The sequence below is a fragment of the Pseudomonas jessenii genome (genome assembly GCF_002236115.1).
Classification (GTDB): domain Bacteria; phylum Pseudomonadota; class Gammaproteobacteria; order Pseudomonadales; family Pseudomonadaceae; genus Aquipseudomonas; species Aquipseudomonas jessenii.
Genome location: NZ_NIWT01000004.1, coordinates 574557 through 631000 on the forward strand (window position 1 = coordinate 574557; position 56444 = coordinate 631000).

Below are 56444 nucleotides of genomic sequence, written 5' to 3' on the forward strand. Positions count from 1 at the left end.
GGCAACCGCACGCTGTCCAGCGACCCGAAATGGTCGTTTGTCACCCGCGTGCGCACCTGCGACATCCTCATGGATGCAATCCAGGCAGGGCACAAATGGGCGGTCGACCGCTCGATCACCAAGACCTATGTCAAGGAAGTGACCGAAGGCCTGGACGCGTTCATGCGCGATCAGAAAAACGCTGGTGCCATCATCAACTTCGAAGTGTTCGCCGATACCGAGCTCAACACCGCCAGCCAGATCGAACAGGGCAAGGTGTATTGGCGCATCCGCTTCACCGACGTGCCGCCGGCGGAAAACCCGAACTTCCTGATTGAAGTCACCAACCAGTGGCTGACCGAAGTCCTCGACGCTTAAGGAGCGCTTTGCATGATTCCTCAAACCCTGTTCAACACCAACCTGTTCGTCGACGGCGTCAACTTTGCCGGCGACGTGCCGAGCCTGACCCTGCCCAAGCTGACGGTGAAAACCGACGAGTACCGGGCCGGCGGCATGGCCGGTTCCATCGAGATGGCCCAGGGCCTGGAAAAGATGGAAGCGACCTTTGTCACCAAGGGCGTGCGCCGCGAGTCGCTCAAGCACTTCGGTCTGGCCGATGGCTCGGCGTTCAACGCGTCGTTTCGTGGTGCCTTCCGTGGCCACAAAGGTACGGTCACGGCGGTCGTGGCGACCCTGCGCGGGCTGCTGAAAGAGGTCGACCTCGGTGATTGGAAGGCCGGTGATCCGGCGGAGATCAAACACGCGATCGCGCCGGTGTACTACAAGCTCGAAATCGATGGCCGCGTGATGTACGAAATCGACATGATCGCCGGCATTCAGGTGATCGATGGCGTAGACCAGCTTGCCGATGTGCGCTCCGCACTCGGCCTCTAAGGGAATAGAACCGGATGACCATGCAAACTGCAAATAAGCTGCCGGCCTGGCTGTCGATCGACACTGACCGTGCGGTGGTTACCCTCTCGCGACCGAGCGAGGTCAATGGGGTGAAGGTCGATACGCTCGTACTGCGTGCGCCACTGGTGCGCGAAGTCCGCGCCGCTGACCGCGCCGCCGGTGACGATGACGAACTGCGCGAGCTGCAGCTGTTCGCCAGTCTGGCCGAGGCGGGTCTCAAGGATCTGGAAGGCCTGAAGGTGGTGGACTATCGCCGTCTGCAGGCGGCCTATTCGAACCTGGTGCCGCACGCCGACTATTCGAAATCGCTCCCGGCCTGGTTGTCGGTCACCGCCGAAAATGCGGTGGTCAGCCTGTCGCGCCCGAGCGAGGTCAATGGCGTGCAGATCGACAAACTGACCCTGCGCTCGCCGACGGTACGCGAAGTGCGCGCCGCGGATCGGACGGCCGGCGGTGACGATGAGCAGCGCGAACTGGTGCTGTTCGCCGAACTGGCCGGTGCGGCTATCGCCGATCTGGAGGGCCTGAAAGTGGTGGACTACAACCGTCTGCAGGCCGGTTATTTTCGCCTGGAGCAAGACGACGGGATTTGATCCGGGGGTGATGAAGATGGTGGCGAAACGTCTCGCGGCGGACACCGGATTCTCCGCCGCCGAGATTCAGTCGATGCCGTTTTCCGAGATGGTTTGGTGGCTCACGGATTGAGCCGCTTCCGGTAATGCTCTGCACAGGGGAGCCATGACATGGCGAACAAACTCTCCCTCGGGTTGGTGATCGGCGGGGCCGTCAGTCCTACGGTCGGCACTGCGTTCAATGAGGTCACCGGGCGCATCAAGCGCCTGGAAGCGGAAGGCAACAAGGCGCGGGTGCTGCAGCGCACCATTGGCGACACAATTCGCCTGCGCGATGAATGGAAAAAGGCCCACGACAGCGGCGCCGCAGGGGCGTCCAAACTGCTGGGTCGCCTGAATTCCAACCTCGACAGTCTGAAGAAACAGGGCATCGAGGTCGGTCGTCTGGAAAAGGCCTACCGCTCTTTGGGCCAATCCGCGAACAAGGCGGAACTCAAGGCCAAGGGTTACCAGCAGATCGATGCCGGCAAAGCCGGGATGAAAAGCACGGTCGGTCAGGCCGTGGCCGGGGTGGCAACGGTGGGCATTGCGACCAAAGTCAGTGCCGACTTCGGGGCCATTGTCCGTGACATCGCGATCAAGGCCGGGATTGCCAACGATCCGAAAGAAAAGCAGGTATCGCAGAAGATCATCGAGACTTCGCGCGACACCGGCATGGCGCGCAATGACGTCGCCGACGTGGTCAACCAGTTGGTCGGGGCCGGGATGGACCTGGCCAAGGCGCTGGAATATGCGCCGGTCGCGGCCAAGTTTGCCGTGGGCCAGGGCTCGAACGGCGCCGACACGGCGAAGATGATCAACGCGCTGGGGCAGAATGCCAAGATCACCGACGCCAAACAGATGCAGCAGGCACTCGAAGCCATTGCCTTTCAGGGGCAGGCTGGCAGCTTCGAGGCGGTCGACATGGCCCGTTGGTTTCCCGAACTGCTGTCGAACATGGGCAACCTGAACATCACCGGCATGGACGCGGTGACGCAGCTGGGCGCGATGCTGCAGGTGCAGATGAAAACTGCTGGCGGCGCCGATGAGGCGGCGAACAACCTCAAAAACTGGATGGGCAAGATCGGTTCAACCGACACCGTGGAGGCCTATAAAAAGGCCGGCATCGACTACAAGGGCTCGATGCAGACCGGGTTGCAGAACGGCATGTCGACGCTGGAGTCGAGCATGGCGTTGGCGCAGAAGTACATTCAGGCCACCGATCCGAAACGGGCGGCGCTGATGGCCGAAGCCACTTCGAAGATCAGCCAGGAGGCGGATCCGGAAAAGGCCAAGGCCATGATGGCGTCGCTGGAGGAGGCTTTGCGCACCGGCGACCTGTTCGCCGACATGCAGGTCAAGGCCGCACTTTCGGCCTACCTGCAGAACAAGGCGCTGTACAGCCAGCTGAAAAACGACTCGCGCGAAGCCTCGGGCATCCTCGACAAAAACCTCGCCGAGCGGCGCGAGTCGTCGTCACAGAAGTGGGCGGAAATGGCGCAGTCGATGGACGATGCCATGCGCAGTGTGGGCGATGCCCTGCGGCCGGTGACGGATACCGTGGTCGAAGGCCTGACCAAGCTCACTAAAGGCATCACCGCGCTGGCGGACAGTTCGCCCGGTGTGGTCACTGGTATTGCGGCGGTCGGGGGTGGATTGCTCGCGCTGCAGACAGCAGTTAGCTCGTTCAAGATCGGCAAGGGATTGCTCAATCTGGCGCGTGGGACATTGGGCAAAGGCAAGTCCGGCGAGGTGCAGAAGGTCTTTGTCACCAACTCGTTGGAGGGAGACCGTGTCGGCACAGTGGCAGAGCCCAAGGGCAAAGCGGGTAAGGCTCTGTCCCTGGTCGAGACGGGGTTGAAGGCTGTCGCGGCCTTCAAGGGGGCGCCCGAGGCCAGTGACACCGCTGACGGACAGGAGGGAAAGAAAACCGGTGGTCTCGATCTGGTGGCGACCGGCCTCAAGGTGGTGTCGCTCGCCAAGGAGGCCACCGGCGACGGTGAGGTGCAAGCCGGTCTGGAAGACGGCAGCGTCAGGAAGGTGTTTGTGGTGAACGCGGCGGCCATGGGCGGCGGTGGCGGGGGACCGTTTGAGAATCGTCGTCGGGCTCGCGGGACGCCTCGCACTGCCTCGCGGCGGCGTCGGGTTGCCACGCCGCCAAGGCCGAGCGGTCCGTCCCGTCCGGCGGTGCCCGCGCCTCGACCGGCCACACCGGTACCGCGACCGTCAATGTCCGTGCCTAGGACACCAGCGCCGGTGCCCGTGCCGCGACCTCCGGTGCCCGTGCCGCGTCCACCGGTACCGCTGCCGCCAACCGGGGGGGTCATGGCCAAAGTGGCGGCTGTGGCGGGAACGGTGGGGAAGGTCGGCAAGGTGGGCAAAGTGATCCCGGGCGGCTCGTTGTTGGAGGCGGGAAGCATGGCCGTCGACACTTACCTGAATGCCGAAACGAAAGATCAAAAAGCCGAAGGTTACGGTGCGGCAGCGGGTTCGCTGGCAGGCACCATGGCCGGCGCCGCTGCCGGGGCGGCCATCGGTTCGGTGGTGCCCATCATCGGTACCGCGATTGGTGGCTTGGTCGGTGCGTATCTGGGCAGCATGGGCGGCACCGCATTGGGTGGGGTCGTGGGCAAATCGTGGTTTGGTGGCGAGGAAGAAAAGCCCGCAGCACCGGCAACACCGTTGTTGGTGGCGCCTCGGCCGGGGCCGGTGGTGCCCAGCTTGGCCAGCATGGGGCGATCCTTCAATGGGGCGAACGAGCCCGGCGCGCTACTGATGGCGTCCAGTTCTGCACCGCCCACCCCGGCCTTGGGTGACGTCGCCCGCGCACTGGCGACGCCGGCAGCGGGGAAACCAGCAGCGGTGGTGATTCAGCCCAAAGAGCCAGTGAAACCAGCACCCACCAAAGTGGAGCAGCAGTTCCAGTACTCACTGAGCATGCCGGTCACGGTGCAAGGCGACGTCAAGGATCCGCAGCGTCTGGCTCAGGACTTGATGCCGCACATGCAGCGAATGATGGCCGACGCTGCGAAACAGAACGCGTCGAGCCAGTTGTTCGATGAACCCCACTTGTAAGGAGAACCCATGGCTTACATGGAGCAATTGCAGGCTGGCCTCAAGTACCTGGTCGAAGCCGGGGAGTCCGGACGCCGCAGTGCGGACGGCATGCTCGGCCCGGTCAATGGTGCGATCAGTGAAATTACCGGTGCCGCGTCCGAGCTGGAGAATATTCCGTTCGTGGGGTCGGCAATCGGCGCCAAGCTGCAGCGGGTAATGCGCGGGGTGAATGCGGCGCAAGCCAAGGTTGGGCAGGTGGTGGCCACCTACGGGCGGGCTACCCGGGCCGCCGCGGAAGTGCAGGAGCGCATGGGCACGCTGAAGGAGCAGGCGGGTAAGGCGGCGACGGCGATCAACAAGATCGCCGGCAAGGTCAGCCCGTCGCTGGCCAACATCGTGCCCACCAGTGCGTTTGCCACCGATGCCACGCCGGCGCCCGAAGCGGTGAAGCCGTTCCCACACCTGTTGATCATTCAACCGCAGGATCCCAAAGCGCAGCCGTACTATTTCAATCTGGACACGGCGGCCTTCGACGAGCTGTCACGTTCGACCGAGTTTCGCTGGGCCTCGCAAGAGCGCCTGTCGCGTCGGCCGGCGCAGCAGGCGGTGGGCATCGGTGAAGAGAAAATCACCTTGAAGGGTACGATTTACCCGGGCTTCAAGGGCGGGCTGAAGCAGCTCGACACCTTGCGCAGCATTGGCGCGCAATTGAAGCCGTTAACCCTGACCACGGGGTATGGCGATGTCATGGGTACCTGGTGCCTGAAGACCATCTCGGAAGAGCAGGGGGCGCTGATGCACGGCGGGATTCCGCGTAAACAAGGATTCACTCTGGAGTTTGTACGCTATGGCGACGACATGCAGAACGTCTGATGGGGATCTGCTGGACACCATCTGCCATAACTTTTATGGCCACTTGGTGGGCAGTGTTGAGGCGGTGCTGGATGCCAATCAGGGCCTGGCCGATGAGCCGCAACCCTATCGCGCCGGCGTGGTGATCACCCTGCCGGATCTGGCTACGCCGGTACAGGAACAGGTCACGCTATGGGATTGATGGTCTACACTCGTGCCGCTTGATAACTCAAGCTCCTTACTTTCATACCCGCCTTGTGCGGGTTTTTTTTGGAAAAATTCCATGACTCCTAGGTTTCGCATCGTCGCCAATGGCGCCGATATCACGGCCTTGATCAATGATCGGCTGATTCAGCTGCGCACCCTGGACAAGCCCGGGATGGAATCCGATGAGTTCGAATTGCGCATCGATGATCGCGATGGCCAGGTGACGTTGCCGTCCCGTGGTAGTGCCATCGAGGTCTACCTCGGTTACGCCGAAACGTCGCTGGCCCGCATGGGGCGCTACGTGGTCGACGAGGTCGAGGTCTCGGGACCACCGGACACGCTGGTGATCAAGGGCAAGGCCAGCGATATGCGCGGCACGGGCAAAACCATTCGCAGTGGCAGTTGGGAAAACGTGCCGCTGTCGACCATCGTGACCGACATTGCCGCGCGCAACGGCTGGCAGCCAGGGTGTCCGGTGGCCACCAAAGTGGTCCGGGCGGATCAGCTCAACGAGTCCGATTTCAATTTCCTCACTCGTCTAGCCAAGCAGTACGACTGCACCGCCAAGGTGGCCGAGGGCAAGTTGCTGGTGATGCCGCGTCAAGGCGGGCAGAGCGCAAGCGGCAAGGCCTTCGGCGCCATCACCCTGACGCGCAGCGATGTCAGCCGTTGGCAGTTTCGTCTGGGTGATCGCAATGCACACAAGACGGTGGCAACCAAACATCAGGACAAGAAAAACGGAAAGCTGGTGGTGGTCTCCCTGGACAACGACGACGTACCGGATGGCCTGCCGGCGGTGCACACCGACCGGCATATCTACCCCAACAAAACCGCTGCCGAGGCGGCCGCCAAGGCCCGCTTGGCCGCGTTCAATCGCTCCGGTGCGGGTGTGCGTCTGGAGATGCCCGGGCGCACGGACATCTTCGCCGAACGATCGATCAATGCCCAGGGCTTCAAGGAGGGGCTCGACGGTGAGTACCTGACGGATTCGGTCGAACAGGTTTACACCCAGTCCGGCTGGTCAACCACGGTGGAGTGCAACGGTGGCAAGCAGGGCAAAGCCAAGGCCAAAGGCAAGAAGAAAAAACAACCACAAGACCTGAAGGTGGTGCAGCTGAATCAATAGCAGCGTCCTCCGTCACAGCAATAGGAGCAAGCGAATGACGTTAACTGAGCAACAACTCCAACGCATCATGCCCAACGCCCGCCGCCAAGCGGGCGTTTTCGTATCCGCGCTCAACGTGGCCATGGCCCACCGACAAATCAACACGCCGAAACGTCAGGCCGCGTTCCTCGCGCAGGTCGGGCACGAATCGGGTCAATTGCAATACGTACGTGAGCTGGGTGGCGATCAGTACCTGAGCAAATACGACACCGGCAATCTGGCGGTGAGGCTGGGCAACACCCCGGAAACGGATGGGGATGGTCAGCGCTATCGCGGTCGTGGCCTGATTCAGATCACCGGCCACAGCAACTACCTACGCTGCAGCCTGGCGCTGTTCGGTGATGAACGCCTGCTGCGCAACCCTGAGCTACTCGAACTGCCGCAATGGGCTGCCGAGTCAGCGGCGTGGTTCTGGTGGATCCGTGAACTGAACACGCTGGCGGATCGGGACGAATTCGAGGCGATCACCCGCAAGATCAACGGCGGCCTCAATGGTCTGGCTGATCGACTGCAGCTGTGGGAGCGGGCGAGGGCGGTGTTATGCGCCTCGTCGACCTGATCCCTGCGCCGTACCGAGTGTTGGTAGTCGGCAGCCTACTGGTTGCAGTCGCGGGTAGTGCTGCCGCGTTGGCCTGGCAGGTCCAGGCTTGGCGCTACGGTAAGCAACTCGCCGAACAGGCCCAGCTGCATACCGACACTCTCAATCAACTGGCCTTAGCCTCGGCCGCGCAACAGCGGGCCGAACAGGACAAACGTCTGGCCCTGGAGCAGCGGCTTTCGGTCAGCGAACAAAACCATTACCGAGCATTGAGCGATGCCCAACGTGATCAAGGTCGCCTGCGCGACCGCCTTGCCACTGCTGATGTGCGCCTGTCAGTCCTACTCGACGCCACCGATTCAGCCAGCGGCTGCGCAATGTCAGCCACCACCGCCCCCGGCGGCGTGGTTCATGGCCCCACAAGAGCCCAACTTGACCCAGCGCATGCTCAACGAATTATCGGCATCACCGATGCCGGCGACCAAGGACTGATCGCCTTGGCGGCCTGTCAGGCCTACGCCAAAGAAGTCTCAACACCGAAGTGAAAAGAGCGACCGGGCTGGATGCGTCAACATCCAGCCCGGCCGCCGTCCCTGCAGATCGTCCCTGCAAGTCCAGCCAAGGCTCTTACTCCGTGCACGAAGCGCGGCGAGCCTAGCACCTGTTTATCCATACAGTAAAGGTCTTGCACTCTATGTCTACTCCCATCATTCCTTGGATGGGCGGCAAACGCCGCCTGGCCGACCGCCTCATTCCGCTCTTCCCACCCCACGAATGCTACGTCGAGGTCTTTGCCGGTGGTGCTGCGCTGTACTTCATGCGACCCCAGGCTGCGCCCGTTGAAGTTCTGAACGACATCAATGGAGATCTGGTCACGTTGTATCGCGTCGTGCAGAACCACCTCGAAGAATTCGTGCGCCAGTTCAAATGGGCGCTGAGCTCGCGCCAGGTGTTCGAGTGGCAGAAGATGACCCGTCCCGAAACCCTCACCGACATCCAGCGTGCTGCCCGATTCTTCTACCTGCAGCACCATGCCTTCGCCGGCAAGGTCACCGGGCAGACGTTCGGTACCGCCACCACTGGCCCAGCGATCAACCTGTTGCGGATCGAGGAGAACCTCTCGGCTGCCTGGCAGCGCCTGTCCGGCACTTACGTCGAACACTTACCATGGCTTGATTGCGCCGAGCGCTACGACCGTGCCCACACCTTCCATTACATGGATCCGCCTTACTGGCAGACCGCCGGCTATGGCGTGGACTTTCCATTCGAAAACTACGAGCGGATGGCTGATTTCATGCGGCGGTGCAAAGGCAAAGTGATGGTCAGCATCAACGATCACCCGGATATTCGTCGTGTGTTCGAGGGTTTTCATTTTGAAATGCTGGACATTCGCTATTGCAACACCAACCAGCGTCAGGGGAAAGCCGAGGTGAGTGGTGAACTAGTGGTCATGAACTGGCTACCTTCCGCATTAGGCGGGTTGTTTTAGTTATCACCAAAGAATTTTTTAGCAAAAAATTGAAGCAGCCGTACAATCTCAATGGCAAGAATTAGGCACAGTCGTGCAGAGCTAATGAACTTCATTGACTTTCTCGAGTTGATTAGAAGTGCGGCGTACTGAGTGCGCCGTGATGCCTTACTTGTATTGGTTAGGTGGATAACACCTTAGTTTCAATTTGTGGCGTTCGTCAAGAGGGCTGATTTTAATTGCCCTGTGGGCTGTGCCCTAGGGCAAAGGGTGTATGTACGGAGTGTGCCCTCGGGCTGAGGGTGTATGGGGGCTACGGATGCTGAGCAGTTTGATGGATATGTATCGAGGGTTTGTATATTGAAATAATATTGAAAGCATATTAATTCAGTGGCGAATTAACGAATTAGCGAATTAACGAATTAACGAATTAGCGAGTTAGCGAATTAACGAATTAACGAATTAACGAATTAACGAATTAACGAATTAATGAATTAATGAATTAATGAAATGACGAATTAATGAAATGACGAAATGACGAAATGACGAAATGACGAAATGACGAAATGACGAAATGACGAAATGACGAAGTGAGGTATTAGCAAAGAGGGGGAGGATCATCCGGATCGGGGGTTTTCCAGTCCGCGCTCGAAGAAAAGTGAAAACACTGGCGGCGACTTAAAACAGTTCATTGCCCTCGGACACGTCCTCTGCCAGCCGTATCAAATCTGGATCTTGATTTCGCACATTGCCAATGGTCCGGTCGACCTTGAACCACTCGAACGCCTCAGGCGGCTCACTCTAGAGCAAGACCATCTATTCGGAGCGCTCCTTGTGTGTGGCTGGGTCCGACCATTGCCTCGCGAATTCGGGAGGTAAAGTCGTTCGCTATGCGGCTCTACGTAACGCATCGCTCTGTGAACCACGTGTATAGATGGCGTGCTGCTGATATTTTTTGTGGTACACTTTTGTGTGTGTACATGAATTGGTACAAGAAAATGAAGGCAACTCCTAAATCGATACCCTACGCAGAATTCGGCGAACTGCTGGCTCGGCTCCGCATGGCGGCGGGTTTCCCTAAGCAGCAAGAGCTGGCCACAGCTCTCGGGAAAACCCAGCAATCAGTGAGTCGCTGGGAGAAAGGGGTTGCCCGCCCACGATCCAGTGACATTGCCTCGTTGGAGAGGCTGGTTGGAGCTAAGGAAAACGAACTCCTAATCGCTGCGGGATATAAGACAGCTAAGGTGGATCTTCGCATCGAAACGGCCACCTCCTATGACCGTCCGCTGCCGCTCTCTGCTCTGCATCCGGATACATTTGAAAGCTTCTGCGCGTCCCTTTTGGACCGCCTATACCGACCCTTTGGTGGAAAAGTTAATCGTTATGGGGGTACAGGGCATAAGCAACATGGCATCGACATCGTCGCTACTGGCTCATTCGGGATCTATTCATTTCAATGCAAGCGCGTTAATGAATTTGGCCCCCAAAAAGTCCACACCGCCGTGGCTGAGCAGACTTACGCCGCGGATCTCAAGGTTCTATTGCTGTCCAGCGTCGCGAGCCCTATGGCGCGCGATGCAATGGCTGTCCATGTTGACTGGGAGTTGTGGGACCGAGAGGATATCACCCGAAAGTTTCATGATCTCGCGATGTCCGACCGCCTGGATTTGGTCGACCGTTACTTCAGCGGTCAGCGACTAGATCTATTAGGAGTTGATGAGCCTGGACCGATCCAGACAGCAGAGGTCTTCTTCAAGCCGTTCCTAGTTTCCGACCGCTTCTTCAACCACTGTTGGGCACTTGTTGGCCGCGACGCAGAGGTTTCGCAGGTTGTGGGCTATGTGAAGGATGAGTCTGTGCTCCTAACCTGCCTTGTCGGGGCTCCAGGGTTTGGAAAGAGTCGTGTGCTTCGCGAAGTCACTAAGCAAATAACTGAGAGCACCACGCTGCTGGTCCGATTTGTGTCGCCTACTGAAGACGTCAAGGCTCACCATCTGGACAAACTACGCGACAGCCTCGGTGGAGTGACGCTACTTGTGGTCGATGATGCTCACGAGCGCGAAGATCTCGGCATCCTCCTTAGGTACGCGGCTGTGCCGGAAAATAGAACTCGGTTGCTTTTATCACTTCGTCCCTATGGAAAGGAAAGACTTCGCCTTCAAGCAGCTGATGTAAGCCTCTCGGGATCGTTGGTTAAATTTGTCGATTTGCATCAGCAGACGCGAAATGAAGCGCAAGCATTAGCTGAATCAGTTCTCGCCGAGTGCAATGGTCCTCTGGCAGCCGCTGCCGAAATCGCCCGTGCTACGTTCACAACGCCGTTGGTCACAGTTTTGGCGGCGCAGTTGGTCGCGCGTGATGATGTTCCAATGACGTTGCTGGGCAATTCAGAAGAGTTTCAAACCTATGTGTTGGCCAGTCTACAGGACGTTATCGCGGTCACCTTGGTTTCGGGGCAGGATGTTTCGAAACTCAGGGGGGTGCTGCGGGTTATTGCGCTACTTCAGCCCATAATTCCGGATGACCCGGGTCTCATTAAGATCTTGTCAACGGTCGAAGGGATTGAGGCACCAGACGCGAGTCGGCTGATGCGGTTGTTAGGGGATGCAGGCGTTTTATTCAAGCGCGGGGTCCGCTCGCGGCTTGCTCCAGATCTGTTGGCAGATGAAATCATTCGTTCGAATTATCTTGATGCGGATCACAAGGCGAACGAGCTCGTTACATCGGTCTTCGATCTCGCAGGCGCCGACCACCTGAAAAACTTGTTTGTTAATCTTGGTCGGCTGGACTGGCGCTTACGCGAAGGAAAGACTGACGACAGCGCGTTATTGACCAGTCTCAGCCCCAAGTTATGTTGGGGCACGAAATACAACAACCCACATGTAGAAGCGGTCGAGGCGGTTGCCTACTACCAGCCCAGGTTTGCGCTGGACTTCGCGAAACGCCTCATCAACGAAAAGCATGGTGAAAGCTCGGCTGTGTGCAACATGGTGCGTAATGCAGCATATACGTACGATCACCTCCAAGAAGCATGTTCCCTACTTTGGACCGCAGGCCGCAGCGATGTCCGTGCGCTGAATCAGCAGCCGAGTCACGGCATCCGCATCCTTACGGAATTGGCTACGTTTGAGTTGAACAAACCGATCGGGTACGTGCGCGAAGTTGTTCGCTTCGCATTTTCGCTCCTGGAAAGGCCTATTTCGCTCAGTTCGGCTCATACGCCTTTCACCATCCTTGAGGGAGCGCTGGGCACTGAGATTGAGTCGACGAGTTACAATCGCGTGACCTTAACTATCACCCGTCATCAGCTTTCCCTGAGCGCAGCAAAAATCGTTAGGGATGAGGTAACGGAAGCACTGCTCAAGTATTTGCGTGAAGGCCCACCTCGAAGAGCGTTTCTCGCCGCACAGACAATAGCTCAAGCCTTGCGCGGTCCAATGCACGGTGACTCTTCCGACCAAGAATGGACGCGAGAGCACCAGGGCCTCTTGCAGAAGCTTCAAGTCGTACTGCGAGAGGTGTATTTGCCGCCCGTCGTGTTGGTTCGACTCGCGCAGTCCATCTCTTGGCATGCGTTTTACGGTGGGTCTGAGACATCTGGCGATGCGCGCGCCATCATGGCTTTGTTAAACCGAGACTTGAAGACTCGACTCATGCGGGCGCTTATCGACGGCTGGGGCTCGGAAACTTGGAGGCGCAGCCAGTCGCTTAACCGTGAGGAGCATGAGAGCGATCGCGTAATCCTGACGACTGAATTAATGGCTGCGTTCCCTGATGCTGGGGGCTTGTTTGATGAGTTGAATGACTGTTTGCAGGACATTAAGAGCGTAGCCCTCAATGGCTACGGCTCTCCCTTCCTGCTCGTGAATCATCTGCTCAGTTCCGTACCAAGCCTTGCTGCCGAATTGCTTCGCAGAAACAACGAGGGCCAAGTCGGTCATCTCGCCCCAAATGTAGGCAAGGCTCTGAGTGTGGCTGTTGAAGCTGGGTACTCAGAGTTAGTGATGGGTTATGTAGGTCGCTCGGAGGGCTCCACTGAAGTATTGGCTCAACTCGCTGAGGCATACGCCAGGTTTGAATCGTCACGGTCATACACTCCACAAGAGGTTGCCCTGTTCAGGCGCATCTTTGAGTCTAATGATGCGGACGTACTGTTCGCCGCGTCTAATCTGGCGCGCCAGGTGGCTGCTAAAAATCCAGCTCTGGCAGTCGAGCTCATTTGCTCGGCAAATTTTGAAGTGAATACCGCGGCGACTCACGACATGTTCATGTTGATCGCCGGCGGGACACCCATTCCGAAAGTCGACATCGATAGCAGACGAGGCGAGCTTTTGAGTAAGCTTGTAGTGATGAAGGCGCTTGGCGACTACTGGGTTCAGTCCTTCCTCGCATCGTCAATCAAAGAGGACCCTTCAGCTGTCGTAGCGCTGGTCAAGGCGCGTCTTGTCGAGGCGGCGCGTCGAAAAGATTGGTCTTATAAGCCTCTAAGTAAAGAGCGCAACGAAAACTGCCTTAGTCTCATGAGTATCGAGGCCGGGCCACGTCTAATAAGAGAGCTACTTGACTGGGCGCTCAATGAATCGGCAGATACTCGGGGGACGCGGGGTTTTGGCGACGCAATTGCCGGCCTTTGCGGTGACTATGACGAGCTGCTGCTTGATCTACTTCTTGCGTGGATGTCATCGGGTTCGCAAACACATGCCACGCTCGTAGCCAGAATACTGCGGAAAAGTCAGCCGACCTTTATCTATGATCATCCAAAGTTTATCCGTGACATCCTCAATGCGGCAGAACTCATTGGCGAAGAAGCGCTAGATGCTATTCGCTCATCAATCGAGGCGTCAGTATATTCTGCTGTTCGAGGAGGAGTGGCTGGTGAGCCGTTCCCAGAGGATGTCCGGCAAGAACAGCACTGCGTGAAGATGCTTGAGGCGCTCAGTCGCGTAGAGCCCGCATTTGAACTGTATGACGGACTACTTCGGAGAGCGCGCGATGCAATAGCGCGCCAACGAAAGTCAAAGGAAGCTTTAGAGGATGAAGATGACTAAACCAGGCGTACGGATGCGGAAAAGATTTAGGGCCAAATAAGGGCTGCCATGGACCGCATTGTGCCTCAGCTCCGGCCCCGATTACCGATTACCGATTACCGATTACCACTTGCCCAAAGCGATAACGAAGGAGCAGCCATGAATTACCTGAAAAACGAAAAAGCCCAACACATCGCTGAGCTTGCTGAGGCTAGTTTCAATTTTGATCAGTCCAAAGCGGTTGGGGTTGCTTACGATAGTGATGATTTCATTGATCGGATTCTGGCTCCAGCATCCGAGCCGCGGCAAGCTTTGCTTGATGAGCTAGATACCCTCTCGCAAGCAGAGGCGGTGGAGCTGGTGGCTTTGATGTACGTTGGTCGAGGGGATTACATTGACGACCAAAACGATAAAGGCCAGGTGATGGACGCTTTTCAGACGCAGGTTGATGATTTCTCAAATCGAGAAGCAGAGGAGCTGACGCGTATCTGTGCTGAGAAGGATCTAGTTTTGCATCTTTACCTGAAAGAGGGCCTGAAGAGCCTCGCTTAAGCAAGGTAACCACGTAGAGCCTCTCCAGTTTTAGGGCAAAATTAGGGCAAACTAGAGGCCGCCACGTACCGCTATAGGCTGAAGGCGAAGTTTTTTTTCCTTATTTTAGTGGCCCACAGCGGCCCTGAATGTGGCCGGAAGGGGTTCGAATCCCTATCCATGTTGTTGGGTTTCCCGATGACAGCATTCGACCCAAAGGTGCCCCTCGAATATGGCTACTGCCGGCCCGAATCGGCCGGTCGCATGATCGAGGCCAGCCCAAAAGCGAACGACTTAATTAGCGATCAGGTTGGTATCTACAAATCGGTAGGTGAACTCCATTGGGTCAGCAGTCAATCCCTTCTGCTGCATGTGTTTGGAATAGGAATCCCACGCGGCGTTGATATGGCTGGGAAGCTCATCTGGAAGATCCATCTGCTCGGCGACTATTTCAAACCACGTTCCTTGGGTGGCATAGGTCTCGCGTAGTTTGGGCTCCAGTTGAGCCAAGGCGTTCAATTGCTCTGGCTCAATCCTGCCGATGGATTTTAAAACGTAGAAATCCAATAGCTTAAGAAATGGTTTGCCTTCGTAGCGACTCATGACTGCATCCTTGCGCATGGTGTGATTGATGTCTGTAGCTTCGTCTGACAGGCGTACGCCTTCAGCGTCATTGGCAAAAATGTGAGGCGTGAATAGCACCCATAACACGGCTAACAACCGGGAAATCCGCTTCATCGCTTTTTCACCTCTGCGTCAAGATCAGCACGTGTTTTGAGAAAAGCCAGGTAGCGGGCGTCTTCCGCAGCGAAAATCTGTTGGCCAGCTCCCATGTATGCGCGCATCAGCTCATCTGCTGCGCGGTCATCTTGACCATCATCGAGCAAAACCTGTCCAAGACGCAGGTGCAAAAAAGGATTTCCAATCCCGCCAGGGCAAGTCATTGCGTACTGCAAAGCTTCGCGAGCGGAGGTCGTAAATCCGGATAAGAAGCAAGCGTCAGCGATAGCCGCCAGGATCCAGGTTGCAGCCTCCCAATCATTTTTGGGGGAAGGGATTAATGCCCACGCCTTGTTATATTGGGCTACTGCTTCCTCAAAGCGGCCTGACTCAGCCAGCAGATCTCCGTCACTACTGAATTTCTTTATTTGCGAGTGAAGAACCGGACTCAGTTCTCTATTTTCGCTCGTCATTATCCACTCCATAGATTTGGTAAAAATCGAGGTCCGAACCTATCTGAATCGCACTTGATTTTGTAGCTTGATGGCCCTTGAAACTCCCTGTCGCAGAGTGGCCGCTTTCGACGCAGAGCGAGGGCCTTATTGACTCATTGGCGGATACGCAATGGACACTGCTACTTTTGCGGGCGTGGTGGATAACATTCCTCACTCTCTCGCCTATCCCTGTCTAGGCTGCACATTACAGCGGTTCGGTGGAGGTACAAGGGTGTTATACGTCACGCATGAGGCCGGTCGTTTGTCATGGTATTCAATGAAGGCTTGGGCACAACGCTACTACAGCAGTGTGTGTCTGGCCAGTGTCTGCTTTTGGCCGATATCTGACCGTCACTCCGGTGTCATCATCACCGCGAGTGTCATCTTGATGAACTCTTCATTCTTGTCGATGGCTTCCAGAGCGGCACGCACGTTGTCGGCAACATCGGCGGCTCCACGCTGCTCGACCCAGTTGGTGAGTTCCATGATGGCGGCTTCCAGGGCAAGCTGGTTTTCGTTGATCTTGAACAGCAGAGAGGGGAGTAGGTCTGAATTGGGCATCGCGATTCCTCCGTGAGAAGGAAAGCGTAGCAGCTTGAAAACTCATCCAACGAGTCACTTGGTGGCGGGCTAAGACAGTGTCCAGGGAAATAGGACAGCTGTGACAGTGCCTGGGATTGGAGCCGAAAACGGTTGCTTAAAATTTGCTACACGAGGGAGAGAGAAGACGGAATTTAATGGTGGGCGAATATCACTGGTACGAAAGTGGTACAGGTGTTTTTTTGATCGCCTTCTTAGCCTTTATTTGTTGGTGCATGTCCGTAAATTGTTCCAATCCATCATCGTTCGAACGTTAGGTAGACCAAGTAGGGAATGATCCGGATCGGCTCGCTCTACAGTAGGCAGTGTCAGCAGGCGAGGCGACAACCGATTGCCTGCATCAATGCTGGGGAGGCTTGGAGCGCTGCTTCTTGATGAGGTGATCAAGGAAGGCCCTCATCTGCTCTAATTCATGCTCATCTTTTTCGCCAGCCCGATCATCCCATACGATCGAGTTTCTGACCAAAACTAGCACCTGGATATCTGTGAGAGAGTCGAGCTCGGCAGTAGTCATCCGAGGGTTATTCGCCAGGACCAGAGCGCGTAGCTCTTTCATTGCTTTATCGCTCTTCATCGACAAACTCCTTTTGCCAGTCCAAGGATTATAGTCTGTCAGTAGCCACCCACCCCAGCGCCTTAGGATCAGCCAACGGCTCGGCTAATCGGGGGGGAATAGAGCGTCATGGTGGGGCAAAAATGGGGCAAATCGTACGCCAATCAATGCCATTTAATGCCAAATGGACGTAAACGCTGAGATGTCAATTAAGCCCTACAGCCCTTTATTTACGGGGCTGTAGGGCTTTTCCGCATTAATACTCCAACACAATCGGGGTGTGGGAGGACAGGTCGGAGACGGCTTTATTCATCGGATTGTCAGGAAGCTCGTTGAAAGAGGTGGGGCAAAAGCAGGGCAACGGCCGGGCTTTTCCGCGATGGGCGCAAGGTTACCATGGGCGGTCCGCCCGACGCAGGCGCCACGGCCGGGTGACATCCTTTACGATGCAAAAATCATGTTATGCATCGATTATGCGAATCGGCATTGTCTTCTTCGAAAAGTGCAAGCACTATGCGTGTTATGCAAAAGCGCAACGTATCTACTGTATTAAGGGCATTGCTCGATCAGCACGGGATCTCCCCCACGGAGCTTCACCGTCGCACCGGCGTGCCTCAATCCACGCTCTCGCGCATTCTCAGCGGGAAGATCGTCGATCCTTCGGATAAACATGTTTCGAAGATTGCCGAGTATTTCGCCTTGAGCACCGACCAGTTGCGTGGCCGCGCGGACGTCTCGTCTGCCGCCAATGCCGGGCGTGCTCCTATGCATTCGGAACTCAAGGATATAAGTCTGTGGGACGACGATACCCCTGTCGATGACGACGAGGTGTCGGTCCCCTTTCTTCGCGAGGTTGAATTGGCTGCGGGATCAGGAAGATTCGTTATCGAGGAGAGCGAGCGCTCTAGCCTGCGCTTCGGCAAGCGGAGCCTGCGCCATAACGGCGTGCAGTTCGACCAGGCCAAATGCGTGACAGTGCGGGGCAACAGCATGTTGCCGGTGCTGCGCGACGGCGCCACGGTCGGGGTCAATGCCGGCAAGTGCGGCATTGGCGATATCGTTGACGGCGACCTTTATGCAATCAATCACAACGGCCAATTGCGGGTGAAGCAACTCTATCGCCTGCCGACCGGCATTCGCTTGCGCAGCTTCAACCGTGACGAGCATCCGGACGAAGATTACACCTTTCAGGAGATCCAGGAGGAGCCGATTGTAATCCTCGGACATGTCTTCTGGTGGGGTATGTACGCCCGCTAACACTCATCCGTTTAGATAAAACCCGCTTCCCGAGCGGGTTTTTTTCGTGTGCTGAAAGCATTGGGTATACTTTTAATAATGCGTTTGTGCATTGACTGAATATGCATAAGTGCATAATGTTGCTGCCTGACTATTAAAGAATGCGCTGTGATCACTCACTCAAGGAGGCATGAAATGACCGCTGAGCAATATGCATTGCTGGACATGCCTTTGTGGCTGGTCATCAGCCTGCCAATCCTTGGTGGCGTTGCCGGTGAAATGTGGCGTGCCGAAAAAGAGGGCGTTCGTGGCTGGTCCCTTGTCCGACGCCTGAGCCTGCGGTCTGGATCCAGCATGATCTGCGGCGCTTCGGTCATCATGCTGCTGCACGCTGCCAATGTTTCCATCTGGGCTGCTTGTGCGGGTGGTTGTTTAGCGGCGATGGCCGGGACAGACGTCGTTCTGGGGTTGTATGAGCGTTGGCTGGCCAAGCGCATGGGGATCGGCCATACCCCCTCTGGTGACGTGGAAGATTGATTCTCCGACAGGCCTTTTCCAGAGCCTCCGGTTCTTTACATTTTGATCGTTCCTGTCGCTTGCAAGTGCGGTCTGCTCGTGTACGGTTAACCCCATCCCGCCCGATCAGGAGATGACCGTGAACGAAATCACCCAGCTCGCCGCCGAACTCGGCAGACGCCTGCAGGTTCTCAATGCCCATGTCACCACGGCGGAGTCCTGCACCGGCGGAGGCATCGCCGAGGCAATTACCCGTATCCCCGGGAGTTCGGCCTGGTTCGAGGCCGGTTATGTCACTTACTCCAACCGACAGAAAACCCTGCAACTGAATGTACCGGTGGAGTTGTTCACCACCGTGGGCGCGGTCAGCCGCGAGGTGGTCGAGGCGATGGTCCGGGGGGCGCAGGAGAAAAATAGCGCGTATTTCTCCGTGGCGGTCAGTGGCATCGCCGGGCCGGATGGCGGAACGGCGAACAAGCCGGTTGGCACGGTGTGGCTGGCCTGGGGCGTCGGAGATCAGGTGTTCTGCGAGCGGCAGCACTTCCCGGGTAATCGCGATGACGTCCGCCGACAAACGGTGAAGGCCGCGCTAGAGGGGCTGCTGCGCTATGCCGCGGCAGAAATCTCAAATCAGGGGTAGGCGATCCGGAAACGCTGTGGAATAATACTGGCTACTTATACAGGTGTTGGCCGTCAGGCCTTATTGATTACGTGAGGACTTTAATGGACGACAACAAGAAGAAAGCCTTGGCTGCGGCCCTGGGTCAGATCGAACGTCAATTCGGCAAGGGTGCCGTAATGCGTATGGGCGATCAGGACCGTCAGGCGATCCCGGCCATTTCCACTGGCTCTCTGGGGCTGGACATCGCTCTCGGCATCGGCGGTCTGCCAAAAGGCCGTATTGTTGAAATCTACGGTCCTGAATCTTCCGGTAAAACCACGCTGACCTTGTCCGTGATCGCCCAGGCTCAAAAAGCCGGCGCGACCTGCGCATTCGTCGACGCCGAACACGCCCTCGACCCTGAGTACGCCGGCAAGCTGGGCGTCAACGTCGACGACCTGCTGGTTTCCCAGCCGGATACCGGCGAGCAGGCCCTGGAAATCACCGACATGCTGGTGCGTTCCAACGCGGTTGACGTGATCATCGTCGACTCCGTGGCCGCCCTGGTGCCAAAGGCTGAAATCGAAGGCGAAATGGGTGACATGCACGTGGGCCTGCAAGCCCGTCTGATGTCCCAGGCACTGCGTAAAATCACCGGTAACATCAAGAACGCCAACTGCCTGGTGATCTTCATCAACCAGATCCGTATGAAAATTGGCGTGATGTTCGGTAGCCCGGAAACCACCACCGGTGGTAACGCACTGAAGTTCTACGCATCGGTTCGTCTGGACATCCGTCGTACGGGTGCGGTGAAAGAAGGTGATGAGGTCGTCGGTAGCGAAACCCGCGTCAAGGTTGTGAAGAACAAGGTGGCTTCGCCGTTCCGTCAGGCCGAGTTCCAGATTCTTTACGGCAAGGGCATCTACCTCAACGGTGAGATGATCGACCTGGGTGTTCTGCACGGTTTCGTCGAGAAGTCCGGTGCCTGGTATGCCTATGAAGGCACCAAGATCGGTCAGGGCAAGGCCAACTCGGCCAAGTTCCTGGCAGACAATCCGGAAGTCGCGGCAAAGCTGGAGAAGCAACTGCGTGACAAGCTGCTGTCGCCTGCATCGGTTGCGGACGCCAAAGCTTCTGCGGTCAAAGAGACCGAAGACGACCTGGCTGACGCTGATATCTGATCGAAGCGATGACCGCCGTACTCGATACACTCGTCGCGGTGCGGCGAACCGCAATGGACCTGCTCGCACGACGCGAGCACGGTCGTGTCGAGCTGACGCGTAAACTGCGTCAGCGCGGCGCCCTCCCTGAAATGATCGAAACAGCACTCGACCGGTTGACGGAAGACGGGCTGTTGTCCGAAACCCGTTACCTGGAAAGTTTCGTTTCCTACCGCGCCCGCTCCGGTTATGGCCCTTTACGCATTCGTGAAGAGTTGGGCCAGCGTGGCCTGCAGCGCACCGATATTGAACTCGCCCTGCGTGAGAGCGGTATCGATTGGCAGGAGCAATTGATCGATACCTGGCGACGCAAGTTCTCCGGGCAATTGCCGGCAGACGCCAGAGAGCGAGCCAAACAAGGCAGGTTCCTGGCGTATCGGGGATACTCCATGGAAATGATCAACCGCCTGTTCAGCGGTCGAGGGATGGACGATTGAACTGAAACGGCCCGCTATTTAGATAGCGGGCCGTTTTTTTATGCCTCACGAAACCTTTGACGGCTCCCGCGTGCGTTGTTGTACCTGGGGTTTTGATTGTGCCCAGTTTTCCGGCAGGTTGATGTAGTCCACAAGCTCGCGCAGGCGGCCATGATTGCGGGCATTGAAGTTGAAGACCAGCCGCGCCAGATGGCTGAATTCGGCTTCGTTGTGTTCTTCACCGCTGTAAGCGTGCTGATGGAAATGATCGCTCAGGCACAGGTCGGCGAATGCCTCCTGCATGTGTTCGAGTGCGTGGTCGCTGAGTGTGTGATTCATGCGAATCAGGAACTGATGCTTGAGCCAGCGACTGGAGTGGAAGTTGCTGTAGAACTGGTTGATGTGCTCTACCGCTTCTTCGACGTTGTAGACCAGTTTCATCAGCTTCATGTCAGTGGGCAGGATGTAGTGGTTTTCCTCCAGTTGCTGGTGAATGAAGTCCAGTGCGCCTTGCCAGAATTTGCCGTCCGGCGTGTCGAGCAGCACCACTGGTACCAATGGGCTTTTGCCGGTCTGGATCAGTGTCAGTACTTCCAGCGCCTCATCCAGCGTACCGAAGCCACCCGGGCACAGCACGAGGGCATCGGCTTCCTTGACGAAGAACAGCTTGCGGGTGAAGAAGAAGTGGAAGGGCAGCAGGCTGGTCGTGCCGTCGACAGTGGGGTTGGCATGCTGTTCGAAGGGCAGGGTAATGTTGAACCCCAGGCTGTTTGCCAGTCCGGCGCCCTCATGGGCGGCGGCCATGATGCCACCACCGGCGCCGGTAATGACCATCATGTCCGAGCGCGCCAGAGCAGCGCCGAGTTCCCGGGCCATGCTGTAGAGCGGGTGTTCCATGGGGGTTCGGGCCGAGCCGAATACAGTGACCTTGCGCCGTCCCTTGAATTGTTCGAGCACGCGAAAAGCCTGTTCCAGTTCGCGCAGGGCCTGCAGGGTGATTTTGGCATTCCAGCGGTTGTGGTCTTCCTGGGCCATGCGTAGCACGGTCAGGATCATGTCGCGGTAGATCGGGATGTTCGGGCTGTTGGGTGAAATCAGCTTGAGTTGTTCTTCGACCTTGCTGATAAGGTCGTGGCCGCTTTCTTCAAAATGACGGCTCAGGAGATCGTTCGGTTGGTAAGGCATTCAACTTCTCCTTCTGCACAGAACCCTCGGCCCGACAATGTACGTCGGTGCCACGACACTTCATGTGTCGCTGTCTGCCCAGGCCCATGCCTGGGCGACCTACTTGACCCGAAAGGCATCGGATCATCCAAACAGGTTCTGTTTTCCCTTGGATGAAAGAAACGTTCGCATAACACGACAAGCGACGGCCAGCCCCTTTCCAGGCCTGAAAAAGTGAAAGTGGATACCCTGAAATCTAGACCTTCACAGTGATTTGCGCTGCCTTGATCATTGCGCCTCAAAGTCTTTCCTGGCAACCGCTTATTGACGATTTGCAATGTGCTTTCACCGCTCGTCTGAACGCACGTCGCGTGTGCTGCACTCTGATTTACTAAGTTACAGGTGCGACACGACAACTTTGCGTCAACGGCAAGGCGCGCAATACAAGCGGTTCAAGGATTTTTTGCTCAAACATGAGTGAAGTGCAAGGAGGCGGGAAACCATGGCCAGAGTCGTTCTGGAGATCGATACGCAACTGTATCGATTGCTGAAGTCATCGGCCGAGACCCATCATTTGAGTCTCGAAGAGGAGTGCTGCCGACGTTTGCGCGGTGGCGAGCGTCGTTCGCATTACTTGCAGGCGCTGCTGGCGGAACTGCGCGCCGAAGATGAACAACGGCGCGCCAACTCCAGGTGATTACTTTTTCTTCTTGGCAGGTTGCAGGCAGTCCGATTCCTGGAAGCTTGCGGAACCGACCGGGCGGTTGGTCTTCACCTCAGTGAAGTCGTAACGCATGATCGCGCCCTTGGCCATCAGCTTGCGAAACCCTTCGTTTCGGCAGACTGAGGCTCCCAACTGGAAGTAAACCGCTTTTGGATCTGCGCGCATCTTGTCGGCGTGGCTGCTTTGCACGCTCAGATGGTTGATCAGCTGTTTGCCGTCAACGGTGTAGCCTTGATCGAGAATGTCTTCGTTGATCGCTCGAGGAGTGCCGACGCTGCTTTGGGTGGCGACGTTTTGCAGCATTTTGTTCAGTTCCGTGTCTTTCAAGGACGCAGCCTGGGCGTTGAAGGACGACGCCAGCAAAATGGCCGCGGTAGGAACGATAAGGCGCAGCATGAAACTCTCCTGGTTCAGTGATGCGGGGTTTGACCCGTCACGTGACTGTGCGTTCAGTGGCGGCGAATTATAGGGGAGGCTAGCTGGACGGTACAGGCTTGCGCCGGGCGGTCTGGTAAACTGCTGGCACTTTTTACCCTGTCGAGTGTTTTTCGTGTCGATTTCCCTTCTCTGTGGGCGTTGCCCGCGATGAGTCATACCCCCGCGCGCTTTGCCTTGAATGCCGTGGCCCGCTTGCGCGATCAGCGCGAAGAGGAGGGCATCAAGCCGATTCAGGCCCGCGGCTGGCGTGCGCCGCGCTGCCGTGACTGCCGGGTGATCGAGAGTCACTGTCTGTGTGCATGGCGTCCGCAGGTCGCTACCCGCTCCGGCGTTTGCCTGATCATGACCAACAAGGAGGTGTTCAAACCGAGCAACACCGGTTGGCTGATTGCCGACGTGGTGCCTGACAACCATGCGTTCATCTGGTCCCGTACCGAGGTTGATCCGAAGTTGCTGGCGCTGTTGTCCGACCCGCAATGGCAGCCTTACCTGGTGTTTCCGGGTGAGTACGTCGAACCTGAGCGCGTGACAAACAGCGTGGACGTCGATGGCACGAAGCGCCCGCTTTTCATTCTGTTGGATGCGACCTGGACTGAAGCGCGAAAGATCTTTCGCAAGAGCCCCTATTTCGATCGACTGCCGATCCTCAGCCTGTTGCCGGAGAAACTCTCCCGCTACCGGTTGCGCCGCTCGACCCGCAGCGAGCATCTGTGCACGGCGGAAGTGGCGGCGCTATGCCTTGACCTTGCAGGTGATGTCGCCGCGGCATCGGCGCTGGATGCCTACTTCGATGTGTTCAGTCAGCATTACCTCGACGCCAAACATCAGTTGGACATGAACGTTTCGACCCCGGCGCACGCCGAGTTGATGCCTTATGTTCAGCCGGTCACGCCATTGATGGACTGATTGTCGCGCATACTGCAATAAAGTGTACCGGCCATGCTGCTTGACCACCCCGGTTTCGCTGGGCATGCTTGGCGCCGATTAGGGTGCGGCCGGAGTTTTCGGCGCCGTTTTTTTGCGCTGAACGTACCTTGTCAGTGCAGCTGCGTGGCTGTGCCTTGAGGTGCTTTGGCGAGGTCCGAATGCATCGGGCGTCCCATGAAAAACAGGATCATTTGAAAAATGGCCACATACGAAATCCTGATTGCCGATGACCACCCACTTTTTCGTAGTGCCTTGCATCAAGCGCTGACCCTGGGCCTTGGCCCGGATGTCCGTCTGGTGGAAGTGGCGAGCATCGCCGAACTGGAAGCCCGCCTGACGGAAAAGTCCGACTGGGATCTGGTGTTGCTGGACCTGAACATGCCGGGGGCCTACGGTTTTTCCGGGCTGGTCCTGCTGCGGGGGCAGTACCCGCAGATTCCGGTGGTCATGGTCTCGGCCCAGGAAGAACCGACCATCATGGTCAAGTCTCGTGAATTCGGCGCCAGTGGCTTCATTCCCAAATCCAGCGACTTGAGTGTGATCCAGAAAGCCGTGCGGGCGGTCCTCGACGGCGACGTGTTCTGGCCGCCACAGGCGTTCGAAGCGGTCAGCGTCTCGGATGAAGCCAAGGCGGCCAGCGAAGGGCTTGCCAGCCTCACCCCGCAACAATTCCGGGTACTGACCATGGTCTGCGAAGGCTTGCTGAACAAGCAGATCGCCTACGAGCTGAGTGTTTCCGAGGCGACTATCAAGGCGCACGTGACCGCGATTTTCCGTAAACTGAATGTGCGGACCCGGACCCAGGCCGCGCTGCTCTTGCAACAACTTGAGTCAATTTCCAGCCATTAAAGGCTGGCAAATTCACGCTTTTTTGACTTTGGTTGAACTAGCTTTCCCACTTCTTTTTTGCCAGTTGCCCACTCTATGTCACCTTTCAAAGGCCAGACCGGCCTGAAACGTATTCTCAATGCTTCCGGTTATTCGCTGGACGGCCTGCGCGCAGCCTTCACCGGTGAAGCTGCCTTTCGGCAATTGGTATTGCTCAACGTCATCCTGATTCCTTTGTCGTTCTTCCTGAATGTCAGCCGGGTCGAACAGGCGTTGTTGATCGCGGTATGCCTGTTGGCGTTGATCGTCGAGTTGCTCAACTCGGCCGTGGAAGCGGCCATCGACCGCATTTCCCTTGAGCGGCACCCGCTGTCCAAGAATGCCAAGGACATGGGCAGTGCCGCCCAGGCCGTGGCATTGAGCATGATTGCCCTGGTGTGGGCGGTAATTCTGCTCTAGGCGATCGTCGGCAGCACGATCTCGTCGCTGCGCTGAACCCCGGCGGTGAAGGCGCGGCACAGATCGAGGAACTCGCGCATCGCCGAGGTCTGATATTTCTGTTTATGCCAGATGAAATAAAACTGTCGCGCCAGATCCAGATCCGGCGTCTCGACAGGCACCAGGCTGCCGCGGCGAAATGCGTCGCGCAAAGCCAGCCTGGAAATGCAGCCAATCCCCAAACCAGACTCCACCGCGCGTTTGATCGCTTCGGTGTGCTCAAGCTCGAGCCGGATGTTTAACGAAGTGCGGTGATGGCGCATGGCTTGATCGAAGGTCAACCGCGTGCCCGAGCCCTGTTCGCGCAGGATCCAGGCTTCGTGGCTCAACTCCTCCATGGTGGCCGTGCCACGCTTGGCCAACGGATGCTGAGGGGCGCAAAACACCACCAGTTCGTCCTCGACCCAGCTTTGCACTTCGATGTCCGGATGACTGCAGTCGCCTTCGATTAGACCCAGATCAATTTCATAGTGGGCCACTTGCTGCACGATATTGGCAGTGTTCTGCACATGCAGCTTCACCTGGCTTTCCGGGTGGCGCTGCATGAAGCTGCCGATCAACAATGTGGCCAGGTAATTGCCGATGGTCAGGGTCGCACCCACGGCCAGCGAGCCGAAACCGGATTTGCCATTGAGCAGGTCCTCGATTTCCTTGGCCTGGTCCAGCAGCGCCACCGCTTGTGGCAACAGCTGTTTGCCCAGGGCGTTCAGGCTCAACCGTTTGCCGGCACGGTCGAACAACTGGCAGCTGCACTGGCGCTCCAGTTCGGTGATCGAGGTGCTCGCCGCCGATTGCGAGAGGTTGAGTAGGCCCGCGGCACGGGACACACTTTCCTGCTGGGCGACGGCGACGAATACTTGAAGTTGACGGAGAGTAAATCGCATATCGATATAACCGATAACCCTTATCTTAATAATCCATTTAACAGATATTGTCTCTGCCTTTAGAATGCGATGCAATTGCGCAGAGCTGGCTTTTTTTGCAGAGCAGGCGCCGAACACGCGCAGACAAATCTCCAGGAGTCCCACGTACATGAGCAACATGAACCACGAGCGTGTCCTCAGTGTTCACCACTGGAACGACACTCTGTTCAGCTTCAAGTGCACCCGTGATCCGGGCCTGCGCTTCGAGAACGGTCAGTTCGTGATGATCGGCCTGCAACAGCCCAACGGCCGCCCGCTTATGCGCGCTTACTCGATTGCCAGCCCGAACTGGGAAGAGCATCTCGAGTTCTTCAGCATCAAGGTGCCTGATGGTCCGCTGACTTCGCAGTTGCAGCATCTGAAGGAAGGCGACGAGATCATCATCAGCAAGAAGCCTACCGGCACGCTGGTACTGGATGACTTGAAGCCTGGCAAACATTTGTACCTGCTCAGCACCGGTACCGGTCTGGCGCCGTTCATGAGCGTCATCCAGGACCCGGAAACCTACGAGCGTTTCGAAAAAGTGATCCTGTGCCACGGCGTGCGTTACGTCAACGAAGTCGCTTACCGCGAATTCATCACCGAGCACCTGCCGCAGAACGAATTCTTCGGCGAATCGCTGCGTGACAAGTTGATCTACTACCCGACCGTGACCCGCGAGCCGTTCGAGAACGAAGGTCGCCTGACCGACCTGATGCGCAGCGGCAAGCTGTTCAGCGACATCGGCCTGCCACCGATCAACCCGCAGGACGACCGCGCCATGTTGTGCGGCAGCCCGAGCATGCTCGACGAGACCAGCGAAGTGCTGAACAGCTTCGGCCTGAAGGTTTCGCCGCGGATGCGCGAGCCGGGTGATTACCTGATCGAGCGAGCGTTCGTCGAGAAGTGACCGCAGGTCACGTTGTAGGAGCGAGCTCGCTCGCGATGGTCGTTAACGATAACGCGGGAAGCTTGATACCCCGCGGCGTCCTCAGGTTTTTCGCGAGCATGCTCGCTCCTACAGAAGATTTGCAGCGCATCTAAAAAGCCCGCATGACCTGAGAAGGTCATGCGGGCTTTTTCGTTTCCGGAGTTCAGACCCGCGCGGGAATGACTTCCAGGACGCGGATCAGCTCCGGTGTCGGGTAATGCCAACGCACATCCAGATCCCAGAACTGCGCGCCGTATTCCCGCTCGGGTGCAGGTATTTGATAGGCCGGGCGTGGATCTTGCGCCAGGCATTGCTCGATCAACTCAACCAAAGGCTCCTCAAGGCGCTGAGCGTGCTCGTGAGCCTGTTGCAGCGCTGCGTCCGTCCACTGCACGGGAATCAACAGCGGCGCAGCGCTGGCGATGCTGTTGGTGGCTGTATCGATGATGTCGGCGTAAGGCACGTAGGGTTTTATGTCGAGAATCGGCGTGCCGTCCAGCAAGTCAATACCGGATATCCACAGGCGATTGGCTTCGATCTTGTCCAGCTTGACCACGGATTGACCGATGCCATTGGGGCGGTGGGTGGCGCGGGTGGCGAACACGCCCATGGACTTGTTGCCGCCGAGGCGCGGTGGGCGGACCTTCAAGCGAGGTTTTTCTTCCAGGGCCTGGTGGAACAGGAACAGCAGCCACACGTGGCTGACCTGCTCCAGGCCTTGTACCGCGTCCCCTTGATCGAACGGAGCCACCAGTTCCAGCACGCCACGGGCAGCCGGGGCCAGTTGCGGTTGGCGCGGAATGGCGAATTTCTCCTTGAAGCAGGAGCGCACGAAGCCGATGGGGGAAACGCTGTAGGTCATGGTTTGGGGTCGAGGTGGAATTTAAGGCAGGCATGATAACCCACACGGCCTTTGGCCCGGTGGCGCCTATCAGTCCGTCATCGCGGGCAAGCCACGCTCCCACAGGGTTCTCGAGCGCACACAAGATTTGTGTCCGTCTCAAAACCTGTGGGAGCGTGGCTTGCCCGCGATGGCCGCACCGCCGATCTACAGGCTGAACCCACCATCCAGCGGAATGATATTCCCGGTCATATAAGCCCCGGCAGTACTCGCCAGGCTGATCGCCAGCGCCGCCATTTCCTCCTCGCGGCCCCAACGCTTCATCGGGATCAACGCCGTATCCTGCGCCAGCGCCTGTTCATCATTGCCGATGTGCTGGGTCATCTTGCTCGGAAACCGCCCCGGGGCGATCACGTTGACGTTGATGTGCTGGCTCACCAGTTCGCGCGCCAGAATCCTCGACAGTTGGTGCAACGCAGCCTTGCTCGGCCCGTAGGCATACGCCTGCTCGCCGAAGGAGGAAATCCCTGCCACCGATCCTATGTTGATGATCCGCGCCGGATTCGCTTCGGAACCGGCCTTGCGCAGCAGGGGCAGGAACTGCTGGATGCAGTTGAACACCGACGTCACGTTGAGCTGCATGACTTTTTCCCAGCCCTTGATCGGGTAGCTCTCCAACGGTGCGCCCCAGGTGGTGCCGGCATTGTTCACCAGGATGTCCAGATGAGTGATCTGCTCGCCCAGGCGCGTGGCCAGTTGCAGGACGCCCTCTTCGGTGGCGAGATTCGCCGCGATGGCGCGGCAGCGGCCAAGTGCACCGAGTTCGTCAGCGGTTTGCTGGCAGGCTTCGACGTCGCGGGCGCAGACGTATACGGTGGCGCCCGCCTCGACGTAGGCCTTGGCGATCATCTTGCCGATACCACGGGTGCCGCCGGTCACCAGGGCGGTGCGGCCTTGCAGGGAAAAGTAGGGATGCATGGCGAATCCTGAGAACTGAGGTCTTTACACCCTAGTCGTCAGTTGCGGTCAGCGGAGCCACTATTTTTACGCGGAATAGGGTGGCATTCGGTCCTGTAGGAGCTGGCTTGCCAGCGAAGGATGAGAGACCGCCGCGTTCATCCAGTCAGCACGCGTTATCGTTTGCGACCATCGCTGGCAAGCCAGCTCCTACAGAAAACAGATGTGTCTCGAGCTTACTGCGGGCGCACTCGCAGGGTCAGGCCCTTGAGGAAATTGCGCAGCAACTGGTCGCCGCACGGGCGATAGTTGGTGTGACCGAACTTGCGGAACAGTGCGCTCAGTTCAGGCTTGGACACCGGAAACTCGGCAGCCTTGAGGATCGCGTGCATGTCGTCTTCTTTGAGCTCGAACGCCACCCGCAGCTTTTTCAGGATGATGTTATTGGTCACCGGCACTTCGATCGGCTGCGGCGGGCGGCTTTCGTCCTTGCCGCGCTTGAAGATCACCAGGCCGTCGAGGAAGTGCGCCATGACTTCGTCCGGGCAGCGTACGAAACCTTCCTCGTCTTCCTCTTTCTTGTCGAGGTAGGTCAACAGGTCCGGCAGGGTCACGTCCAGGCCGCCGAGCTTGATGATCTCGATGACTTTCTTGTCGCTGATGTCGAGCATGTAGCGCACGCTGCGCAGTACGTCGTTATGAATCATGTGTGCAGTCCTGATATTCAGCTGTGGGCGTCGCGGCCAGGCGCGGCGCCGAAATGGATGGCGGCGAGAAAAGCCTTAGAACTTCTCTTTGCCGGACAGATAGCGCCATTGCCCCACCGGCACTTTGCCGATGGACACGCCGCCGATGCGAATGCGGCGGATACCGACGACCTTGAGGCCGACCGCCTGGCAGAGCAGGGCGATGATGCCCGGCTGCGGGTTCTTCATGGCAAAGCGCAGACGGTTCTCGTTCTGCCAGCTGGCCTTGACCGCCGGCAACTCCTTGCCCTTGTAGGTCAGACCGTGGTTCAGGCGGTTCAGGCCGTGGGCCACCATCTCGCCTTCAACCTCGACCACATACTCTTGCTCGATCTTGCTGGAGTCGGCGGTGAGTTTGCGCAGGATTTTCCAGTCCTGGGTGAACACCAGCAGCCCGCTGGCGTTGGCCTGCAGGTCGGTGCTGGCGGTCAGGCGCAGGAAGTGCCCGCGCAACGGGCGCTTGCCGTAGCGGTGCTCTTCGCTCAGGGTCTCGGCGCCGAGGGTGGCCAAGGCGGTGTCTGCGTCCATGCCTGCGGGCACATTGAGCAGCAGGGTCACCGGTTCCGGCGCAGTGGCCTTGGCTTCTGGATCAAGCTCGACTTTCTGGGTGTCGACCTTGAATTGCGGCTCGTCGATGACCACACCGTCGACGGTGACCCAGCCGCCCTCGATGAACAGCTCAGCCTCCCGACGGGAACAGCCGACGAGTTCGATGAGGCGTTTGGAGAGACGAATCGGGTCAGTCATGTCAGGGCCGTAACAAAAAGGGGGTGGGCATTGTACCTGCCTGGCGCCGGTTAATCCCGGTTCCATTTACGCGCAGTGCTTTTTGTAGGAGCTGGCTTGCCAGCGATGGATTCAAGAGCACCGCGTTCTTCTGAAATAGCGCGTTATCGTTCACCACCATCGCTGCGATGCGGCGACCCGACAAGCCAGCTCCTACAGATGTCCGTGTTGTATCAGCCATGTTGGGAATGTTTCTGGGCCCGGCGCAAACGCATGTGCAACAACGGATACGGCTGGCCCATGCCATCGACCTCCGAACGACCGATGACCTCGAAGCCTTGCTTGAAGTAAAAGCCGAGGGCTTGCGGGTTCTGCTCGTTGACGTCCAGTTCGTCGGCGTTCAGGTGTTCCAGGGCATAGTGCAACAATTTCTTGCCCAGGCCCTGGCCGCGATAGTCGGGGTCGATGAAGAGCATTTCGATCTTGCCGGCCGCGACGCCGGCGAATCCGGTGATGCGCTGGTTCGAATCCTTGGTGCAGATCAGCATCACCGCATCGAGGTAGCGGGTCAGCACCAGGTTCTTCAGCAGTTCGATGTAGCTGTCTGGCAGAAAGTCGTGGGTGGCGCGTACCGAGGCCTCCCAGACCCGGGTCAATTCTTCGTAGTCGCCGAGTTTCGGCGTGTGGATGACCGAATGCTGACGCATGCCCGTCTGCCTCTTATGCAGTGGTTGATAGGAATCCTTCCATGTGCAAACGATAGCCGTAAAAAAGCCCCGCATCTCGTCAAGAGAGCGGGGCTTTGCGTATTTTTTGCGTTTAGATCTGTTCAGCCCACAGATCGTATTCGTCGGCGTCGGTCACTTTGCACCAGACCTTGTCGCCCGGCTTGAGGTTGCTGCCGTTGTCGATGAACACGTTGCCGTCGATCTCCGGGGCATCGAAGAAGCAGCGGCCGACCGCGCCTTGCTCGTCGACTTCATCGACCAGCACTTCGATCTCACGGCCGATGCGCATTTGCAGACGCGCCGAGCTGATGGCCTGCTGGTGCGCCATGAAGCGCTCCCAGCGGTCCTGCTTGATGTCGTCCGGGACGACTTCCAGGTCCAGGTCATTGGCCGGTGCGCCTTCAACCGGCGAGTACTGGAAGCAGCCGACGCGGTCGAGCTGGGCTTCGGTCAGCCAGTTCAGCAGGTACTGGAAGTCTTCTTCGGTCTCGCCCGGGAAGCCGACGATGAAGGTCGAACGGATGATCAGGTCCGGGCAGATTTCGCGCCAGTTCTTGATCCGCGCCAGGGTCTTGTCTTCGAACGCCGGGCGTTTCATCGACTTGAGCACTTTCGGGCTGGCGTGCTGGAACGGGATGTCCAGGTACGGCAGGATCTTGCCGGCGGCCATCAGCGGGATCAGCTCGTCAACGTGCGGGTACGGGTAAACGTAGTGCAGGCGAACCCAGACGCCGAGGGTGCTCAGGGCTTCGCAGAGTTCGGTCATGCGGGTTTTCACCGGCGCGCCGTTCCAGAAACCGGTGCGGTATTTCACGTCGACGCCGTAGGCGCTGGTGTCCTGGGAGATCACCAACAGCTCTTTGACGCCGGACTTGACCAGACGCTGGGCCTCGTCGAGCACATCACCCACCGGGCGGCTGACCAGTTTGCCGCGCATCGACGGGATGATGCAGAAGCTGCAGCTGTGGTTGCAGCCTTCGGAAATCTTCAGGTAGGCATAGTGGCGCGGGGTCAGCTTGATGCCTTGTGGCGGCACCAGGTCGATCAGCGGGTTGTGGTCCTGGCGCGGCGGCACGACTTCGTGCACGGCATTGACCACTTGCTCGTACTGCTGCGGGCCGGTCACCGCCAGCACGCTCGGGTGTACGTTGCGAATGTTGCCTTCTTCGACGCCCATGCAGCCGGTCACGATGACCTTGCCGTTTTCCTTGATGGCTTCGCCAATCACTTCCAGGGACTCGGCCTTGGCCGAATCGATGAAGCCGCAAGTGTTGACTACCACGACATCGGCGTCCTGGTAGGTGGACACCACGTCATAGCCTTCCATGCGCAGCTGGGTAAGGATGCGCTCGGAGTCGACCAGTGCTTTGGGGCAACCCAGGGATACGAAGCCAACCTTTGGATTGGCCGGCGCAGGAGTGGTGGACATGTCTAACCTCGGTGTTTTGTGACGCCGTTTGCCGGGCAGGGCAAAACCGACGGACGGGCGCTTGAACTGCGCCTCTGATCAAAAAGTGCGCAATTCTAGCGATGAGTCGTTCACTTGACCAGCTTTATGCGGGGAAATACGACGAGTGCTGCGCTATGCTTCGCGCCGTTACGCCTTACAGATTTTTTACTGTCAACAAAACGTCTGTAACGTGAAGTAAAACAGCGCATGCTGCACGACAAAGCATAGTGCTTCTTTCAAAGAAGCCCGGGTCTGAGAAGTAGGAGTGGTGGATGGGTCAGGCAAGTAGTCAGGCTACCGATGCCGAGCATTCGGCGGTGAAGCCGATCGGCATGCTGGTCGCGGCAGTCGGGGTGGTTTATGGCGATATCGGCACCAGTCCGTTGTACACCCTGAAGGAAGTATTTTCCGGAGGCTATGGCGTGCCGGTCAACCATGACGGGGTGCTGGGGATTCTTGCGCTCATTTTCTGGTCGCTGATCTGGGTCGTGTCGATCAAGTACATGATGTTCGTGCTGCGCGCCGACAACCAGGGCGAAGGCGGGATCATGGCCTTGACCGCACTGGCCCGGCGGGCGGCGGCGGGGCATGCCAAATTGCGCATGTTGCTGGTGGTCTGCGGACTGATCGGCGCGGCATTGTTCTATGGCGACAGCATGATCACCCCGGCGATCTCCGTACTGTCGGCGATTGAAGGCCTGGGGCTGGCGTTCGAAGGTATCGACCATTGGGTCGTGCCGCTGTCGCTGGTGGTGCTGGTCGCGCTGTTTCTGATCCAGCGTCACGGCACGGCGCGCATCGGCATTCTGTTCGGGCCGATCATGGTCACCTGGTTCCTCGTGCTGGGTGCATTGGGCGTCTATGGCATCAGCCAGCATCCGGAAGTCCTGGAAGCGATGAACCCGATGTGGGGCGTACGTTTCTTCATGGTCCATCCGGGAATGGGCGTGACGATTCTCGGCGCCGTGGTGCTGGCATTGACCGGTGCCGAAGCGCTGTACGCGGACATGGGCCACTTCGGCCGCAAGCCGATCGCACGTGCGTGGTTCATCCTTGTACTGCCGGCGCTGGTGCTGAACTACTTCGGCCAGGGCGCGCTGCTGCTAGGTGATCCGGAAGCGGCCCGTAACCCCTTCTACCTGCTGGCGCCGAGCTGGGCGTTGATCCCGCTGGTCGGCCTGTCGACCCTGGCCACGGTGATTGCCTCGCAAGCGGTGATTTCCGGTGCGTTCTCCCTGACCCGCCAGGCGATCCAGCTCGGTTACATTCCGCGCATGCACATCCGACACACTTCCAGTGCCGAACAGGGCCAGATCTACATCGGTGCGGTGAACTGGGCGTTGATGGTCGGCGTGATCCTGTTGGTGATCGGTTTCGAATCCTCCGGCGCCCTGGCCTCGGCCTACGGCGTGGCAGTGACGGGCACCATGCTGATGACCACCATCCTGGTGTCGGCGGTGATGCTGCTGCTGTGGAAGTGGCCACCAATCTTCGCGGTTCCGATATTGTTCGGCTTCCTGTTGGTCGATGGTCTGTACTTCGCCGCCAACGTGCCGAAAATCGTTCAGGGCGGTGCATTCCCGGTGATCGCGGGTTTCGCGCTGTTTGTGCTGATGACCACCTGGAAGCGCGGCAAGCAGTTGCTGGTCGAGCGTATCGATGAGGGTGGATTGCCGCTGCCGATCTTCATCAGCAGCATTGCCGTACAACCACCCCATCGTGTTCAGGGCACCGCCGTGTTCCTGACGGCACGGCCGGATGCCGTGCCCCACGCGCTGTTGCACAACCTGCTGCATAACCAGGTACTGCACGAGCAAGTGGTGCTGCTGACGGTAGTGTACGAAGACATCCCGCGGGTGCCGCCGAATCGGCGCTTCGAGGTCGACTCCTATGGCGAAGGGTTCTTCCGGGTCATCCTGCATTTCGGCTTCACCGATGAGCCGGACGTACCGCAGGCGCTGAAGCTGTGTCATCTCGATGAGCTGGATTTCAGCCCCATGCGCACCACGTACTTCCTCAGCCGCGAAACGGTCATCGCCTCCAAGCTCGAAGGCATGTCGCGCTGGCGCGAGGCGCTGTTTGCGTTCATGTTGCAGAACGCCAACGGCAACCTGCGTTTCTTTAATCTGCCGCTGAACCGGGTGATTGAATTGGGGACGCAGGTCGAAATGTAAACCTTATCCTGTAGGAGCGAGCTTGCTCGCGATGGTCTCAAATGCACCGCGTTTATTCAGGATTTCCGCGTCATCGTTGACGTCCATCGCGAGCAAGCTCGCTCCTACAGTGTGTTGTGGTGTTGAATGAAAAAGCCCCCGCTATCGTGAGATGGCGAGGGCTTTTCTTCAACGAGGCTCAGATCACTCTTGAGCTTCTGCTTCTTTGGCTTGACGCTTCTCGATCACATCCACCAGGCGCTTGGCCAGGGCCGGGTAGTTCTCGTCGAAGTGGTGGCCGCCTGGCAGCTTGATGGCTTCGCCCACCGCAGTCTTGTCGGTGCAGCCGCTCTCGTCGGTTTCTTCTTCACCGTAGATGCACACCACTTTGGCGGCTGGCAGCTTGGCCATTTCCGGGCCGGTGGCGGCTTCTTTACCGGCGTTGCCGAGCCAGCCTTCGACTTCGATCTCGAAGCTGCCGGTACGGGCGAAGGCCAGCAGGATGATCGCGTCGACGCGTTGCTGCTCGGACTCGGCCAGGCGGTTGTAGATCGCCGGCAGGACATCGGCGCCGAACGAGTAACCGGTCAGGATGAAGCGCTTGGTGCCCCATTTTTGCCGGTAATGTTGCATCAGTTCAGCCAGGTCCAGCGCGCTTTGCTCCGGGCTCTTGTGCTGCCAGTAGTAGCGCAGGGTATCGATGCCGACCACCGGGTAGCCGATCTTGGCCATCTCGCCCGCCACATCGCGGTCGAGGTCGCGCCAGCCGCCGTCACCGGACAGGAACAGGGTCACGGTGTCCCTGGCCTGACCGGCTGGCACTTCGACCACCGGGATCTGCAGACCGCCAGCGGCTTTGTCGCCACCGACGAGGATCTTGCGCAGTTCGTTGTTCAGCACTTGCGGCAGATTGATGTCGTAGTCGCTGATGCTGGTTTCGGCGTTCGGTTGATCACGCACGAAACCTGCACTGGTGTCGTCCGGGTTGTCGTTCCACGCGACCAGCCAGTGACCGTGGGCGGCGCTTTTTGGCAGCAGGTGAGTGCAGCCGCCCTTTTCCAGGGCCAGGTCGACCGAGACGGCCTGGGCCTTGTAATTCTTCTGCTCGGACAACCAGCGCCAGGCCAGCACGGCACCCGGGCCGATACCGCTGACCAGGGTCGCCGGGCCTTTGAGTTCTCTCAGACCCGATTGCAGGGCCCGGCTTTGCAACAGGCAGTCCTTGGGCAGGATCACCTGGACGATTTGCGCCGAGCCACTGCGGCTCAGGGTCAGCAATTGCTTGTCGCTGAGTTTCTGGTCTTCGTTGACCGCCACCAGCACCTGGGCGCGAGGCGTAGTGCCGGGGATGACACGGGTCATCGCCGCACCATCGGCCGGGTTCAGCAATTCGAGGGTCGGTTCCGGTGCCGGGCGTTTCAGGTACCAGTAACCGCCACCGAGAATCAGGGCCACTATTGCCAGTGTGCCCAATACATACCGCAAGGAGCGTTGAATCATCAGCGTTTCACCAATCCGGTCAAGCCGCCCGCGATCAGGGCAGCAGTGTCGGCCAGCGCAACCAGCGGATCGAGTCCGGCGGGCACGGCCATATAACGGGGTTCCCAATCAGGCTGGAACTTGTCTTTGAAGCGGCGCAAGCCTTGGAAGTTGTACAGCTGCTCACCACGGCGGAATACCATCGAGCCAAGGCGCTGGGTCAAGGGTGCGCCGCGACGGGGTTGCAACCCCGACAACGGCACCATGCCCAGGCTGAAACGCGCGTATCCATGATTTTTATAATGTTGAATCAGGCCGACCATCATGAACTCCATGGTCAGCTTCGGCGCATCCGGGTGCGCGCGCATCAGGTCGAGGCTGGCCAGGTCATGGCCGTAGGTCTCGAGCAGGTTGGCGAACGCCACCGGGCGTCCTTCGAAACGAATCACCGCGATGCGAAAATGCTTGAGGTAGTCATCGCTGAAGCGGCCCAGTGAAAAACCTTTCTCCCGGACGTTCTTGCCGGTCAGCCAGGCATCGGAAATTACCTTGAGCTCATCCATCGGCGCCTGGCCGGGTTCATGGATTTCCAGGGACAGGCCGTCGCGGGTGCCACGGTTCCAGGTGTAGCGCAGGTCCTTCATCTCTTTGCCCTTGGCTTCGAGATCAAAACGCTTGAGGTCGACCCGGGCTTCTTCGCCGAGCTTGATCGCGGTCAGGCCGATGTCCATGTAGTACGGCAGGTTCTCTGCACGCACTTGATAGAACACGGGGCGGGCGTGGTGGATGTCGCAAAGGTCGCGGAACTGCCAGATCATTTCCGCCCGTTGCTGGCCCGGGCCGATCGGGTCATACAACGCCACCAGGCTGCGGCCACGGCGGGCGTACATCAGGAACGCTTCGTCATTGGGGTGGAACAGCAGCGCCTTGTCGCCGGTCAGGGCCAGGCCGCCATCCGGTTGGGCCGATGCCATGAGGATCTTACTGGCGCGCTCCAGTTCGTCGGGCGTGGGCAGGTGAATGACCGGACGCGCGGTGCGCAGCAGCCAGGTCAGGGACACCACCACCAGCAGCACGGCAGCCCCGAGCAGCGAGCGCAGGCCGCGAGGGGCATCGGCGTCCAGAGTGAACTGCCACCAGAGTTGGTGACTGTATGGAACATCCTGGTAGGCGAACAACAGCAACCAGATCGAGGCGCCGAGCACGCACAGGCTGGCCACCAGGTACAGCGGCGAGAACGGTACTTCGGTCAGTCGGCTGGGGCGATAGAACGAGCGGCGGAATACCCCGAGCAGGCTCGCCGTCAGCACCATCAGGCTGGCTTCTTCCCAGTCGAAGCCTTTGAGCAGCGAGAGCAGGGCGCCGACCAGCAACAGAATGGTGGTCAGCATCCACGCGGCCGACAGCCGGCGGCGCAGCCCCTGGGCCAGCAACAGGCAAAGCACGCCGACCAGGCTGGCGCCAAAGTGCGAAGCATCGACCAGTCGATGGGGGATCAGAAAACCGATGTGTTCCAGGCGCGTATCGATTTCCGGGGTGACGCCGGAGAACAGCAGGACAACACCGGACAGGAACACCAGCACCGCCAGTATCGGAGCCGCCAGACCCGAGGCCGCGCGCAATGTCTGGCGCGTCTGGAACAGGCGCTGGCCTTCGTTGATCAGCAGCAACAGGCAGGCCACCAGCAAGGGCAGGACCACGTAGATCAAGCGATAGAGCAGCAGGGCGGCCGCCAGTGGCGCAGCACCCAGGGTGTCGGAAAACGCCGCCAGCAAAATGGCCTCGAACACCCCGACACCGCCCGGCACATGGCTGAGCACGCCGGCAGCCAGCGCCAGCAGGTAAACCAGAAGGAACGCACCGAAGGGTGGTGTTTCCGGCAGCAGCAGATAGAGCACGGTCGCGGCGGCGGCTACGTCCAGGGCGGTGATGACCAATTGCAGGAAGGTCAGGCGACGCCCGGGCAGACGCAAGGTGCGGCGCCCGATTCTGACCAGCAGGTTGTCCGGGTAAGGCTGTTCCGGCAGCCGTCGACGGTAGATACCGATGGCCAGCACTGAAAACAGCACGAGCACGGCAGTCGCCACTACGCCCAGCAACGTCTCGGAGAGTCCCAGGGCGGAGGACGCCGCTGGCAGGTCGCTGAGCGTCGCCAGGGCAGCCAGCGGTGGCAGGGCGCAACCGAGGGAGAGGCTGGCGAACAAAGTCATGCGGGCGACTTCTGCCGCTCCCAGGCCATGACGGGCATAGAGGCGATAGCGAACCGAGCCTCCCGACAACATTGAAAGACCGATGGCGTTGCCGATGGCAAAGGCCGTGAAACCGCCCAGAGCCAGGGTGCGCGGTGCCAGGCTCGCCCCGGCATAGCGGCTGGCTGACCATTCGTAGCCGAGCAGAATGATGAAGCCCACCACAGTTGCAGCCAGTGCGCCCATCAAGGCAGGTTTTGGAACGTCGAGGATCGAGTCGTGCAGGGCGTTAAGGTCGAGTTCGCTCAACAGGTGGCGACAGGCAATCAGCGCGATCGCGAACAGCAGCAGGGTGACCGCCAGGCCAATGGGTTGACGGTATTTGCTCAATCGATCAAGCAGGCGCAGGCGCTCGGCATTGATCGGTTGTGTCGCTGTGACAGTGTCTTGTGAATCAGACGAGTTGGCGCGCATCAATCACCTCTTGGATCGTGCGCGACAGGATGGAGGTATCCAGCCAAGTTACCAATCCCTGTAGAAAAAAATAATCACAAATTTTAACGCCTATCACCCGGCAACAGGGATGGCGCGGTATCAGTCGCGGAGGCTTCAGCCTGTGATAGAGCATAGTCTGAACCCGGCACATGGGTGACCCCCAAGCGGCTTGCTACACAGTGACAGGTCATTGTTGCGAAAGGACTTTTTCAACAGATACAAAAAAGGCCACTCTTTCGAGTAGCCTTTTTTGATGTTTGGTTGCGGGAGCCGGATTTGAACCGACGACCTTCGGGTTATGAGCCCGACGAGCTACCAGACTGCTCCATCCCGCGTCTGTGTGGCGGCATTTTATAGAGATGCGCCGGGGTGTCAACCGTTAATCCTGAAGCAGGTCAAATAAATGTTGAATCGCGGCAAACGGTCGCAGGGATGGCCTAAGTTTCGGAAACGGAACGATTTCCGGTTTCGGTTTCGTTGAGCGTCCAGGCCTTGTTTCGGCGTTCGGTGCTACAAAACGAGCGCGCACAAAAAAGGCCACTCTTTCGAGTAGCCTTTTTTGATGTTTGGTTGCGGGAGCCGGATTTGAACCGACGACCTTCGGGTTATGAGCCCGACGAGCTACCAGACTGCTCCATCCCGCGTCTGTGTGGCTCATTCTATAGAGATGCGCTCGGGTGTCAACCTCCAATTCCGATAAAACCTCTTCCCGTTCAATCGCTTAGCGTTCAAAAGGGGAGGTCGACCGGTCTGTGAGGCAGGCAGGACAAGGCCTGCGAGTCTATTGAAAGTATTTTTTCGATTGAAAAAATAAATTCACAATCGACTCTTCCTACAATTGGAAAAGAACATTCAGACTACTGGTGCTATATACAGGTGTCGGTGAGATACTGTTTGTCCGGCACGCCATGACGCCTTTTCCTTGCCATGAACACAGCTTTGCTATGACCCAACGCAAGATCATCCACGTCGATTGTGACTGCTTCTATGCAGCCATCGAAATGCGCGACGACCCACGCCTGGCCGGTAAACCACTGGCGGTAGGTGGGTCGGCGGACCGGCGCGGGGTGATCGCCACCTGCAATTATGAGGCGCGAGCGTACGGGGTGCGTTCGGCGATGTCCTCCGGGCATGCCTTGAAGCTGTGCCCGGACCTGACCATCGTCAAGCCACGCATGGATGCCTATAGAGAAGCGTCCAGGGAAATTCATGCGATCTTTCGCGATTACACCGAGATCATCGAGCCGCTCTCGCTCGATGAGGCGTACCTCGATGTGTCGGACAGCGCGCATTTCGCAGGCAGTGCAACGCGAATCGCCCAGGACATCCGGCGCCGGGTCTCCAACCAGTTGCACATCACCGTGTCGGCGGGTGTGGCGCCGAACAAGTTTCTGGCCAAGATTGCCAGTGACTGGAAAAAGCCCAACGGCCTGTTTGTCATCACACCGGACCAGGTCGAGGACTTTGTCAGTGGTTTGCCGGTGAGCAAATTGCACGGGGTCGGCAAAGTCACCGCCGACAAGCTCGGCAAGCTGGGTATCACCGATTGCCTGCAATTGCGCGAGTGGGACAAGTTGGCGCTGGTGCGTGAGTTCGGCAGCTTTGGCGAGCGACTCTGGAGCCTGGCCCGTGGGATCGACGACCGTGTGGTGCACAACGACAGTCGTCGTCAGTCGATCAGCGTTGAAAATACCTACGACGTTGACCTGCCGGACCTGAAGAGCTGCCTGGACAAGTTGCCCGAGCTGCTGGAGACCCTGGCCGGTCGCATGGCGCGGATCGACAGCAGCTATCGTCCGGGCAAGCCATTCGTCAAAGTGAAGTTCCACGACTTCACCCAGACTACATTGGAGCAGGCCGGGGCAGGGCGGGATCTGGGCAGTTATCAGTTGATGCTGACCCAGGCCTTCAATCGCGGCGGTAAGCCGGTGCGGTTGTTGGGTGTCGGGGTGCGGCTGGAGGACTTGCGGGGCGGGTTCGAGCAGATGGAGTTGTTTGAGCGGTAGTTTTGTGGTGAATGTGCGGGCCCCTTCGCGAGCAAGCCCGCTCCCACATTGGATTTGTGAACACCTGAAATCCTATGTGGGAGCGAGCCTGCTCGCGTTTAGTTCAGCCCCGGATTCGCTACCAGTCGCTCGCCATTGCGGGCCAGTGACTTCAGGAACTCAGTCTGCAATTCGGGATCATTGCGTGTCAGTTCGATCAGGCTCTGTTCCAGTTCACTGGCTTCCTCTTCAAGACCCAGCTCCGACAGGCGCTTGACCCGGTGGACCCACTGATTGACTTCGTCGCCCTCGAGATCGTCATAAATCAGCCCGTGGGCCTCATAGAGCTTGCTGCGCAAGGTGCTGCTGACGGCTAGCGAGGAGTCGGTGTGTACGTCGTCCTTGGCATCCTCGACACGAATCAGCAATCGGCTCAGGTGATTGATGTCATGTTCGGCGAACGGGTTGTCCAACAGATTCAGGCGCAACACGCCGTTTTTGTCGGTGGTCAGTTCGAAGGTTTCCTTGCCGGCCTTGACCTCGACCGGGCGCTCGCTCCAGGGCAGGCTTGAGTACTCCGTGCGCTTGTCGCGCTGGACTTCATCAATGCCGGCCAGGTTCTGCTGCGCGCGACCATGGGACTGCACGTTCATGAACGGGTTGAGCCCGGCGAAACCGTAGCTCAGCCAGTCCTTGGTCACGCTGTCCGGCAAATTGCCGAGGGCAAACACATTGACCACGTTGGCACCGACACCCGCTACCACGGCCACCGCGCCCAGCGGGATTTCGTAAATCTCCCGCCACGGTTGGTACGGCGTATAGCGGTCATAGTGACGCGTGACTTCGTATTCGGTGACTTCGAAAGTCTTCTGCTCGTGGATTTTCACCCGCCGTTGCGGAAGCTCAAGCACCTTGGGCTCACCGACATCGATCTGCAGGCTGTGATCGAGCAATTTGCGCTCGACACGTTCCTCGTGCTCGCTGCGTTGTGACATTTGATTGGCACAGCCGCTGACCAGCAGGGCGCCGCACAGGGCGGCACCACCGAGGCCTAAGGTGTTTCGCTTGAACATGACGTCCCTATATCTGCTATCAGCGGCGGATGCGGGCCTGAAGGAAGGACAGCACGTCGGCGACCGGCAGCGCTTGTGCGTCGGCCTCGGTACGGCTCTTGTATTCCAGGTTGCCTTCGGCCAGGCCGCGGTCGCTGACCACGATCCGGTGTGGAATGCCGATCAGCTCCATGTCCGCGAACTTGATGCCCGGGCTGGTTTTCTTGTCACGGTCATCCAGCAGCACTTCGAAGCCGGCAGCGGTAAGTTGCGCGTACAGCTTGTCGGTGGCTTCGCGAACCTGCTCGGTTTCATAGCGCAGCGGCACCAGGGCAATCTGGAACGGCGCGAGGGTGTCGCTCCAGATGATCCCGTTTTCGTCGTTGTTCTGCTCGATGGCAGCCGCCACCACGCGAGACACACCGATGCCGTAGCAGCCCATTTCCAGGGTGACCGGCTTGCCGTTCTCGCCCAGCACTTCGCATTTCATCGCTTTGCTGTACTTGTTGCCCAACTGGAAGATGTGTCCGACTTCGATGCCGCGCTTGATCTCCAGGGTGCCCTTGCCGTCCGGGCTCGGGTCGCCGGCCACGACGTTGCGCAGGTCGGCAACGGTCGGAACAGGCAGGTCGCGTTCCCAGTTCACACCGAAGTAGTGTTTATCATCGATGTTGGCACCGATGCCGAAGTCGCTCATCAGCTCGACCGAACGGTCGATGATGATCGGCAGCGGCAGGTTCAACGGGCCGAGGGAACCGGCACCGGCGCCAATGGCCTCGCGCAGTTCGCTTTCCGAAGCCATGACCAGCGGGCTGGCAACGCCTGGCTGGTTGGCGGCCTTGATTTCGTTCAGCTCATGGTCGCCACGGATGATCAGGGCAATCAGCTTGCCTTTCTCTTCAGCATGCACCACGAGGGTCTTGATGGTTTTCTCGATCGGCAGGTTGAAGCCTTCGACCAGTTGCGCAATGGTCTTGGCGTTCGGCGTATCGACCAGGCGCAGCTCTTCGGTCGCAGCGGCACGCGAGGTTTCGCGAGGCACGGCCTCGGCTTTTTCGATGTTGGCGGCGTAGTCGGAGCCGTTGCTGAACACGATGTCGTCTTCACCGGACTCGGCCAGTACGTGGAACTCGTGGGAGCCGGCACCGCCGATGGAGCCGTTGTCGGCTTCTACAGGGCGGAACTTCAGGCCCAGACGGGTGAACACGTTGCAGTAGGCCTGGTGCATGCGGTCGTAGGTGACCTGCAGCGAAGGCTGGTCGGCGTGGAAGGAGTAGGCGTCCTTCATGATGAATTCGCGGCCGCGCATCAAGCCGAAGCGTGGGCGGATTTCGTCACGGAATTTGGTCTGGATCTGGTACAGGTTGATCGGCAGCTGCTTGTAGCTGCTCAATTCGTTGCGCATCAGATCGGTGATGACTTCTTCGTGGGTCGGGCCGGCGCAGAAGTCGCGACCGTGGCGATCCTTGAAGCGCAGCAATTCAGGGCCGTACTCTTCCCAGCGCCCGGATTCCTGCCACAGCTCAGCCGGTTGCGTGCTTGGCATCAACACTTCGAGAGAGCCGGCAGCGTTCATTTCTTCACGAACGACGGCTTCGACCTTGCGCATTACCCGCAAGCCCATCGGCAGCCAGGTGTACAGGCCTGAGGCGAGTTTGCGGATCATGCCGGCGCGCAGCATCAGCTGGTGGCTGATCACGACCGCGTCGGAAGGCGTTTCTTTTTGTGTGGCGAGCAAAAATTGACTGGTGCGCATGGTTGGCCGTTATCGATTGCTGATGACGAGATTTGACGGAGCATTGTACGGGCGAGATCCGCTGGCGTACAGGCGTGCGGTCGGTGGTGTGGCAGGAGGGCGCGATTCACTCGGCCCTCCGCGATTCTTCCTGCGTAAAGAACCTACGATTCTTCGGCGACCGGGGTGTGCACCGGTTCCGGTGTAGGTGTCGGACCTTCACGGCGGTTCTCCTGGAACCAGTGCAAGGCGATCAACAGCAGGGTCGGGACGCCCAGCAGGGCGGTAATCAGGAAGAAGTCGTGATAACCGAACTTCTCCACCATGACCCCTGAATAGCCGCCGATCAGGCGTGGCAGTAGCAGCATGATCGAGCTGAGCAGGGCGTATTGGGTGGCGGAGAATTTGAGGTTGGTCAGGCTCGACAGGTAGGCGACGAACGCCGAGGTCGCCAGGCCCGAGCTGAAGTTGTCCAGGGAGATGGTCAGCACCAGCATGTTCAGGTTGGGGCCCATGTCGGCGAGCATCAGGAACAGGATGTTGGTCGCCGCGGAGGCGACACCACCGATGAACAGGATCGGCAGGATGCCGAAACGCACGATCAGCAGGCCGCCCATGCCAGCGCCGACCAGGGTCATGATCAACCCGAAGATTTTGCTGACGCTGGCGATCTGGTCCTTGGTGAAGCCCTGGTCGATGTAGAACACGTTGGCCATCACGCCCATGACCGTATCGGACATCCGATAGGTGGCGATCAAGCCGAGCAGCAGCAGCGCTTGCCAGCGGTATCGCAGGATGAAGTCGTTGACGGGTGTCAGCACTGGCGCCAGGCCACGACGGCCCATGGCCGAGAGGCACAGGGCGGTGAGGGTGGTATAGAGAATCGCGCGCAGGAAGGCGCGGTCCTCCAGCAGCAGGTCGAGCAGGCTCTCGCCTTCGAACAGTACGCTGGCGAAGTCGGTGTTGTAGAGCTGGGTGAACATGGCCGGCACGGACACCAGCAATACGATCAGCACGAACACCGAGGCCAGTTGATGCACGAAGCTGTAGCGCCCGGCCTGCAGTTGCGTGCGCAATGGTACTGGCGGCTCGCGCATGAACAGGGATGTCAGCAGTGCCGGGACCATCAGGGCACCGAACAGGATGTAAGTGCCGGCCCAGGCCGAATGCTTGTAGTTGAAGCCGGTGGAGCCAAAACCTTCGGCGAAGTACAGCGCGCCTGCGGTAGCCAGCAGCGCGGCGACCCGGTAACCCGACATGTAACTGGCGGCCAGTGCGGCCTGGCGGTTGTCTTCGGCGATTTCCAGACGGTAGGCATCGACTGCGATGTCCTGCGTCGCTGATGCGAAAGCGACGACGACGGCAATGGCGATCAGCCAGGACAAATGCTTTTGCGGGTCGCAGAAACCCATCCCGATCAGGCCAAGGATGACCAGTGCCTGGGACAGCACGAGCCAGGACCTTCGTCGACCGAGTTTGCCGAGCAATGGCAGTCGCCATTGGTCGAGCAGGGGTGACCAGACCCATTTGAAGGCATACGCCAGGCCGATCAGGCTTGCATAGCCAATGGTTTCACGCGCCACGCCGGCTTCACGCAGCCAGACTGAAAGCGTCGAAAACACCAGCATGTAGGGCAGGCCGGCGGCGAAACCAAGCAGCAACAGCACGAGTGTCGAGGGGCTGGCATAAGCGGCGAGCGCGGCGCGCCAGGTTTTACGGGGCATGGGCTGGAGTCTGCCTCAAGAAATACGGAAACAAAGCGCGCACTCTAACCGCTGTGCTCTACCGGACGCCAGCCATGGCGCTGAATATCAACACGATTATTCAGGACACTGATGCCCTCCATGCGTAATCGTGCGCGCTGCTCATCGCCCGAAGGGCTGCCGACCGGCAGGCTGATACGCCCGTTCGCGCCCAGAACACGGTGCCAGGGCAACTTGCTGTCGCCGGGCAGTTGACTGAGTGTGCGCCCGACCCAGCGGGCGGCGCGACCCAGTCCTGCGAGCTCGGCCAACTGGCCGTAGCTGACGACTTTGCCCTCGGGTACTTGTGCCAGCGTCAAATACAGCGCCGTGCGTCGGATTTGCGCTGCGCTCTCGGGGTCTTCGGTTGGATCGGTCACGTCCGTCAGTCCTGAAGAAGATTGCCTTACCACCTGTAGAGTAATTCCTGCGCAGGAAGTTGAGAAATGAACTCAACAGAAATAGTCGGGTCAGTCCTTGTCAGGGCATTGTTCCTACGGATAATGCCGACTTTTCTCGCAAGCCTGAGCCTGTATTTTGTTTATGTTGTCCAGATCCCTGCTGTGTCTCGCCGTCCTTGGCGCATCCTCTCCCTTGTTGGCCGATACCGTGTGGTTGAAGAACGGTGACAAGCTGAGCGGCAAGATCACGCTGTTCGATGGCGGAAAGCTGCTGATCCAGACCGAGTACGCCGGTGCGGTGACGATCGACTGGAAACAGGTCAAGACCCTGGACAGCGATCAGGAGTTGCTGGTCAAGCAGGATGCCTACAGTGGTGAGAAAGCCAAATCGTTGAAAGCGGCGGACGACGGCAAGGTCACGCTGGCCAACGGCGAGGGACCGAAGACGGTCGAACTGGCGAGCATCCAGCAGATTCTCAAGCCAAAACCGGTGGTCGAGGATCTGGTGTGGAAAGGCAACGTCGATGTCGCGCTGGATTATCAGCGGGCGGAAAACGACACCGATGACTACGACATCGACTTCAAGACCAGTGCGCGACACGGGCGCTGGCGGCACACCGCTGAAGGTGAGTACAACCGTGAGTTCCAGGACGACGTGGTGACCACGGACAACTGGCGGGCGGAATACTCCATCGACCGATTCCTGACCGAGCAATGGTTCTGGCAGGGGCGCCTGGTCTACAAACGCGACAAGGTCGAAGACCTTTCCCGTCAACGCACCGTCGGTACCGGTCCCGGCTATCAGTTCTGGGATAACGAACTCGGGGCGTTCTCCCTGGGCTCGCTGGTCAACCGCACGGACTATGAATTCTCCGATGGCAGCGAGGAAAATTTCTACGCCTTGGCCATGAAGTGGGACTACAACCGCTACCTGATCGGCAAACGTGTCGAGTTCTTCACCAATGGTGAGGTCGGCAAGCCGCTGTCGGGCGTGGCCGACTACGCGCTCGATGCCGAGATGGGGTTGCGCTACAAGGTGACTGACTGGGCTTCGCTGAACCTGAAGGCGGAACGCGATATCATCAGCGGCGCCGACGATGCGGATCTGGACAAGACACGCTACACCGCAGGGTTTGGCGTGACCTGGTAACAGCATCAAAAGATCGCCGCCTTCGACAGCGCCTGCGGGGGCAACCCGGGAGCTGTCGAAGGCGGCGATCTTTTTTGTGTGGACAAAACACCCGCCCACAAAAAAGCCCCGCTGTTGAGGGCGGGGCTTTTTACTAAAGCAAGTACAAGTTAGATAACTTGAACTTCTTCAGCTTGCATGCCTTTCTGACCGCGGGTAGCGATGAAAGAAACCTGTTGGCCTTCTTTCAGGCTTTTGAAGCCGTCAGACTGGATAGCTTTGAAGTGAACGAACAGGTCGTCACCGGATTGTGGAGTGATGAAGCCGAAGCCTTTTTCATCGTTGAACCACTTAACGGTACCGGTTTGGCGATTAGACATGGTGTAACTCCTTGAACAAAGATAACTGCGACTCAGGAAGAACCCTGGCCGAGACTGAGTGCAAAGAGCAGGAAAAATTCTTGTAGATGGTTGGATCGAAATTCAACATATCGTGTAGAGATTCTCAGTGACACAAGCAGCACAGTGACGCCACCTTAACCCTTTTTCCGGAACGTGCCAATGCTTCTTGCACAGGTTTCTCTGTTTTAAGGATCGGCGGTGTGACGGTTCGTCGCCAGCGCAGGTAATTCCCGCCTGTTCGGCGAGAATTGCACCGCGGACTTTGAACCCGGCGGCGCGCCCGGTAAGATGCCGGACAGAATTTTTCGACCTCGCTATTCAGGACACCCGCCATGAGCATCAAATCGGACAAGTGGATTCGCCGCATGGCGCAGGAACACGGCATGATCGAGCCATTCGTCGAGCGCCAGATGCGCGGCAGCGACGATAGCCGTGTGATCTCCTACGGCGTGTCGAGCTACGGCTACGATGTGCGTTGCACCAATCATTTCAAGGTGTTCACCAACATCAATTCGGCCATCGTCGACCCGAAGAACTTCGATGCCGGCAGCTTCGTCGACATCCACAGCGACGTGTGCATCATTCCGCCGAACTCCTTCGCCCTGGCCAGCACCGTCGAATATTTCCGCATTCCGCGTAACGTTTTGACCATTTGCCTGGGTAAAAGCACCTATGCGCGCTGCGGCATCATCGTCAACGTCACACCGCTCGAGCCTGAGTGGGAAGGTCACGTGACCCTCGAGTTCTCCAACACCACCAATCTGCCGGCGAAAATCTACGCGAACGAGGGCGTGGCACAGATGCTGTTCCTTGAGTCTGACGAAGAGTGTGAAGTGTCCTACAAGGACCGTGGCGGCAAGTATCAGGGCCAGCGTGGCGTGACCCTGCCTCGCACCTGAGTCAACCGTCTGGCAAATGCCGGGAATTCCTGAGCGGGCGTACACTCTATGGGGTGTACTGTTCCGATCCGCGCAAGGTGGGTCGGGTCATCGCTCAGGAGTGCCGAATGAAGATCGATCCGCGAATCAGTGCCGAACTGGCAAGGCTTGAACCCAATCAGGTTGGCGTTCTGGCCTGGTCCTTGTTGGCACACCCGCCCGTCAGCATGGCAGGGGGTATTCCCGGCCAGCCTGATCCTGATACCCCGAACGAGCAGCCTAATGAGCCGGGCGAGCCTACGCTGCCGGATGAGCCGCCACCAGCGCCTGTTGTCTGACTTTCGATTTCCGCTACTCATGGCCGGTGAACTGCCGCTGTCGTCTTCAGCAAGCAGGCCTGTGCCTGTTGTTGCTGTGGACGACCGTGGCGTCTGAATCAGCCTGAAAATATTCGGAAGTAACTGTGTCTATCGTGGAAACCAATCGACGGGCACGGCTGTGGTTCCATTCAGGAGCTGCGTGCCCTTGGGCCGGAAGCAAAGGGCCTCAGGCAGTTAACTTCGAATATGAAAGGAACATTCAGATGAGTGCAAATCGATCGGGGTATTTGAGTGCCGATGTAATCACGACGGGCGGCTCCATGCAGTTTCGCGTAACGGATGGGGTCGATTTTTATCAGCGCTCAGACATCCATTGCATTGAGGCGGATAACGGTCAGGGGACTGCGTTTTACGTGTACTTGCCGATGGACATCCAGAGTGGCAGCTACAGCCTCAGGCTCAACGAGGCAGCTCCCATGGTCATCCATGTGATCGGCAACTCGGAGGCAGAGCTTTATCCGGGAACGCTTGAGTTAACGGTGGGAGGTGACGCGCAGTTTGCCGGGCGCTTCAGTGGGACGGACACTAATGGTCTACAGGTGACAAATGGCAGTTTCAGGCTGGAAAACGAAGCGGGGGCATAACGGTGATTGATGTTGGAAGCCGGACAAGCCGGCTTCCACTTCTACTCCCGGCGGCTATTTCAGGTTGCCGCTGAGGAACTGCTTCAACCGCTCGCTTTTCGGATTGCCCAGCACCTCTTCCGGTGCGCCTTCTTCCTCCACCAGGCCCTGGTGCAGAAACAACACCTGGCTCGACACTTTGCGGGCGAAGCTCATTTCGTGGGTCACCATGATCATGGTCCGGCCTTCTTCGGCCAGGCCCTGGATCACCTTGAGCACTTCACCCACCAGTTCCGGGTCCAGCGCCGAAGTCGGTTCGTCGAACAGCATGACTTCCGGCTCCATGGCCAGTGCGCGGGCAATCGCTACCCGTTGTTGCTGACCGCCGGACAGGAATGCCGGGTATTGGTCAGCCACACGGGGGGCCAGCCCCACCTTGTCGAGGTAGCGCCGGGCGCGATCCTCGGCTTCTTTCCTGTCACAGCCCAGCACCCGGCGCGGCGCCATGGTGATGTTTTCCAGCACCGTCATGTGGCTCCACAGGTTGAAATGCTGGAACACCATGGCCAGGCGGGTGCGAATCCGCTGCAGTTCATTGGCGTCGGCCACGTGCATGCCGTGACGATCCTTGATCATGCGGATGTTCTGCCCGTCGAGGCTCATGGCGCCATCGTTGGGTTGTTCCAGGAAGTTGATGCAGCGCAGAAAGGTACTTTTACCCGAGCCGCTGGCGCCGATAAGACTGATGACGTCGCCGGTTTTGGCCTTGAGCGAAACACCTTTGAGGACTTCATGGTCGCCGTAGCTTTTATGCAGGCCTTCGATGGTCAATTTGTACATGGGGCGTGCATCCTCAAGGCGAAAGTAGATAGCCGCTGCGATAGGCTTCGGTGCCCGCGACGTGGGCGATCACCATGCCGGCAGTGGCCATGCGGCGCAGCGAGCGGGCGTACATCAGCCCGGCTGTGGCGCAATGAACGGGAGTGACCAGATCGTTGACCGGATCAATGATCTCGGCGATCAGTTGCCCGGCTTCCAGGTACTGTCCCGGCCGCGCGGTAAACACCAGCAGGCCGCCGACGGGCGTGGCCACCGGCTCAACACCGGCCAGCGGTGTCGCCGGATAGGGCAGGTCGGGCAGGGGCGCGGGTTCGCCGGCGATCGCGCCGAAATGGATCAGATAATCGATCAGTGCCTGGCAATCGAGGCTGGCCAGCGGGTGATTGACGTCGCCTTGACCGCGCAGTTCGACGGTCACCGAAAAACTGCCCGGCGGAATGTCGAAGTCCTCGCCGAAGCGATCCTTCAATTGCCACCAGAGCAGGGTGAAGCATTCGTCGAACGACTGGCCACCGGAATCGGTTGCCAGCAGGCTGGCTTGGGCGCCGATGTAACGGGCCAGCGGCTCGACCTGCGGCCAGGCTTCAGGTGTGGTGTAGAGGTGCGCGACCGCTTCGAAATCGCAATGCAGGTCGAGCACCATGTCGGCGTCGCAGGCCAGTCGCTGCAGGGTCAGGCGCTGGGATTGCAATTGGGTGTCGGCGGTCTGCCGGGCCAGCGCGTCGCGCAGGTTGCTGCGGATCAATTGCAGGTTGTGCTGCGGATCGTCACCGAGCTTGCCTTCGATCGCGTTGCCGACTTCCTCGCTGAGGTCGACGAACCAGCGGTTGAAGTTCTGGCCGCTTTCCAGCTCGTAGCGACCCAGCGGCACATCCATCAGCACCTGTTCCAGGCCCACCGGGTTGGCGATGGGCACCAGCACGATTTCGCTGCGCAGGCGCCCGGCGGCTTCCAGCTCCGCCAGGCGTTGCTTGAGGTGCCAGGCCACCAGCATGCCGGGCATTTCGTCGGCGTGCAGGGAGGCCTGGATGTAGATCTTGCCGTTGGCCGATTGAGGGCCGAAGTGAAAGCTGTGGATCTGTCTCGCGGTCCCCGGCAGCGGGGCCAGCAGGTCATGTTTCTGGTGGCGCATCTGTTGTTCCTGAAGCAGGTTGAGACCTAGTGGGTCGGCCCGAGGAAGGCCAGCCATCGGCGTTCGGCAAGGCGGAACAGGCCGACCAGCGCAAAAGTGACGGTCAGGTAGATCAGCGCGGCGATGCCGAACGACTGGAAGGTCAGGAAGGTCGCCGAGTTGGCGTCCCGAGCAACTTTGAGCACGTCCGGGATGGTCGCGGTGAAGGCCACGGTGGTCGAGTGCAGCATCAGGATCACTTCGTTGCTGTAGTACGGCAACGAGCGACGCAAGGCCGATGGCATGATCACGTAGGCATACAGTTTCCAGCCGGTCAGGCCGTAAGCCTTGGCCGCTTCGACTTCGCCGTGGTTCATGCTGCGGATGGCCCCGGCGAAGATCTCCGTGGTGTAGGCGCAGGTGTTCAGGGCGAAGGCCAGGATTGTGCAGTTCATCGCATCGCGAAAGAACGCGTCCAGTACGGGCTGGGCTCGAATGGCGGCCAGGCTGTAGATCCCCGTGTAACAGATCAATAGCTGGATATAGAGCGGCGTGCCACGGAACAGGTAGGTATAGAACTGCACCGGCCAACGGATGTAGAAGTGCGGCGATACACGGGCGATGGACAGCGGGATCGACACGATAAAACCGATGAAGATCGAAGCGCTGAGCAGCCACATCGTCATGGCCAGGCCGGTGATGTTGTTGCCGTCGCTATAGAGGAAGGGTTTCCAGTATTCCTGCAGGAGTTCGATCATCGTACGGCCTCCCGGGTCCCGGCGGAGTAACGACGTTCGAGCCAGCGCAGGATGACGTTGGACGCGCTGGTGATCACCAGGTAGATCAGCGCGGCAAGCACCAGGAAATAAAACAGCTGATAGGTACTTTTACCGGCGTCCTGGGCAGCCTTGACCAGGTCGGCGAGGCCGATGATCGACACCAGGGCCGTGGCCTTGAGCATCACCATCCAGTTGTTGCCGATACCCGGCAGGGCATAACGCATCATCTGCGGGAACACCACGATCCAGAAACGCTGGCCGCGCTTGAGGCCATAGGCGGTGGCCGCTTCGACCTGACCCCGTGGGACGGCGAGAATCGCGCCACGGAAGGTTTCGGTGAAATACGCACCATAGATGAAGCCCAGGGTGATGACCCCGGCACTGAACGGGTTGATCTCGATGTATTCCCATTCCATGTAATCGGTAAACGAGGTCAGCCAGGTTTGCAGGCTGTAGAAGATCAGCAGCATCAGGACCAGGTCCGGAACGCCGCGAATGAGTGTGGTGTAGAGCTGGGCAGGCACGCGCATCAGTTTGACTTTTGACAGCTTGGCACTGGCGCCGAGCAGCCCGAGCAGCACGGCCAGCAACAGCGACAACGCCGACAGCTTGATCGTCATCCAGGTACCTTGCATCAGCAGTGGACCGAAGCCCTTGAGGCTGAAGGCAGAGAGCCCCAGATTTTCTAATAAGGTTTCGAACATAAATCAGCAACCTGATCGGATGAAAAAAGCGCCCATCGAAAGATGGGCGCCGGGCATTATTTGCCGCTGTACAGATTCAGATCGCCAAAGTGTTTCTTCTGAATGGTGGCGTAGGTGCCATCATCGTGTAACGCTTTGATACCTTTATCCAAAAGTGCTTTCAGCTCGGTGTTACCTTTCTTAATACCGACCGCTGTTTTGGCAGGCAGCAGTTCGCTGTCGACTGGCTTGCTGACTTCGTAGCCTTCACCTTTTGGTGACTTCAAGAAGCCCAGTTCGGCTTGCAGCATGTCCTGGATCGCTGCGTCGAGACGGCCGGAAGTCAGGTCGGAATACACCTGATCCTGATTCTGATAGGCCTGGGTTTTCACGCCGGCCTTGTCGAGAACGGCTTTGGCGTAAGCTTCCTGGATGGTGCCTTGCTCGTAGCCTACGGTTTTGCCCTTCAGCGAAGCGACGTCCTCGGTCAGGCCGGAGCCTTTCTTGAACACGTAGGCGGTTGGGCCGGAGAACAACTCGCTGGAGAAGTCGATGACTTTTTCACGGGCCGGGGTAACGGTCATCGACGAGATCACACCGTCGAATTTATTGGCTTTCAGGCCCGGAATCATGCCATCGAAGTCACTCTCGACCCACTTGCACTTGACCTTCAGTTCGGCGCAGATCGCGTTCCCCAGATCGATGTCAAAGCCTACCAGGCTGCCATCGGCCGCTTTCGATTCGAACGGTGCGTAGGAAGGGTCAACGCCGAAACGCAGTTCTTTGTACTCCTTCGCCATGGCGGAACCAGCCGCCATGCACAACGCCAGTGCAGAAAGGGTCAGCAATGCTTTTTTCATTATTCAATCCCTAAAAACCAATATGAGCGCTTGTGGCGCAGAATTATTGTTACTGGAAAGCGTAAGACCTGTTGAAAGTAGCAATTTCCGAACCAGAGTGCCGAACAAGCGTTTTATTTAGGTGCTTGGAAATGGCCGGAGACAGATTTATGCACGAAAACGGGCGCAGGGAAATGGGTGCACCAAATCAACTCGCCACAAAAGAACGGATTGACCGAGCAGGTTTCGCAGGGCCGGGCACTCCACCTCGTTACATGACTTGTCCTTGAGTCAGCGCAACCGCGATAACGATTCAACATTCAACCTCTATTTTGAATGTCAGACCGCTATCGCGGGCAAGTAAAGGGCTGGGTTATTTACCGGGTGTCAGCGTCAACCGCGCCTTGCCATAGGTGTTGTCGAAGTTCTGCGGCTGCATCGGCAGGCTCATGTACTGGCCCTTGAACCACGGCTCGATGCTGTTGAGGTAGTTCGGGCTGGCCGGGTTGCCGGACTGGCCGGTGCCGTTCTGCGCCATCAGCGGTTCGGACTGGCCGAAGTCGACGATAAAGCGCATGGCTGGCGCCAGCGTGGTGTTGAAGTCCTGGCCCCAGGCGAAGGCGGCGGTGTTGAGAGTGGTGTGATCGCCACCGGCCGGCAACGGTCCGCGTACGGTCTGGCCGCTGCTGTTTTTCCATTCATAGCGATGCAGTTTGCCCCATTGCCAGGCTTTGTGATCGCCACCCAACTGACTGTCGCCGGCGCTGATCGCGGCGGCGAGGCTGCGGGCGAGGATGGCCGGTTTGTCCTCTTTCTGTGCGGTGCGCACGTCATCCCAGAACGGGCTGTCCTCACGCCCGAGCAGGTGATCGGCCTGGGCCGCGTAGGACAACTTGCCGTCGGCGACAAAAGCTTTCCACGTCGGGCTGCTTTCCGGGCCCAGTTCATCGAGGAAGATCTGCCGCGTGCTTTCCTGCAGGAACAGTTCGTAGATGGCCGCATCGGTGGAGGTCGGGCCGAGCTTGCCGTCGAACGCCATCAAGCGGCTGTAGGCTTCGTGTGCCTTGGCGCGATCGGCCGCCGGCAAGGCGTCCATGGCTTGTTTGAGTGGCTGGGCCATACCCGGCGCTTCGAACATTTTCTTCAGCTTGGCAGCGAAGGTGGTGGTCTGGTCGTATTGCATGGCGATCAGGCTGCGGCTGTCGTGTTTGCCTGCGCCGGCCAGTTCGGCCAGGCGCTCGCCGCGCTCCGGAGCGGCCCAGGAATTGGACAGCTGCATGCCGTAGCCATGGGGAATGACTCGCTGGTTGGCGGTGCCGAGCCAGCCCTGAGCCGGGTCCTGATCGTACGGGTGCAGCATTGGGTCAGCGTAACCGTCCCAATCGTATCGACCTTCCCAGCCCGGCGAGGGCAGCAAGCCTTCGCCTTCGCGGCGATTCGGGTAACGACCGGTGACTTGCCAGCCGATGTGATTCGCGTCGGCGAACACCAGGTTCATCGCAATGGCGCGGATTTCGCGGCTGGCATCCGAGGCTTTCTCGACACTCTGGGCGCGGGACAGGTCGAAGAGCGCGTCCAGGGTCTTGTCGTCGGTGAAGTTCGGCGTCTGCAAGGCCAGGCCGAAACCATTGGCCAGCGTGGTGCCCTGGGCGCTGTTGAGCAGCGGGCCATGGCGGGTTTCGTACACCGCTTCGCGAATCGGCCGCTGGCCTTTGACGAAATAGGTTTCGTTGCGCACGATCGCCGGCTGCCACTTCCCGGCGTTTTCGTAGGTAAGCCCGTTGCTCTGGCGCTTGATCTTCTCCAGGAATAGATCCTGGTTGTCGCCCATCACGGACGTCATGCTCCACGCCACCTTGCCGTTGAAACCTCCAAGCACCATCGGCAGACCCGCGATGGTCACGCCGGATGCCTGATACTTCGGCGTGCGAATCTGCACGTAACTGAACAGTGAAGGCACGCCCAGCGGGCCATGACTGTCACTGGCCAGCAGGCTCTTGCCGCTGCGGCTGCGTTGTGGGGCGATGGCCCAGTTGTTCGACGAAGTGGCGCCCAACAGGTTCAGGTCCGACAGTTGGCCCGTGGCTTTGCTGAGTTCGGCGAGCCCCGGTATTTGCCCGTTGAGCTTGAGGCCTTGCAGTTTTTCGCTTTCGGCGACCGGCAGTTTTTCGTCGGGAGCCGACGGCGTCAGCCATGCAAGTTTGTCGGTGGTGACGGTCTGGGCCAGTACCAGCGAGGAAATTTCTTCCGGCAGGTTGGTCGACTGGCTGAAGTTCAGCAGGCAGAAAATCAGCGCCGAATCCTCCGGCTGCCAGTACTCAGGCTTGTAGCCGGTGGCTGCCAGATCCGTCGGCAGTTTGTCGCGGTAGCGGAACAGGTAGGCGTTGACCCCGCGCGCATAGACTTCGAAGAAACGCTTGAGGCGCGGTGAAGAGGCCTTGTACAGCTCGCCAGCACTTTTCTTCAGGTTGACCGCCCGCATGTAACGGTCGGCATCCAGCAGGTCCGCACCGTGCATCTCGGCCAGACGGCCCTGGGCCAGCAGGCGCAGGGTGACCATCTGGGTGATGCGGTCGCTGGCATGCACGTAACCGAGGGTGAACAGCGCGTCGTGGAAGCTGTTGCTTTCGATCAGCGGCATGCCCATGGCATTGCGGCGCACCGAAACGCTCTGCGCCAGGCCCTTGAGTGGTTGTACGCCGGAGGTCGGCGGGAGGGTGTCCTGGGCGTTGAAATTCTGACAACCGGTCAGGCTCAACACACCGGCCACTGCTGCGGCAACGCCGAACCGGGGTAGAAAATGAGTAAGGGCTGGCGAGGCCATGGCAAAGCTCCTGCGGGGGTAGAGGCGGCGGCGCGCAATAAAGGCGCTACGTTAGTGAGCGGGAGGTGGCCGCGCAAGCGGGGTACAAGGTTATTTCAGGATTTGTCTGATAAACCGGAAAGATCGCAGTCTTGTCAGTCGCAATGGGAGATGTTGAAGTGCGAAACGCTCAACAATCCAGGAGAACAGTCGGCATGGAGCTCAAGGCAAACGCGGCACT

Annotated in this window: 55 protein-coding genes and 2 tRNA genes (2 of these 57 cut by a window edge); 29 read left to right on the forward strand and 28 right to left on the reverse strand. The window is 58.7% G+C overall.

Translation table 11 applies throughout. From position 1 onward, the window contains the following. The 12 genes from PSJE_RS15730 to PSJE_RS15790 form a co-directional block, all read left to right on the forward strand. Positions 1-357 carry the end of a phage tail sheath subtilisin-like domain-containing protein gene (locus PSJE_RS15730; protein ID WP_090453465.1) on the forward strand. 807 nt of this gene lie to the left of the window's left edge, so only the last 357 of its 1164 coding nucleotides appear in the window; its start codon lies beyond the left edge, outside the window; it ends in the stop codon at positions 355-357. A 12-nt stretch (positions 358-369) separates the two neighbouring features. Next, positions 370-873 (forward strand): phage major tail tube protein, encoded by a 504-nt coding sequence (locus PSJE_RS15735; protein WP_090453467.1) that lies wholly within the window; start codon positions 370-372, stop codon positions 871-873. A gap of 20 nt (positions 874-893) precedes the next feature. Further along, positions 894-1487, forward strand: a complete 594-nt coding sequence (locus tag PSJE_RS32225) for a phage tail assembly protein (protein WP_167362850.1) — start codon at positions 894-896, stop codon at positions 1485-1487. A 150-nt stretch (positions 1488-1637) separates the two neighbouring features. After that, positions 1638-4580, forward strand: coding sequence for a phage tail tape measure protein (locus PSJE_RS15745; RefSeq protein WP_090453471.1), 2943 nt, complete (start codon positions 1638-1640; stop codon positions 4578-4580). 9 nt (positions 4581-4589) lie between these two features. Then, positions 4590-5435, forward strand: coding sequence for a phage tail protein (locus PSJE_RS15750; RefSeq protein WP_090453473.1), 846 nt, complete (start codon positions 4590-4592; stop codon positions 5433-5435). Then, positions 5410-5616 (forward strand): tail protein X, encoded by a 207-nt coding sequence (locus PSJE_RS15755; RefSeq protein WP_090453475.1) that lies wholly within the window; start codon positions 5410-5412, stop codon positions 5614-5616. Before PSJE_RS15750 ends, PSJE_RS15755 begins: the two co-directional genes overlap by 26 nt. Before the next feature lie 81 nt (positions 5617-5697). After that, positions 5698-6747 (forward strand): phage late control D family protein, encoded by a 1050-nt coding sequence (locus PSJE_RS15760; protein WP_090453477.1) that lies wholly within the window; start codon positions 5698-5700, stop codon positions 6745-6747. Between the two features lie 34 nt (positions 6748-6781). Beyond that, a complete protein-coding gene (locus tag PSJE_RS15765; RefSeq protein ID WP_090453479.1) occupies positions 6782-7345 on the forward strand; it encodes a glycoside hydrolase family 19 protein in 564 nt (187 codons plus the stop codon). Beyond that, positions 7327-7869: a lysis protein gene (locus tag PSJE_RS15770; protein ID WP_090453481.1), complete on the forward strand. Its 543-nt coding sequence runs from the start codon at positions 7327-7329 to the stop codon at positions 7867-7869. The genes PSJE_RS15765 and PSJE_RS15770 overlap by 19 nt, the downstream gene beginning before the upstream one ends. Positions 7870-8018: 149 nt before the next feature. Next, positions 8019-8813: a DNA adenine methylase gene (locus PSJE_RS15775; RefSeq protein WP_090453483.1), complete on the forward strand. Its 795-nt coding sequence runs from the start codon at positions 8019-8021 to the stop codon at positions 8811-8813. A gap of 959 nt (positions 8814-9772) precedes the next feature. After that, positions 9773-13840 carry a helix-turn-helix domain-containing protein gene (locus tag PSJE_RS15785; RefSeq protein WP_235863934.1) on the forward strand — a complete coding sequence of 1356 codons (4068 nt, stop codon included), beginning with the start codon at positions 9773-9775 and terminating at the stop codon, positions 13838-13840. A gap of 138 nt (positions 13841-13978) precedes the next feature. Further along, entirely contained in the window at positions 13979-14371 is a 393-nt protein-coding gene (locus tag PSJE_RS15790) for a DUF3775 domain-containing protein (RefSeq protein WP_090453487.1), read from the forward strand. A gap of 273 nt (positions 14372-14644) precedes the next feature. Here the strand turns inward: PSJE_RS15790 and PSJE_RS15795 are convergent, their stop codons facing one another. From PSJE_RS15795 to PSJE_RS15810, 4 genes are all read right to left on the reverse strand, one after another. Beyond that, positions 14645-15088: a hypothetical protein gene (locus tag PSJE_RS15795; RefSeq protein WP_235863935.1), complete on the reverse strand. Its 444-nt coding sequence runs from the start codon at positions 15086-15088 to the stop codon at positions 14645-14647. After that, positions 15085-15543 (reverse strand): hypothetical protein, encoded by a 459-nt coding sequence (locus tag PSJE_RS15800; protein ID WP_090453489.1) that lies wholly within the window; start codon positions 15541-15543, stop codon positions 15085-15087. The genes PSJE_RS15795 and PSJE_RS15800 overlap by 4 nt, the downstream gene beginning before the upstream one ends. A 372-nt stretch (positions 15544-15915) precedes the next feature. Further along, positions 15916-16125, reverse strand: coding sequence for a hypothetical protein (locus PSJE_RS15805; protein ID WP_090453491.1), 210 nt, complete (start codon positions 16123-16125; stop codon positions 15916-15918). Between the two features lie 379 nt (positions 16126-16504). Further along, positions 16505-16738 carry a hypothetical protein gene (locus tag PSJE_RS15810; RefSeq protein WP_090453493.1) on the reverse strand — a complete coding sequence of 78 codons (234 nt, stop codon included), beginning with the start codon at positions 16736-16738 and terminating at the stop codon, positions 16505-16507. Positions 16739-17239: 501 nt separating this feature from the next. Between PSJE_RS15810 and PSJE_RS15815 the strand changes: the two genes are divergently transcribed. From PSJE_RS15815 to recX, 5 genes are all read left to right on the forward strand, one after another. Next, positions 17240-17974, forward strand: a complete 735-nt coding sequence (locus tag PSJE_RS15815; RefSeq protein WP_090457764.1) for a LexA family transcriptional regulator — start codon at positions 17240-17242, stop codon at positions 17972-17974. A 174-nt stretch (positions 17975-18148) separates the two neighbouring features. Further along, positions 18149-18490: a phage holin family protein gene (locus PSJE_RS15820; protein ID WP_057716153.1), complete on the forward strand. Its 342-nt coding sequence runs from the start codon at positions 18149-18151 to the stop codon at positions 18488-18490. A 118-nt stretch (positions 18491-18608) separates the two neighbouring features. After that, entirely contained in the window at positions 18609-19109 is a 501-nt protein-coding gene (locus tag PSJE_RS15825) for a CinA family protein (RefSeq protein ID WP_057716659.1), read from the forward strand. An 83-nt stretch (positions 19110-19192) separates the two neighbouring features. Next, on the forward strand, positions 19193-20251 hold the full coding sequence (recA, locus tag PSJE_RS15830; protein WP_007996915.1) for a recombinase RecA: 1059 nt from the start codon (positions 19193-19195) through the stop codon (positions 20249-20251). Between the two features lie 8 nt (positions 20252-20259). After that, positions 20260-20727: a recombination regulator RecX gene (recX, locus tag PSJE_RS15835; RefSeq protein ID WP_090453495.1), complete on the forward strand. Its 468-nt coding sequence runs from the start codon at positions 20260-20262 to the stop codon at positions 20725-20727. A gap of 45 nt (positions 20728-20772) precedes the next feature. Here the strand turns inward: recX and PSJE_RS15840 are convergent, their stop codons facing one another. After that, positions 20773-21891, reverse strand: coding sequence for an LOG family protein (locus PSJE_RS15840; protein WP_057716152.1), 1119 nt, complete (start codon positions 21889-21891; stop codon positions 20773-20775). 481 nt (positions 21892-22372) lie between these two features. Between PSJE_RS15840 and PSJE_RS15845 the strand changes: the two genes are divergently transcribed. Continuing rightward, positions 22373-22567, forward strand: a complete 195-nt coding sequence (locus tag PSJE_RS15845; protein ID WP_057716151.1) for a hypothetical protein — start codon at positions 22373-22375, stop codon at positions 22565-22567. On the opposite strand, the gene PSJE_RS15850 is transcribed toward PSJE_RS15845, so the two are convergent. Further along, positions 22568-22990, reverse strand: coding sequence for a PA3611 family quorum-sensing-regulated virulence factor (locus tag PSJE_RS15850; RefSeq protein WP_057716150.1), 423 nt, complete (start codon positions 22988-22990; stop codon positions 22568-22570). A 189-nt stretch (positions 22991-23179) separates the two neighbouring features. Between PSJE_RS15850 and PSJE_RS15855 the strand changes: the two genes are divergently transcribed. The 3 genes from PSJE_RS15855 to PSJE_RS15865 all read left to right on the forward strand — a co-directional run bounded on the left by PSJE_RS15855 (position 23180) and on the right by PSJE_RS15865 (position 25246). Continuing rightward, positions 23180-23938 (forward strand): tRNA-uridine aminocarboxypropyltransferase, encoded by a 759-nt coding sequence (locus PSJE_RS15855; protein ID WP_090453497.1) that lies wholly within the window; start codon positions 23180-23182, stop codon positions 23936-23938. A 219-nt stretch (positions 23939-24157) separates the two neighbouring features. Continuing rightward, a complete protein-coding gene (gene erdR / locus PSJE_RS15860; RefSeq protein WP_090453499.1) occupies positions 24158-24808 on the forward strand; it encodes a response regulator transcription factor ErdR in 651 nt (216 codons plus the stop codon). Between the two features lie 75 nt (positions 24809-24883). Further along, positions 24884-25246: a diacylglycerol kinase gene (locus tag PSJE_RS15865; RefSeq protein WP_057716147.1), complete on the forward strand. Its 363-nt coding sequence runs from the start codon at positions 24884-24886 to the stop codon at positions 25244-25246. On the opposite strand, the gene PSJE_RS15870 is transcribed toward PSJE_RS15865, so the two are convergent. After that, on the reverse strand, positions 25243-26169 hold the full coding sequence (locus PSJE_RS15870) for a LysR family transcriptional regulator (protein ID WP_043302480.1): 927 nt from the start codon (positions 26167-26169) through the stop codon (positions 25243-25245). The two genes, PSJE_RS15865 and PSJE_RS15870, sit on opposite strands and share 4 nt — an antisense overlap. Before the next feature lie 148 nt (positions 26170-26317). Here PSJE_RS15870 and fpr point away from each other — a divergent pair, with 148 nt between their 5' ends. Then, positions 26318-27097: a ferredoxin-NADP reductase gene (gene fpr / locus PSJE_RS15875; RefSeq protein ID WP_007947184.1), complete on the forward strand. Its 780-nt coding sequence runs from the start codon at positions 26318-26320 to the stop codon at positions 27095-27097. A 184-nt stretch (positions 27098-27281) separates the two neighbouring features. On the opposite strand, the gene tsaA is transcribed toward fpr, so the two are convergent. The 6 genes from tsaA to rimO form a co-directional block, all read right to left on the reverse strand. Continuing rightward, positions 27282-27980: a tRNA (N6-threonylcarbamoyladenosine(37)-N6)-methyltransferase TrmO gene (gene tsaA / locus PSJE_RS15880; RefSeq protein WP_090453501.1), complete on the reverse strand. Its 699-nt coding sequence runs from the start codon at positions 27978-27980 to the stop codon at positions 27282-27284. Between the two features lie 186 nt (positions 27981-28166). After that, positions 28167-28937 carry an SDR family oxidoreductase gene (locus tag PSJE_RS15885; protein ID WP_057716145.1) on the reverse strand — a complete coding sequence of 257 codons (771 nt, stop codon included), beginning with the start codon at positions 28935-28937 and terminating at the stop codon, positions 28167-28169. Positions 28938-29152: 215 nt separating this feature from the next. Further along, positions 29153-29623: a YehS family protein gene (locus PSJE_RS15890; RefSeq protein ID WP_046041186.1), complete on the reverse strand. Its 471-nt coding sequence runs from the start codon at positions 29621-29623 to the stop codon at positions 29153-29155. A gap of 75 nt (positions 29624-29698) precedes the next feature. Next, positions 29699-30409, reverse strand: a complete 711-nt coding sequence (locus PSJE_RS15895; protein WP_057716144.1) for an rRNA pseudouridine synthase — start codon at positions 30407-30409, stop codon at positions 29699-29701. Positions 30410-30621: 212 nt separating this feature from the next. Further along, a complete protein-coding gene (locus PSJE_RS15900) occupies positions 30622-31095 on the reverse strand; it encodes a GNAT family N-acetyltransferase (protein WP_090453503.1) in 474 nt (157 codons plus the stop codon). Positions 31096-31207: 112 nt separating this feature from the next. Next, positions 31208-32545, reverse strand: a complete 1338-nt coding sequence (gene rimO, locus PSJE_RS15905; RefSeq protein ID WP_057716142.1) for a 30S ribosomal protein S12 methylthiotransferase RimO — start codon at positions 32543-32545, stop codon at positions 31208-31210. Positions 32546-32838: 293 nt separating this feature from the next. Between rimO and PSJE_RS15910 the strand changes: the two genes are divergently transcribed. Then, a complete protein-coding gene (locus tag PSJE_RS15910; protein ID WP_090453505.1) occupies positions 32839-34740 on the forward strand; it encodes a potassium transporter Kup in 1902 nt (633 codons plus the stop codon). Between the two features lie 183 nt (positions 34741-34923). Here the strand turns inward: PSJE_RS15910 and PSJE_RS15915 are convergent, their stop codons facing one another. From PSJE_RS15915 to PSJE_RS15930, 4 genes are all read right to left on the reverse strand, one after another. Further along, positions 34924-36219: a virulence factor family protein gene (locus PSJE_RS15915; RefSeq protein ID WP_090453507.1), complete on the reverse strand. Its 1296-nt coding sequence runs from the start codon at positions 36217-36219 to the stop codon at positions 34924-34926. Beyond that, on the reverse strand, positions 36219-38861 hold the full coding sequence (gene mprF, locus PSJE_RS15920) for a bifunctional lysylphosphatidylglycerol flippase/synthetase MprF (RefSeq protein ID WP_090453509.1): 2643 nt from the start codon (positions 38859-38861) through the stop codon (positions 36219-36221). The genes PSJE_RS15915 and mprF overlap by 1 nt, the downstream gene beginning before the upstream one ends. A gap of 279 nt (positions 38862-39140) precedes the next feature. Beyond that, positions 39141-39217, reverse strand: a tRNA-Met gene (locus tag PSJE_RS15925). A gap of 232 nt (positions 39218-39449) precedes the next feature. Then, positions 39450-39526, reverse strand: a tRNA-Met gene (locus tag PSJE_RS15930). Between the two features lie 300 nt (positions 39527-39826). On the opposite strand from PSJE_RS15930, the gene dinB reads away from it, so the two are divergent. Further along, positions 39827-40888, forward strand: coding sequence for a DNA polymerase IV (dinB, locus tag PSJE_RS15935; RefSeq protein WP_057716138.1), 1062 nt, complete (start codon positions 39827-39829; stop codon positions 40886-40888). A 98-nt stretch (positions 40889-40986) separates the two neighbouring features. On the opposite strand, the gene PSJE_RS15940 is transcribed toward dinB, so the two are convergent. The 4 genes from PSJE_RS15940 to PSJE_RS15955 form a co-directional block, all read right to left on the reverse strand. Continuing rightward, positions 40987-41940 carry a hypothetical protein gene (locus tag PSJE_RS15940; RefSeq protein ID WP_057716137.1) on the reverse strand — a complete coding sequence of 318 codons (954 nt, stop codon included), beginning with the start codon at positions 41938-41940 and terminating at the stop codon, positions 40987-40989. Between the two features lie 19 nt (positions 41941-41959). After that, on the reverse strand, positions 41960-43675 hold the full coding sequence (locus PSJE_RS15945; protein WP_090453511.1) for a proline--tRNA ligase: 1716 nt from the start codon (positions 43673-43675) through the stop codon (positions 41960-41962). A gap of 143 nt (positions 43676-43818) precedes the next feature. Then, positions 43819-45378, reverse strand: coding sequence for an AmpG family muropeptide MFS transporter (locus tag PSJE_RS15950; protein ID WP_057716135.1), 1560 nt, complete (start codon positions 45376-45378; stop codon positions 43819-43821). 44 nt (positions 45379-45422) lie between these two features. Beyond that, a complete protein-coding gene (locus tag PSJE_RS15955; protein ID WP_057716134.1) occupies positions 45423-45776 on the reverse strand; it encodes an MGMT family protein in 354 nt (117 codons plus the stop codon). Positions 45777-45939: 163 nt separating this feature from the next. Between PSJE_RS15955 and PSJE_RS15960 the strand changes: the two genes are divergently transcribed. Beyond that, positions 45940-46947, forward strand: coding sequence for a DUF481 domain-containing protein (locus tag PSJE_RS15960; RefSeq protein ID WP_090453513.1), 1008 nt, complete (start codon positions 45940-45942; stop codon positions 46945-46947). A gap of 149 nt (positions 46948-47096) precedes the next feature. Here PSJE_RS15960 and PSJE_RS15965 read toward each other — a convergent pair whose 3' ends face one another. Continuing rightward, positions 47097-47306 (reverse strand): cold-shock protein, encoded by a 210-nt coding sequence (locus tag PSJE_RS15965; protein WP_002554837.1) that lies wholly within the window; start codon positions 47304-47306, stop codon positions 47097-47099. A 353-nt stretch (positions 47307-47659) separates the two neighbouring features. Here PSJE_RS15965 and dcd point away from each other — a divergent pair, with 353 nt between their 5' ends. The 3 genes from dcd to PSJE_RS15980 all read left to right on the forward strand — a co-directional run bounded on the left by dcd (position 47660) and on the right by PSJE_RS15980 (position 49169). Then, the gene (gene dcd / locus PSJE_RS15970) at positions 47660-48226 is read left to right on the forward strand and encodes a dCTP deaminase (protein ID WP_007940589.1); all 567 of its coding nucleotides are present in this window, start codon (positions 47660-47662) and stop codon (positions 48224-48226) included. Positions 48227-48333: 107 nt separating this feature from the next. Beyond that, positions 48334-48543, forward strand: a complete 210-nt coding sequence (locus PSJE_RS15975) for a hypothetical protein (RefSeq protein ID WP_008052149.1) — start codon at positions 48334-48336, stop codon at positions 48541-48543. 245 nt (positions 48544-48788) lie between these two features. Beyond that, positions 48789-49169, forward strand: coding sequence for a hypothetical protein (locus PSJE_RS15980; protein ID WP_090453515.1), 381 nt, complete (start codon positions 48789-48791; stop codon positions 49167-49169). 54 nt (positions 49170-49223) lie between these two features. Here the strand turns inward: PSJE_RS15980 and PSJE_RS15985 are convergent, their stop codons facing one another. The 6 genes from PSJE_RS15985 to PSJE_RS16010 all read right to left on the reverse strand — a co-directional run bounded on the left by PSJE_RS15985 (position 49224) and on the right by PSJE_RS16010 (position 56224). After that, a complete protein-coding gene (locus tag PSJE_RS15985) occupies positions 49224-49988 on the reverse strand; it encodes an ABC transporter ATP-binding protein (protein WP_057716131.1) in 765 nt (254 codons plus the stop codon). A gap of 13 nt (positions 49989-50001) precedes the next feature. Beyond that, positions 50002-51120: a succinylglutamate desuccinylase/aspartoacylase family protein gene (locus tag PSJE_RS15990; RefSeq protein WP_090453517.1), complete on the reverse strand. Its 1119-nt coding sequence runs from the start codon at positions 51118-51120 to the stop codon at positions 50002-50004. A gap of 26 nt (positions 51121-51146) precedes the next feature. Then, positions 51147-51857, reverse strand: a complete 711-nt coding sequence (locus PSJE_RS15995) for an ABC transporter permease (RefSeq protein ID WP_057716129.1) — start codon at positions 51855-51857, stop codon at positions 51147-51149. Continuing rightward, entirely contained in the window at positions 51854-52582 is a 729-nt protein-coding gene (locus PSJE_RS16000; protein WP_057716128.1) for an ABC transporter permease, read from the reverse strand. Before PSJE_RS16000 ends, PSJE_RS15995 begins: the two co-directional genes overlap by 4 nt. Positions 52583-52638: 56 nt before the next feature. Further along, a complete protein-coding gene (locus PSJE_RS16005; protein WP_057716127.1) occupies positions 52639-53421 on the reverse strand; it encodes a transporter substrate-binding domain-containing protein in 783 nt (260 codons plus the stop codon). Positions 53422-53773: 352 nt separating this feature from the next. Further along, positions 53774-56224 (reverse strand): penicillin acylase family protein, encoded by a 2451-nt coding sequence (locus PSJE_RS16010; RefSeq protein ID WP_090453519.1) that lies wholly within the window; start codon positions 56222-56224, stop codon positions 53774-53776. Between the two features lie 194 nt (positions 56225-56418). Between PSJE_RS16010 and PSJE_RS16015 the strand changes: the two genes are divergently transcribed. After that, a protein-coding gene (locus PSJE_RS16015) for a cysteine hydrolase family protein (protein ID WP_090453521.1) crosses the window boundary here: on the forward strand, positions 56419-56444 show its 5' portion. It continues 532 nt past the right edge of the window; the window shows 26 of its 558 coding nt (coding positions 1-26); the start codon lies at positions 56419-56421; its stop codon lies off the right edge, out of view.

Excerpts from the sequence above, each read along its gene's own strand:
- PSJE_RS15910 (WP_090453505.1), top strand. The coding sequence starts at position 32,839 with ATGGGTCAGGCAAGTAGTCAGGCTACCGATGCCGAGCATTCGGCGGTG.
- PSJE_RS15820 (WP_057716153.1), top strand. The coding sequence starts at position 18,149 with ATGACCGCTGAGCAATATGCATTGCTGGACATGCCTTTGTGGCTGGTC.
- PSJE_RS15810 (WP_090453493.1), bottom strand. The coding sequence starts at position 16,738 with ATGAAGAGCGATAAAGCAATGAAAGAGCTACGCGCTCTGGTCCTGGCG.
- PSJE_RS15850 (WP_057716150.1), bottom strand. The coding sequence starts at position 22,990 with ATGCTGCGCCTTATCGTTCCTACCGCGGCCATTTTGCTGGCGTCGTCC.
- PSJE_RS15855 (WP_090453497.1), top strand. The coding sequence starts at position 23,180 with ATGAGTCATACCCCCGCGCGCTTTGCCTTGAATGCCGTGGCCCGCTTG.
- PSJE_RS15960 (WP_090453513.1), top strand. The coding sequence starts at position 45,940 with ATGTTGTCCAGATCCCTGCTGTGTCTCGCCGTCCTTGGCGCATCCTCT.
- PSJE_RS15785 (WP_235863934.1), top strand. The coding sequence starts at position 9,773 with ATGAATTGGTACAAGAAAATGAAGGCAACTCCTAAATCGATACCCTAC.
- PSJE_RS15870 (WP_043302480.1), bottom strand. The coding sequence starts at position 26,169 with ATGCGATTTACTCTCCGTCAACTTCAAGTATTCGTCGCCGTCGCCCAG.
- PSJE_RS15865 (WP_057716147.1), top strand. The coding sequence starts at position 24,884 with ATGTCACCTTTCAAAGGCCAGACCGGCCTGAAACGTATTCTCAATGCT.
- recA (WP_007996915.1), top strand. The coding sequence starts at position 19,193 with ATGGACGACAACAAGAAGAAAGCCTTGGCTGCGGCCCTGGGTCAGATC.
- erdR (WP_090453499.1), top strand. The coding sequence starts at position 24,158 with ATGGCCACATACGAAATCCTGATTGCCGATGACCACCCACTTTTTCGT.
- PSJE_RS15895 (WP_057716144.1), bottom strand. The coding sequence starts at position 30,409 with ATGACTGACCCGATTCGTCTCTCCAAACGCCTCATCGAACTCGTCGGC.
- PSJE_RS15900 (WP_090453503.1), bottom strand. The coding sequence starts at position 31,095 with ATGCGTCAGCATTCGGTCATCCACACGCCGAAACTCGGCGACTACGAA.
- PSJE_RS15945 (WP_090453511.1), bottom strand. The coding sequence starts at position 43,675 with ATGCGCACCAGTCAATTTTTGCTCGCCACACAAAAAGAAACGCCTTCC.
- fpr (WP_007947184.1), top strand. The coding sequence starts at position 26,318 with ATGAGCAACATGAACCACGAGCGTGTCCTCAGTGTTCACCACTGGAAC.
- PSJE_RS15940 (WP_057716137.1), bottom strand. The coding sequence starts at position 41,940 with ATGTTCAAGCGAAACACCTTAGGCCTCGGTGGTGCCGCCCTGTGCGGC.
- PSJE_RS15885 (WP_057716145.1), bottom strand. The coding sequence starts at position 28,937 with ATGCATCCCTACTTTTCCCTGCAAGGCCGCACCGCCCTGGTGACCGGC.
- PSJE_RS16000 (WP_057716128.1), bottom strand. The coding sequence starts at position 52,582 with ATGTTCGAAACCTTATTAGAAAATCTGGGGCTCTCTGCCTTCAGCCTC.
- PSJE_RS32225 (WP_167362850.1), top strand. The coding sequence starts at position 894 with ATGCAAACTGCAAATAAGCTGCCGGCCTGGCTGTCGATCGACACTGAC.
- PSJE_RS15950 (WP_057716135.1), bottom strand. The coding sequence starts at position 45,378 with ATGCCCCGTAAAACCTGGCGCGCCGCGCTCGCCGCTTATGCCAGCCCC.
- PSJE_RS15755 (WP_090453475.1), top strand. The coding sequence starts at position 5,410 with ATGGCGACGACATGCAGAACGTCTGATGGGGATCTGCTGGACACCATC.
- PSJE_RS15760 (WP_090453477.1), top strand. The coding sequence starts at position 5,698 with ATGACTCCTAGGTTTCGCATCGTCGCCAATGGCGCCGATATCACGGCC.
- PSJE_RS15765 (WP_090453479.1), top strand. The coding sequence starts at position 6,782 with ATGACGTTAACTGAGCAACAACTCCAACGCATCATGCCCAACGCCCGC.
- dcd (WP_007940589.1), top strand. The coding sequence starts at position 47,660 with ATGAGCATCAAATCGGACAAGTGGATTCGCCGCATGGCGCAGGAACAC.
- PSJE_RS15735 (WP_090453467.1), top strand. The coding sequence starts at position 370 with ATGATTCCTCAAACCCTGTTCAACACCAACCTGTTCGTCGACGGCGTC.
- PSJE_RS15845 (WP_057716151.1), top strand. The coding sequence starts at position 22,373 with ATGGCCAGAGTCGTTCTGGAGATCGATACGCAACTGTATCGATTGCTG.
- PSJE_RS15995 (WP_057716129.1), bottom strand. The coding sequence starts at position 51,857 with ATGATCGAACTCCTGCAGGAATACTGGAAACCCTTCCTCTATAGCGAC.
- PSJE_RS15805 (WP_090453491.1), bottom strand. The coding sequence starts at position 16,125 with ATGCCCAATTCAGACCTACTCCCCTCTCTGCTGTTCAAGATCAACGAA.
- PSJE_RS15915 (WP_090453507.1), bottom strand. The coding sequence starts at position 36,219 with ATGATTCAACGCTCCTTGCGGTATGTATTGGGCACACTGGCAATAGTG.
- PSJE_RS15985 (WP_057716131.1), bottom strand. The coding sequence starts at position 49,988 with ATGTACAAATTGACCATCGAAGGCCTGCATAAAAGCTACGGCGACCAT.
- PSJE_RS16005 (WP_057716127.1), bottom strand. The coding sequence starts at position 53,421 with ATGAAAAAAGCATTGCTGACCCTTTCTGCACTGGCGTTGTGCATGGCG.
- PSJE_RS15775 (WP_090453483.1), top strand. The coding sequence starts at position 8,019 with ATGTCTACTCCCATCATTCCTTGGATGGGCGGCAAACGCCGCCTGGCC.
- PSJE_RS15990 (WP_090453517.1), bottom strand. The coding sequence starts at position 51,120 with ATGCGCCACCAGAAACATGACCTGCTGGCCCCGCTGCCGGGGACCGCG.
- mprF (WP_090453509.1), bottom strand. The coding sequence starts at position 38,861 with ATGCGCGCCAACTCGTCTGATTCACAAGACACTGTCACAGCGACACAA.
- PSJE_RS15745 (WP_090453471.1), top strand. The coding sequence starts at position 1,638 with ATGGCGAACAAACTCTCCCTCGGGTTGGTGATCGGCGGGGCCGTCAGT.
- PSJE_RS15840 (WP_057716152.1), bottom strand. The coding sequence starts at position 21,891 with ATGCCTTACCAACCGAACGATCTCCTGAGCCGTCATTTTGAAGAAAGC.
- PSJE_RS15815 (WP_090457764.1), top strand. The coding sequence starts at position 17,240 with ATGCAAAAGCGCAACGTATCTACTGTATTAAGGGCATTGCTCGATCAG.
- tsaA (WP_090453501.1), bottom strand. The coding sequence starts at position 27,980 with ATGACCTACAGCGTTTCCCCCATCGGCTTCGTGCGCTCCTGCTTCAAG.
- PSJE_RS15890 (WP_046041186.1), bottom strand. The coding sequence starts at position 29,623 with ATGATTCATAACGACGTACTGCGCAGCGTGCGCTACATGCTCGACATC.
- recX (WP_090453495.1), top strand. The coding sequence starts at position 20,260 with ATGACCGCCGTACTCGATACACTCGTCGCGGTGCGGCGAACCGCAATG.
- PSJE_RS15965 (WP_002554837.1), bottom strand. The coding sequence starts at position 47,306 with ATGTCTAATCGCCAAACCGGTACCGTTAAGTGGTTCAACGATGAAAAA.
- PSJE_RS15790 (WP_090453487.1), top strand. The coding sequence starts at position 13,979 with ATGAATTACCTGAAAAACGAAAAAGCCCAACACATCGCTGAGCTTGCT.
- PSJE_RS15980 (WP_090453515.1), top strand. The coding sequence starts at position 48,789 with ATGAGTGCAAATCGATCGGGGTATTTGAGTGCCGATGTAATCACGACG.
- PSJE_RS15975 (WP_008052149.1), top strand. The coding sequence starts at position 48,334 with ATGAAGATCGATCCGCGAATCAGTGCCGAACTGGCAAGGCTTGAACCC.
- rimO (WP_057716142.1), bottom strand. The coding sequence starts at position 32,545 with ATGTCCACCACTCCTGCGCCGGCCAATCCAAAGGTTGGCTTCGTATCC.
- PSJE_RS15795 (WP_235863935.1), bottom strand. The coding sequence starts at position 15,088 with ATGAAGCGGATTTCCCGGTTGTTAGCCGTGTTATGGGTGCTATTCACG.
- PSJE_RS15750 (WP_090453473.1), top strand. The coding sequence starts at position 4,590 with ATGGCTTACATGGAGCAATTGCAGGCTGGCCTCAAGTACCTGGTCGAA.
- PSJE_RS16010 (WP_090453519.1), bottom strand. The coding sequence starts at position 56,224 with ATGGCCTCGCCAGCCCTTACTCATTTTCTACCCCGGTTCGGCGTTGCC.
- PSJE_RS15770 (WP_090453481.1), top strand. The coding sequence starts at position 7,327 with ATGCGCCTCGTCGACCTGATCCCTGCGCCGTACCGAGTGTTGGTAGTC.
- PSJE_RS15800 (WP_090453489.1), bottom strand. The coding sequence starts at position 15,543 with ATGACGAGCGAAAATAGAGAACTGAGTCCGGTTCTTCACTCGCAAATA.
- dinB (WP_057716138.1), top strand. The coding sequence starts at position 39,827 with ATGACCCAACGCAAGATCATCCACGTCGATTGTGACTGCTTCTATGCA.